Genomic DNA, 57,671 nt, shown 5'->3' with positions numbered 1-57,671 from the left:
CGGACGCGCGGGCGGCGAACGGCTGGCGGTGACCTGCAACACCGGGGGTTCTCCGGAGCGTGAGCTGACGTATCTGACCCTGCTGCAGAGACAGCGGGCGGCGGCCGTGGTGCTGACGGGCGGTGCGGTGGAGGACAAGCCGCACGCGGCGGCGGTCGCCGCGAAGTTGCGGAGGCTGGAGGACGCCGGGACGCGGGTGGTGCTGTGCGGGCGGCCGCCGGCGCCGGAGACCGGGGCGATCGCGCTGACCTTCGACAACCGTGGGGGCGGGCGGGAGCTGACGGAGCATCTGCTCGGGCTCGGGCATCGGCGGCTCGGGTACATCGCGGGGCCGGAGGAGCGGACGACCACCCGGGATCGGCTGGAGGGGCACCGGGTCGCGCTCGCGGACGCGGGGATCTCCGAGGATCCGCGGTGGACCGTGCACGGGCGGTACGACCGGCGGTCCGGGTACGAGGCGACGCTGGAGTTGTTGCGGCGGGATCCGTCTCTCACGGCGGTGGTGGCGGCGAACGACTCCGTCGCGCTGGGGGCGTGCGCTGCCCTGCGGGACTCCGGGCTGCGGATTCCGGATGATGTGTCCGTCGCCGGGTTCGATGATCTGCCGTTCAGTATCGATGCGGTGCCTGCGTTGACGACGGTGCGGTTGCCGTTGGCGGAGGCGGGGGCTCGGGCGGGGCGGATCGCCATGGGGCGGGAGGAGGCGCCGCCCGGGGGGATCGCTGTGATTCGGGGGGAGTTGATGGTGCGGGGGTCTACTGGGGGGCCGCGGGGCTGAGGTCTTTGGGGGGCTCGGCGCTGGGGGTACGGCGCTGGCGGTGCCCTCGACTGTTTTCGCCCCCGCCGCCCTTACCCATTCCCGTCCTCCAGGGACTGCCGCCCCTTCGACCCCGCTCCCAGGGGGCTCCGCCCCCTGGACCCCCGTCGGCCCGAAGGGCCTCGACCTCAAACGCCGGACGGGCTGAACGATGCGGGTGGGGAATCGGGACGGCAGACCCTCGTCCTCGAACGCAGCGCGGGCTGAGGGGTGTGGTCGTCGGGGATCAGGACGGTACGTCCTCGTCCTGTGCCTGCGGGCCGAGCCCCGGCCGTATTCGGCGTCCTGTTGTATGACTTGGGCGTGGAAGACGATCGGCGGATTCTCGACTTGTTGGATGCTCTGGACCGTTTGCCGGGGCCAGCGCACCTTGAGTTTCCCGATGGGTACGACCATGAGCGGGCCGGGTTCATGAGGAGCGTGCTGCTTGATCGGCTGAGTCGGGAGTTCGGGCAGCCGTGCGGTGGTGTGGCGCGGCAGGATGCCAGTGCGTACTTCGGCATCCACGTCCCCGCCGCGGCGACCGGGGCCGGTGTGGCCCTCAGTGTCGATCTCAGCAACTTCGGAGACCTGGCCCTTGTCACCGCCGCCGACGGCGTGACGGAATGCGCGCTCACCGAGGCCGAGCGGCGGATCATCGAGTCGGCGCTGTCCGATCTCGGGTATGTGTGTGTTCCGCGGCGGCTGTTGCTGCGGCCGTACGACGGGGTGAGCGACCTGGCCGGCTGGTATCCCGAAGTCGACTGGGACGGGAGCCCGAACGATCCGGTCACATGGGAGACCCGGTTCTTCTCCTACCTGTGAGGGGTGAGGCATTCCGTGTCTGTGTACGCGTACGCGATCCTCCGCCGCACCACACCCTGCCCCGAATGCCGCTCCCCCGCCGACTGGGTCGGAGTGCAGGCCCTCGTCGGTGACTCCTTGCGGTGGGACGTCGAAGTGACCTGCCCCGCCTGCCTGTTTGCCGTCGCCGACTGTGGGGGCGACCTGTCGGACGACGTACGGGAACAGCTTCTCGCCGAGCACGGGGCCGCCGTGCTGCGGCTGCGGGCGCCCGCGCATCGGGGCACCGTGCTGCGTGTTCTGCGTGCCGCGCTCGGGCTCGAACTCGTGGATGCCAAGGGCGCGTTGGAGCAGGTCTGGGGCGGGGCGTACGTGGGGACTCAGCCCGAGGTGGAGCTTCTCGCACGCAGGCTGCGGGAGGCCGGGGTCGATGCGGTTGCCTCCGTGACCCCGTAGGAACGGCGAGCGTCACGCGGCCAGGCGGGGCACGGGACGGCGGGTCGCCAGCCATACCCCGGCGCCCTCGGCGAACGGGACCTGGTGCGGGGTGCGGAAGCCCAGCGGGCGCAGTGGGTCCATGTGGCGGGGCGAGAGGGTGACCGCGACCGCGTCGGCGGCCTCCTCGTCGACGGTGTGCAGGCCCGGGGACAGCAGGTCGGACACCACCCGGCGGTCCCAGGCCTCCGAGTCGTCCGGTGTGCAGACGGTGACCACGGTCCAGTGCGGCGCGTCGGGCTTGGCTCGCTTCAGTGCGGTCGGCAGGACCGGTTCCTGCGGCAGCGGGGCGGTGAGTTCGCGGGCGAAGAGGCCGCTGAAGCGGGTGTGCGGGGACTCGGTGCCGGGCGGCAGCCACACGGCGGCCGCGAGAAGGGTGCCGTCCGCGCGCTCGGCCACCCAGACCTGGCCCTCCTCGAGCGCGTAGTGGGCCAGCATCAGCCGCATGGCGCGCTGTGCCTGGTCCCAGTCCACGGCGGAGTGTTCGGGCACCGCGAACAGGCGCACCACGGCGGGCACGTCCACGAGTCCCGCCCTGCGTACGGCGGTCCGAGGGGGCATCTGCAGGATCGTCATCTTCGGGTTCTGCCTCTCACATGGCCCGGCTCGCGCCGGTCAGTTCGACGGACACGGGGAGGGGGCGCGGGGGTCCGGTGCGCACCGGCGGGGCGGGGACGGGGAGCGTCGGCCGCGCCTGGCCGGAGTCCTGTTCGGGGTGCGGGCTGCCGAGCAGCACCGGGCGGGGCGGCCCCACCCGGTCGTCGTCCAGTGCGGCGGCCCCAGACCCACCGGCCTCAGATCCACCGGCCAAGACGGGGCGAGCCCGCCGCGCCCGGTCGACGTCTAGCCCGGCGGCCTCAGGCCCACCGATCAGGACGGGTCGCACCGACCCCACCCGGTCGACGCCCTGCCCGGCAGCCTCCGACCCACCGACCAACACGGGCCGCACCGACCCCACCCGGTCGACGCCCTGCCGAGCCACAGACCGACCGGCCGAGGCAGCGGGCAACCGCCCCACCCGGCCGACGCCCTGACCAACCCCAGATCCACCGACCAGGACGGACCGCGCCCGCCGCACCCGGCCGACGCCCTGACCAGCGGCCCCAGACCCGCCGACCAGGACGGGCCGAGCCCGCCGCACCCGACCGACACCCTGCCCGGCCGCAGACCGACCGACCAGGGCGAGGCGAGCCGGCCGTACCCGGTCGGTGTCCTGTTCCGCCTCGGGGGCGCCGGTCGGGACCGGGCGGCGCGTCGGGTTCGCCCGGTCGGCGGCCGGTGTGGTCTCCGGGCGGCTGAGGAGTGTCACGCCGTGCACGGCGGCCGCGGCGGCGGTGAGGGCGAGGAGGGTGCCTGTGGTGCCGTAGCGGAAGCCCTCGCCGAGCAGGGTGATGCCGATGGCGGCCGCGGTGACGGGATTGACGAGGGTGAGCAGGGCGAGGGGGCCGCCGAGTCCGTGGCGGTAGGCCTTCTGGGAGAGCAGCAGGCCGCCCACCGCGAAGGCGACCGTCAGGAGCGCCACCAGCGCCGTGCTCCAGGAGAGCGTCGGGCCGACCGCCAGCTTCTGCGCCAGCGTGGAGCCGACCCCGGAGGCGATGCCGGACGCGGCGGCGACCGCGAGGCCGCCGCGGGCCGAGAGCATCGCGACGACCGGGGCGGCGACGAGTGCCACCAGGAGGACCTCGGTGGTGCTCAGGGTGTCCCCGTGTCCCGAGGCCGTGACGGCCAGCAGGGTCGTCAGTCCTACGAGGGTGAAGGCCATGCCGTTCCACTGCGTGCCCGAGGTCCGGCGGCCCGAGACCAGTGAGCCCAGCGGTACCGCGAGCACGAGGCTCAGCGCGCCGAGCGGCTGCACCAGGGTCAGCGGTCCGTAGCGCAGGGCGACCACGTGCAGCAGCGCACCGGAGGCGTTGAGGAGCACGGACCCCCACCACGCGCCGCGGGCCAGCGCCCCGCGCACGCTCGTGGTCCCGGCGGCGGTCCGCGCCTGGACGACCGCGGCCGCCGCGTAGCAGATCGCCGAGACCAGGGAGAGGACCACGGCCAGGAACACCGGAGAACCTGTCATCGCGGTCCACCTCCCCATCTGTCGACGTCGATACGAAACGGTTTCGTACCGACAGATTACGAGAGGGCTTAACGAAACGCAAGCGTTTCTCTAGTTGCACCGGATTTCCGACACGAACCTCATCGCATCGCGACGAATCCGAACAGCTCCGGGACCCCACCCGGCCCGATCTCGACGGTCCGCTCCAGTCGCAGCCCCGCCGACACCACGGCGTTCAGGAGATCGGCCAGCGGGATGTGCCAGGCCCCCACCCGGGCCCGTACACCGGCGGGGTTCCAGGAGTCGAGGGTGCGGTTCCGGTCGGCGTACCGCTCGTCCAGCACCACCCGCCCCCGCTCCCGCCAGTCGGCGAACGCGCCGACGAAGCAGGGGTGCACGCCCAGGTGCACGAACCGTCCGCCGGGCGCCAGCACCCGGGCGATCTCCCGCAGGACGGCCGCGTAGTCGGGGACGTCCGTGCTCGCCAGCACACACATCGCGGCGGGCACCGAGGCGTCGGCCAGCGGCAGTGCCGTCGCGTCGGCGACCGCGACCGGCAGCCGGCCGGCCGCGTGGCGGAGCTGGCCGCCGGAGAGGTCGACGCCGAACGGGGTCCGGCCGAGGTCAGCCGCCACGGACGCATGGGCGCCGGTGCCGCAGCAGACGTCCAGACAGATCCCCTCGCCGGGGCCCAGCAGCTCCCTCAGCGTCGCGTGCACCCGGGCGAAGTACTCTCCGCCCGAGGTCGGCGACATGTAGTGGTTGTACCAGTCCGCGTGGGCGTCGTACGCCGGTGTGGTCGTCGTCATGCTCTAGAGGCTGGGAACAACTCCCCTGCCACAAACTCCCGTTCGCTCACGGCGTCGACCGCGAGCCCCGGTCGACCGCGAGCCCCGCAGGGAATCTCCCGGGGCGCACCGATGAGTTCCGCGCCCCGCCCCGGTCTCCCCTGCCGTAACCGACCGCGCCAGCGACAGGAGCGACTCCCATGCCGATCGTCATCACCTCCTTCATCAGCCTCGACGGTGTCGTCCAGGCCCCCGGCGGCCCCGAGGAGGACACCGACGGCGGCTTCGCGCACGGTGGCTGGACGCACGACTACTTCGACCCGGAGGTCGTCGGCGGCGCCTTCGACTCGGCGCTGCGGACGGCGGACGCGCTGCTGTTCGGGCGGCGCACCTGGCAGGCGATGGCGGGGGCGTGGCCGGAGCGGGCCGGGGACCCCTTCGCGGACCGGATGAACTCCATCAAGAAGTACGTGGTGACCGACACCCTCGCCGACTCCGACCTGACCTGGGACAACACCACCCGCGTCCCCGGCACCGAGGCCGTCGCCCACCTCCGCAAGCTGAGCGAGAACGAGGGCGGCAACCTGCTGGTCATGGGCAGCCCCTCCCTCGCCCGCACCCTGCTGCACGAGGGGCTCGTCGACGAGCTGCGGCTCATCGTGATGCCGGTTCTCCTGGGCGGCGGCAAGTCGGTCTTCCCGACCGAGGGGGCCAAGCACGCCTTCGAACTGGTCTCGACGGCCACCGCGCCGACGGGGGCGCAGGTCAGCGTGTACCGCCGGGCGTGACTCTGGACGGAGGTACGGGGCCGTCCTACGGTATCCCTGACTGAGTCAACCATTTGGGGGTTGACGAAGGGGTCGAGGAGGGTACCGACGATCATGACCGTGCAGGACATCCGCGCCTTCAACCGCTTCTACACCAACGTCATCGGCGCCCTCGACTACAGCCGTCAGCTGTACGCCCCGTACACCCTCACCGAGTCCCGCGTCCTGTACGAGCTCGCGCATTCCCCGCGTACGGACGCGGCGGACCTGCGGGGTGAACTCTCCCTGGACGCGGGCTACTTGAGCCGGATCCTCAACAAGTTCGAGCAGGACGGGCTGATCGAACGCACCCCGTCGCGCCGCGACCCGCGTCGCAGGCGCGTCACCCTCACGGCGCGGGGGCGGGAGACCGCCGCCCTCCTCGCCGAGCGCGCGGACGAATCCGTGGGCGCGCTGCTCGCCACGGTCCCGTCCGCCGACCGTCCCCGTCTCGCCGAGGCCATGCGGACCGTCCGCAAGCTCCTCTCCGACGGCCGCCCGCCCCGCCGCGAGGACGTCCTGCTGCGCGACCCGGGCCCGGGCGACCTGGGCTGGATCGTGCAGCGCAACGCCGCGCTCTACACCGCGGAGCACGGCTTCAACGCCGACTACGAGGGGCTGGTGGCCCGGATCGTCGCCGACTTCGCGGAGGACCACGACCCGCACCTGGAGCGGGTGTCGATCGCGGAGCTCGACGGCAGGCCGGTGGGCTGTGTGATGTGCGTACGGGACGAGGCACCCGGCACGGCCAGGCTGCGCCTGCTGCTGGTCGAGCCCGACGCGCGCGGCCTCGGCATCGGCGACCGGCTCGTCTCGGCCGTCGTCGACTTCGCGCGCGGCGTCGGCTACCGCGACATGGTCCTGTGGACCAACGACATCCTCGCCTCCGCCCGCCGCATCTACCAGCGCCACGGCTTCGTCCTCCTCGCCGAGAAACCGCACCGCTCCTTCGGCAAGGACCTGGTCGGCCAGGACTGGCGCCTGGATCTGCACGCCACGCAGGAGTGACGCGTAGAGTCCGGAGCATGAAGCTGGCGTTCTCCACTCTCGGCGTCCCCGGTCTCCCCGTCCCCGAGGTGCTCCGCCTCGCGACCGCGCACGGCTATCACGGCGTAGAGCTGCGCGCGCACCCTGAGGAGGCGGTACATCCCGGCATCGACGCCGCCCGACGGGCCGACGTGGTGGCCGAGTTCAAGGCGGCCGGGGTGGAGGTCCTGGGTCTCGCCGGGTACGCGCGCGTGGCCGCGCCGGGCGACGACGAGCCGGTGCTGGCGGAGATCCGCGGTCTCCTGGACCTCGCCCGCGACCTGGGCGCCCCGTTCATCCGCGTCTTCCCCGGCGCGAGCCCCGAGCAGTCGACCGCCGAGGCCGACGCGATGGCGGCGCGGCGCCTGGGCACGGCGGCGGAGTACGCGGCGGACGCCGACGTACGCGTCCTCCTGGAGACCCACGATTCGCACCGCACCGGAGCCGACGCGATCCGCGTCCTCGGCCCGGTCGGCCATCGCAATGTCGGCTCGCTCTGGGACGTCATGCACACCTGGCTGGGCGGCGAGCAGCCCTCGGAGACCTACGCGGCGCTCTCCCCGTTCCTCGGATACGTCCAGGTCAAGGACATCGCCTCGCCCGACGACACCACCCCGCTCCCGCTCGGCGCGGGCGTACTGCCCCTCGCCGAGTGCGTCGAGGTCCTCTCCCGCCACGGCTGGGACGGCTGGCTGTGCTGGGAGTACGAGAAGCGCTGGTACGAGGGGGCCGCACCGCTTCCCGAGCTGCTGGGCGCGGGCCGCGAGCACCTGGCCCGGCTCCTGAACGAGAGTGCGTGACTAATTCGGTGGCTCAGGGACCGGGAGCCGGTTAGCGTCCCCGGGTGCATCAGCCCACTCCGCTCCCGGTCCCCCTCTCATGAGCCTGTCCGACGTGCTCCTCGACGTCCGGCCGCTGCGCACCTCCCCCGTCTTCCGGCGGCTGCTGTTCGGGCGCACGGTGTCCACACTCGGCACCTTCATGACCATGGTCACCGTCATGTACCAGGTCTGGGACACGACGCACAGCGCGTTCTGGAGCGGCGCGGTCGGCATCGCGCAGGCGGTGCCGATGGTCGCCGTCAGTCTGTTCGCGGGCGCCTGGGCCGACCGCGTCGACCGCCGCCGTATGTATCTCACCGGCACCGTCGGCTCGGCGGTCTGCTCCCTGCTGCTGACCGTGCAGGGCTTCGCCGGACACGCGCCGGTACCCGTGGTGCTCGTGCTGGTGGCGGCCCAGACGTCCTTCGCCGCGCTCGGCGCCCCCGCGGCGGGTGTGTTCGTGCCCCGGCTGCTGCCCAAGGAGCAGGTGGCCGCCGGTCTCGCCCTCCAGCAGGTCACCGGCCAGGCGATGATGCTGGTCGGCCCCGCCGTCGCCGGTGTCGTCCTCGGCTGGTGGGGCATCGGCGTCTGCTACCTGCTGGACACCCTGAGCTTCGCCCTGTCGTTCTACGGCGCCTACGGCCTGCCCGCGCTGCCACCCGAGGGCGACAGGTCCCGGCCCGGCGTCCACGGCGTCCTGGACGGGCTGCGCTTTCTGACCGGCCACCGCGCGGTGCGCGGCGCGCTGCTGACGGACCTCGCCGCCTGTCTCCTGGCGATGCCCACGTCGTTGTTCCCCCTGGTCAACGAGGAACGCTTCGGCGGTGACCCACGCACCCTCGGCCTGTTCCTGTCGGCGCTGGCCGTGGGCGGGGTCACCGCGACGGCCTTCTCCGGCCCGGTGACCCGGCTGGCCCGCCCCGGCCCGGTGATGCTGTGCGCGTCCGCGGGGTGGGGCGCGGCCCTCTTCCTCTTCGGCCTGACGACCAGCGCCTGGGTGGGCCTGGGGCTGCTGGCCCTGGCAGGCGCGGCGGACGCCCTCGCCGTCCTCTCCCGTACGACCATCGTCCAGACCCTCACCCCCGACGCCCTCCTCGGCCGTGTCACCGCCGCCGAGACGATCGTCGGCCAGGCGGGACCCCACCTGGGCAATCTGCGCGGCGGCCTGGTCGCGGGCTGGTCCTCGGGCGCGACGGCGCTGATCTCCGGCGGGCTGATGTGTCTGGCGGCGGTGACGGCGGTGGGCGTCACGACGCCGGAACTGCGGCGGACGGGCGCGGCCGGTACGGCTACCGCTCCGGCCGGACCGTGAACTCGGCTCCCGGGTCCAGGCACCACTCCAGTACGGAGGGCCAGGGACCGTAACCGGCGTCCAGGTCGAGGTGGCCGGCGCCGGGGAGGAGGGTGGTGGGGATGGCGAGAGGGGCGCCGTAGACCGCCTGCGCGCCTCCCTCGCAGTACGGGTCGTCGTCGCCGGCGACGAGGACGGTCGGACCGGGGAGGGTGAGGTCCAGCGAGGGCGGGGCGAACCCGGCGACCTCGGGGTACCGCGCGAGGACGGAGGGGGAGGGCGGGCCGACGAGCAGGACGCGGTCCACGTCGCCCGGCTTCGCGATCCCGCGGGCGACGGCGTGCAGCCACAGCAGGACGGAGGCGCTGTGGGCGACGACGACGTCCGGGGCGTCCTCAGCGAGGTGGCGGGCGAGTTCGCCGAGCCACACCTCCAGGTCCGGGTCGTCCGGGTCGGGCAGCTGCGGATACGCCACCTGGTGACCGAGCTCGCCGAGACGGTCGGCGAGCCAGTGCTGCCAGTGGTCCTTGGGCCGGTGGTTCTGCCAGCCGTGGAGGATGAGGTAGGCGGTCATGGCATCGATGGTTTCCGAACCCGCCCCAAGGGTCCAGTTAACCTTTCTCGATGGAACAGGTAAGCGAGACCTTCACAGTCGACCTGCGCCGTCTGACCGTCCTGCGTGAACTCCAGCGCCGGGGCAGTCTGGCGAGAACGGCGGAGGCCCTGCACCTGACCCCGTCGGCGGTCTCGCAGCAGCTCTCGGCGCTGGCCCGCGAGGTCGGGGCACCCCTGACGGAACGGGACGGCCGAGGGGTACGGCTCACCGGACAGGCCCGCGTCCTGCTGGCCCACGCCGACGAGATCGCCGCCCAACTGGAGCGGGCCCGGGCCGACTTGGCGGCGTACGGGAGCGGCGGCCGCGGCTCGGTGACCATCGGCTGCTTCTCCAGCGGCATCCTGGGCCTGCTGCCGGGAGTGCTCCGAGGACTGGCCGAACACCTCCCCCACGTCCGCGTCGACGTCGTGGAGGCGGAACCGCCGGACCTGTTCACGGCCCTGGACGCCGGCCAGGTGGACGTGGCCGTCGCGGTGGACTTCGCGGCGACCCCGCCCCACACGGACCGCCGCTACAGCCGGTCGGACCTGCTGACGGACGTGATGGACATCGTGGTCCCGGCGGATCACCGGCTGGCGGGACGCGGGCGGGTTCCGCTGCGGGAGCTGGCCGGCGAGACCTGGATCGCGGGGGACGCCCGCAGCTGCGTGGGCGCGATCGCCCGCGCCGTCTGCGCGACGTCGGGCTTCACCCCGGACATCCGGCACGCCGTGAACGACTGGGGCGCGCTGGCGGCCCTGGTGGAGGCGGGAGCGGGCGTGGCCCTGATCCCCCGCCTGGTCCACCCCCTGTACGCGAACCGCGCACTGGCGGTACTGACCCCGGAGGGCACGCCTCCCTCGCGGAACATCTTCGCGGCGGTCCGCACGGGCGCGGACGCGGACCCGGTCCTGGAGACGGTGAGGGGGCACCTGGTCCGGGAGGCGCGGCGATTGGCGGACGTGTCCCGGCTCCAGCGGTAGAAGCGCAGGTGGCCAGGGCCCGGCGTAGAACAGCTCTGCCGATCACCCGACCCCGGGAGCGAACCTCGCCACTCGCCGCTCCAGGCGCTTCCGGCGCTCCGGCCATTCGTCCGCCGTGATCGAGAAGATCGCCGAGTCCCTCAGCTGGTTGTCCTCGCCCGGGGCCCAGGAGCGGGACCAGTTGCGCAGGACGCCCTCGAAGTGGGCGCCGACGCTTTCGATCGCCGCTCGGGACCGGGCGTTCCGGGCGTCCGTCTTCAGGTCCACTCTCGAGACGTTCCACACCTCGAAGGCGTGGCGGAAGAGGAGGAGCTTGGCCTCGGCGTTGACGCCGGTGCCCTGGGCGGAGCGGGCCAGCCAGGTGAAGCCGATCTCGATCGCGTCCAGGGTGTCGTCCGAGAGCCAGCCGCGGGGCTCCCAGTAGGACGTCGCGCCCACCACCCGCCCCGTCGCCCTGGAGATCTGGGCGTACGGTGCCAGACGGCCGGTCGCGGCCCGGGCGAGTTGCGCGTCGACGTAGTCCGCCACCTCGTCGGCCCTCGGCACCCAGGTGAACTCGTACGTGCCCCGGTCCTCCTCCGCCGCCACCGCCAACCCGGTCACATGCGTGTGCGAGAGCGGCTCCAGGCGCACCAGGTCACCCTCCAGCACCGGCCCTTCAAGCTTGAACGCCATCCCCCAGCCGACCCTTCAACTCCGCGAACACCTCGTGGAAACCGGGGAAAGTCTTGCGTACGCACCCCGGGTCGTCGAACGAAATACCCGGCACGCGCAACCCCGTGACCGCGAAGGACATGACGATGCGGTGGTCGCCGTACGAAGTGATCTCCGCGCCCTCACCGCGCACACCCGGCTGCACTTCGATCCAGTCCGGACCCGTCGTCACCGCCACCCCGAGCTGTCGCAGGTTCTGCGCGCACGCCTCCAGGCGGTCGCACTCCTTGACCCGGGTGTTCGCCACGTCCTCGATACGGACCGGGCCGTCCGCGAAGGGCGCGATCGCCGCAAGCGTCGGCATCGTGTCCGAGATGTCCCGCATGTTGACGGTCAGGCCGCGCAGTACGCCCGTCCCCCGGACCGTCGTGCCCGACGCGCCGACCGACACCTGCGCGCCCATCCGCCGCAGTACGTCGACGAAACCCAGGTCGCCCTGGAGCGCGCCGGTCCCCAGGCCCGGGACCGTCACCTCGGCGCCCGGGGTCACCGCCGCCGCTGCGAAGAAGTAGCCGGCCGTGGAGGCGTCCGGTTCGATCGCGTACGTCGTCGCGCGGTAGCCGCCCGGCGGGACCACGAAGACGTCCCCCTCTCGGTCCACCCGCACCCCGAAGGCCCGCATCATCGCGATCGTGATCTCCACGTACGGCACCGAGACCAGGTCCGTCACCCGGATCCGCAGGCCCTTGCGGGTCAGCGGGCCGAGGAGCAGCAGTGCGGTCAGGTACTGCGAGGACTGACCCGCGTCCAGCACCACCTCGCCGCCCTCGACCCCGGCCGCCCGTACCGTCAGCGGGTGGTGCCCCTCGGCCTGCTCGTGCCGCAGGTCCACGCCCAGGTCGCGCAGGGCACGGGTCAGGGGCAGCAGTGGCCTGCGCCGCATCTGCTCCGAGGCGTCGAAGCGGTACGTCCCGTGCCCCGCCGCCGCCAGTGTCGGCAGGAAGCGTGCCGTCGTCGCGCCGTCCCGGCAGTACACGTCCGCCTCCGGCACCGCGGGCCCCTGCGGCCGCCCGTCGACCCGCCACGCGTCCGGCGCCCGCCCCACCCGGTACCCGAGCCCCGTCAGCCCCTCCACGAAGCCCTCCGTGTCATCCGACCTCAGCGGCCGCACGAGCGTGGTGACTCCGTCGGCCGCCGCCGCCAGAAAGAGCGCGCGGGCGGTGATGGACTTCGAACCGGGAATGTCGACTACGGGCATACCCTCATGATCGACCGACACCCCCCACCGACGCCGGGCCGTCCACAAGATGGACCACCCACGACGCCCGCCGCCTCCGGACGAGACGCACCACACCGACGCAACGCCCCCGAGCCGGACGCACCACACCGACGCAACGCCCCCGAGCCGGACGCACCACACCGACGCAACGCCCCCGAGCCGGACGCACCACACCGACGCAACGCCTCCAGACGGGACGCGCCCACACCGGCGCACGGCATCCGGGCAGGAGACGCACCCGCTCGGCGCACCGCCCCCAGACGCAACGCACCCACACCGACGCGCCGCCAGGCGGAATGGCACCGCACCGACGCCACCGCCCCTGGACGGGCCGCACCCACACCGGCGCACCGCCCCTGGACGGGCCGCACCCACACCGGCGCACCACCCCCGGACGGGACGCGCCCACACCGGCGCACGGCATCCGGGCAGGAGACGCACCCGCTCGGCGCACCGCCCCCAGGCGGGACGCACCCACACCGGCACACCGCGCCCCCAGGCGGGACGCACCCACACCGGCACACCGCGCCCCCAGGCGGGGCACCGCCCGCGCTCGCGCAACGGCGAGCAGGGGACGTACCGGGGGGTGTCCGCCCGCAGCGTCGGGCGACCGACCAACGGCATAGCCCCAGAGAACAGCACCGCCCGACCGAGGACGGACACCCCCCGGTGCGGCACCGACCCCCGACGGCGAATAGTGCGCAACGCGAACCCCCACCGGACCGCGACGGGCCGCCGCAGGCATCCCCCCAGGCACCCCAAAGCCACGGACCGCCCGCAGCCCCCCTGCGACCCCCCACGCACCCCGCAGCCATGGACCGCCAGCAGCCCCCTACGACCCCCCACCCACTCGCAACACCTCGGCCGCCGGAGGCCCCCCAGCCGCCCCCGACCCCCCAACCACCCGCGACCCCCGGAACGTCACAGACGCCAACGCCACCCCACCCACCAACAGCGCCGCCGCACACCAGCGCAGCCCGCTCACCCCCTCCCCGAGGAACACCGCCGCCGACGACATGCCGAACACAGGGACCAGCAGCGAGAAGGGCGCGACCGTAGACGCCGGGTGGCGGCGGAGCAGCCAGCCCCATGCGCCGAAGCCGAAGACCGTCGTGATCCACGCGACGTAGACGACCGTGCCGGCGCCCTGCCAGTCCAGGGCGCGCAGGGCGTCGTAGTCCGCGCGCGGCCCCTCCAGCAGCAGCGAGAGGAGCAGCAGCGGCAGTACCGGCACCGTGCTCACCCACACCATGAAGTTCAGCGCGTCCGGTGGTGCCGCCTTACGGGTCAGGACGTTCGAGACGCCCCAGCACGCCGCCGCCGCGATGCAGAGCGCGAACGCGCCGAGCGGGCCGGAGGTGCCCTCGTCCACGGCTGCCACCCCGATGCCGGCCAACGCCACCAGCATGCCCGCCAGCCGCAGCCGAGTGGGCCGTTCGCCCAGCACTGCGAAGGCGATGGCCGCCGTGAACACCGCCTGGATCTGGAGCACCAGCGAGGACAGCCCCGCCGGCATCCCCGCGTCCATCCCCACGAACAGCAGCCCGAACTTCGCCACCCCCAGCACCAGCCCCACCGCCACGATCCACTTCCACGCCACCTTCGGCGGGCCCACGAGGAACACCGCCGGCAGCGCCGCCACCAGGAAGCGCAGAGCCGAGAAGAGCAGCGGCGGGAAGTGGTCGAGGCCGATCTCGATGACGGTGAAGTTGACACCCCATACGGCGGCGACGAGGACGGCGAGGGCGATGTGTGCGGGACGCATGCGTCGAGCATCACTTCCCGGGACCGTGAAGCACCAGCGATGATTGCTGCACGGTCGGATGTAGCAACCCTAATCAATGGCACCCCTGATCAATGGAGCGTCCCGTGCTCGATCTCCAGCGTCTCCGCGCCCTGCACGCCGTCTCCGTCCACGGCACGGTCGGTGCGGCCGCCGCCGCGCTCGGGTACACGCCCTCCGCCGTGTCCCAGCAGATCGCCAAGCTGGAGCGGGAGACCAGGACCGTACTGCTCGAACGGGAGGGGCGGGGGGTGCGGCTCACCGCCGAGGCGCTGCAACTCGTCGACACGGCACAGGAGTTGCTGGCGATCGTGGAGCGGGCCGAGACGGGTATCGAACAGCGCCGGAGCATCCCGGCGGGGCGGCTGACCGTGGCCGCCTTCGCCTCCGCGGCCCGTGGCCTGATGCCCGCCGTGCTCGCCGACCTCGCCGCCCGGCACCCCGCCCTCGACCTCCGGCTCTCCGAGATCGACCCGCATCTGTCCGTCGGACTGGTCGCCAAGGGGGCGCTGGACATGGCCGTCGTGCACGACTGGGACATCTCGCCGCTGCCCGTGCCGCCGGGGGTCGAGCAGGCGGCCATCGGGGAGGACCGGTGCACCCTGCTGGTCCCCGAGGGGCACCCCTTCGCCGAACGGAAGGCCGTCCGGCGTGAGGATCTCGGCGGGGAGCGGTGGGTGTGCCAGCCGCCGGGGCGGGTCTGTCACGAGTGGCTCGTACGGACCCTGCGCACCGCCGGGCACGAGCCGGAGATCATCCACCAGGCCGACGAGAACCCGACCCTGGTCGCCCTCGTCGCCGCCGGGCTCGGCATCTGCCTCATCCCCCGGCTCGGGCGGGGGCCGCTGCCGGGCGGGGTGGTGGAGGTGGAGCTCGATCCGACGCCGGTGCGGCGGCTGTACGCGCTGTGGCGGGCCGGTGCCGCGGGTCGGCCGTCGATCACCGAGACCGTACGCACTCTGCAGGAGCACTGGCCCGAAGTGGCGGCTCATCCGTCCCGTTGACCCCGGGCTCACCAACTTCCGGGATTCGGGGCCAACCCGGGAACCCCGCCCCACCCCCGCTCGTCCAACCCGCAAGCTGTCGGAGAGTCACCGCGGTGCGGTGTCGGCCTCGCTGCTGGCTGCGAACGCTGACTTACCCTCTCCGCCGTACTGCGGCCGGCAGCACGCCGCCATCGGCGCGCCCCCCTCCAACAGCGCCGATGGCGGCCCCTCATTGCCGGGCCCCGGGCCCACCCCGGGTTAGTGTGCACTCCCTTGACTGGCAGAAACTTCCCGGATATTGGTGACTCCTCGGAAGTTTCCTTCAGCGGATCACCTCCGGAAGGAGCGCACGTGCCCTCCAGACGTACCGTCCTCGCCGCCACCGCGGGAGTCGCCGCCACCCTCGCTGTCGGCGGGACCGCATACGCGGACGACAAGAAGCTCCGCTCCCTCGTCTCCCGTATGACCCTGGAAGAGAAGGTCGGCCAGCTCTTCGTGATGCGGGTCTACGGCCACTCCGCCACCGCCCCCGACCAGGCCGACATCGACGCCAACCTCAAGGAGATCGGCGTCCGCACGGCCGCCGAACTGATCGCCAAGTACCGCGTCGGCGGCATCATCTACTTCACCTGGGCGCACAACACCCGGGATCCGCACCAGATCGCCGACCTGTCCAACGGGATCCAGAAGGCCTCCCTCACCCTCCCCCGGGGCCTGCCCGTCCTCGTCTCCACCGACCAGGAGCACGGCATCGTCTGCCGGGTGGGCGAGCCCGCCACCCTCTTCCCGGGCGCGATGGCCATCGGTGCCGGTCGCTCCCACAAGGACGCCCGCACCCTCGGCCGTATCGCGGGGCGGGAGCTGAAAGCCCTGGGCATCCGGCAGAACTACTCCCCCGTCGCCGACGTCAACGTCAACGCGGCCAACCCCGTCATCGGCGTCCGCTCCTTCGGCGCCGACCCGGGCGCGGTGGCCGGGATGGTGGCCGCCGAGGTCGACGGGTACCAGCGGTCGCGGCAGGTCGCCGCCACCGCCAAGCACTTCCCCGGGCACGGGGACACCGCCGTCGACAGCCACTACGGCTTCCCTGTCATCACCCACACCCGCGCCCAGTGGGACAAGCTCGACGCTCCCCCGTTCCGCGCCGCGATCGCCGCCGGCATCGACTCGATCATGACCGCGCACATCATGGTCCCGGCCCTCGACGACTCCGGCGATCCGGCCACCCTCTCCCGGCCCATCCTGAACGGCATCCTGCGCGAGGAGCTCGGCTACGACGGCGTGATCGTCACCGACTCCCTCGGCATGGAGGGCGTCCGCACCAAGTACGGCGACGACCGCGTGCCCGTGCTCGCGCTGAAGGCGGGGGTGGACCAGCTCCTCAACCCGCCGAACCTGGACGTCGCCTGGAACGCCGTCCTGAAGGCCGTACGGGACGGGGAGCTGACCGAGGCGCGGCTCGACGAGTCGATCCTGCGGGTGCTGCGGCTGAAGGCGAAGCTGCGGCTGTTCGAGGCTCCGTACGTCAGCCAGACCGGCGTCACCCGGACCGTCGGCATCCCCGCGCACCTCGCGGAGGCCGACCGGATCGCCCAGCGGACGACGACCCTGCTGGTCAACAAGGGCAGGCTGCTGCCCCTGTCGCCGCGCAAGCTCCTCGTCGTCGGCGCCGACCCGGCCTCCCCGTCGGGTACGACGGGCCCGCCGACCGGCGTGCTCGCGGCCGCGTTCACCGAGCTCGGCTTCACGGCCACGGCCCTGTCGACCGGTACGGCGCCCTCGGCGGCCACCATCGCCAAGGCGGTCGCGGCGGCGCAGGATGTGGACGCGGTGGTCGTGGGGACGTACAACGTCTCGGCGACCAGCAGCCAGAAGACGCTGGTGGAACAGCTCGTCGCGACGGGCAGGCCGGTGGTCGCGATCGCGGTCCGCAACCCGTACGACGTGGCCCAGCTGCCCTCCGTACCGGCCGTCGTGGCCTCGTACTCCTGGACCGACGTCGAACTGCGGGCCGCCGCGCGGGTGATCGCGGGGAAGGCGGCACCGCGCGGGAGGCTGCCGGTGCCGGTGCAGAAGGCCGACGATCCGACCGTGGTGCTGTATCCGATCGGGTACGGCTTGTCGTATTAGACGTAGTGGGCGTACGCCACACACCCGGCGTACGCCCACCAAAGGGCGCAAAGCACCCCGCACGTCTGGCGTGTGCCCGCTGCGGCGGGTCACGCTGGGCGGAGGTATCCGGGGGGACTGCGATGCGTGAGAGATGTTCCGTGGGGGTGGTGTGCGCACTGCTGGCACTGCTCGCCGCCCTGTTGACGGGGTGCCAGAGCGCGTCGGACGGCGCCACCACCGACGGTGACAGCCGACTCAGCAACGAGGTCGCACCCACCCGGCCGTCGGGCTACGGGGCGGTCTTCCTCGCGGTCGACGAGTGCAGTTCCTTCGGGAAGACCAGCTTCACCGAGGTCTCGTGCACCAGCGAGCGGGCGGCGGCACGCGTCGTGGCGCGCTTCGACGGCACGGTCGGCGACGGTCCGCTGTGCCCGGGCACCACGGACTTCGTGCTCCACATCAGCGAACAGAGCCCGTCCTCCGACGAGGACGGCGACGGCGCGGTCCCGCAGGGCTACGCCTGTATGCGCAACCTCACCCCACCGCACCCCGGCGACCCGGGCGGCGGAGGCGGTCCGCGCACCATCGTCGGCGACTGCGTCTACAGCTCCGGCGACGGCCAGGTCCGCGAGACGCCCTGCGACGGCAAGAGCGGGAAGAAGCCGGAGTACGAGGTGACGAAGGCGGCCGCGAGCCGCGCGAAGTGCCCGGTGTCGACGGCGCTGTACGTACAGCTCCAGGGCGAGAAGCCGGTGGGCTGCGCCCGGCCGGTGTGACCGGTGGCCGGGCGCAGCACCTGCCTTACGGCCGCAGCGTGGGCTCGCGCTCCACGTCGCGGACGTCCAGCTTCTTGTCGAACTTCGCCAGTGGCTTCGCCTGCGCGACGGCCGAGGCCGGGACGCCGGCCCAGTCGAGGATGCGGGCGGTGGCGAAGGCCTTCTGGTCGGCGACCAGGCCTGCCACGTTGGCGCCGTGGTTCATGCCGGGGGCGGTGAGGACGTACGCGTCCTTCGCGCCCTTGTCGACCCGGAAGCGCTCCGAGCCCCACGGGTCGTTCTGGCCGTAGACATAGAGCATGTGGCGGGCGTTGTGGCGCACCCAGTTGTCCACGTCACGCATCGCGTACGGCTGGAACTTCGTCGGGATCTCGCGCGGGACGAAGTTGCGCGGCGGCTGGTAGCCGTAGCGGATGTACTTCTTCTCGATGTGCGGGAAGTGGATGTTCGGCGCACCGAGCTGCGTGGCCGCCTGGTAGAAGTACGGCGTGTACGGCTCCAGGCCCTGGTCCGTGTAGAACGAGAACCCGGAGATCGTGTCGATCGAGTTCCAGATCTGGTCGTCGGTCGCGGTCTTCGCGTCCGGCGGGATCAGCTCGTCCTCGGCGCAGTCGGCCGCCTGGGCGTACTGCCAGAAGCCCCAGACGTAGTCGAGGACGACCGCCTCGTACGCCTTGTCGAGGCTGCCGACGGTGCTGAAGGTGAAGCCCTCGGCGGCGGCGTACTCCGCGTACTTCTTCTCCAGCGGCTCGCGGCGCACGAGCGCCTCGCGCTGCACCGCGTTCAGACGGTCGCGGCACTGCTTGGTGTCGACGTTCGCGAAGAAGCGGTCGTAGGCCGAGTCCTCGTTGTTCACCACGTCGTTGGGGGCGACGTAGGCGACGACGCCGTCCATGTCCTTCGGGTAGAAGCGCTCGTAGTACGTGGCGGTCATGCCGCCCTTCGAGCCGCCCGTGGAGATCCACTTCTTGTCGTAGATCTTCTTGAGCGCCTTGAAGACACGGTGCTGGTCACTGGCGGCCTGCCAGATGTCCAGCTTGGTCCAGTCGGCCGGGTCGGGCCGGGACGGGGTGAAGAAGCGGTACTCGAGGGAGACCTGGTTGCCGTCCACGATCTGGGTCGGCTCGCGGCGGCTGGGCGTCGTGGAGACGTTGTAGCCGCCGGTGTAGAAGACCGTCGGGCGGGAGACGTCCTTGTGCAGCACGGTGATGCGCTGCTGGAACGTGCCCTTGGACGGGTGCCGGTGGTCGACCGGCTGCGTGAAGTTGAGGACGAAGAAGCGGTACCCCGTGTACGGCTTCTCCTCGATCAGGCTCACGCCCGGTATGGAGAGCAGTCTCTCCTTGATGTCGGTGGTGCCGGTGGCCGGCTCGGCGGCGGTGGCCGCCCCTGCCGTGCTCAACGTGCCTATGAGCACTGTGAGCGCCAGCAGCCATCTGAGCGCCTTGCGCATGCACCCTCCCCTGTGAGACAGATGTGCGAGCGGAAGCTATCGGAGCAACTCACTTGCGCACCAGGGGAGATAGGGAAAACCCTCGGATATTGGCGGGTTCGGAGGGGGATTTGTCGGAGGTCTACAGACGAACCCAGCCACCGGTCGAGTACGACCCGTTGCCGACCCGCCCCTTGATCCACACCTTGCGGCCGCCGACGTACGACTTCACCGGCCCGGCGCGCTTGGTGTAGACCCCCTCGTCGACGACGGCCTCGAAGCCGCGCGCCTGGAGGCTGACCATCATCGTGCGCGGGGAGCCGACCCGCTTGGGGACGGTGACGGCGCAGAGCGAGGTGCCGCTCTTGTAGACCTTCACATGCCCCGTGGAGAAGGTGTACGTCCGGATCTTGCGGCCCTCGCAGTGCGTGGCCGCGACGGCCTCCGCCGGCACCGCGACAGCGAGCATCCCCGAAGCGGTCAGCACGGCCAGACCGACGGCGACCCGCCGCCGTATCGCACCCATGGCCACTCTCGTCCCTCCCGTACCCCGGCGATGAGCGTACTGGTGTACGGACGCATGACGTATGTCGGATGGTTGCACGACCGTCACGAGTTCAGGCCACGCACCGCCGCCGGGGGCTCAGGCCACCGCGGGCGCGTCCTCCCCCACGAACGTCCGCCACAACTCCGCGTACCGCCCGCCCCTGGCCAGCAGTTCCTCGTGCGTGCCGTCCTCGGCGATCCGGCCGTGGTCCATCAGGACGACCCGGTCCGCGCGGGCCGCCGTGGTCAGACGGTGGGCCACCACGAGGGTGGTGCGGCGGCCCGCGAGGCGGTCCGTGGCCTGGTTGACCTGGGCCTCCGTGGCCAGGTCCAGGGCGGCTGTGGCCTCGTCGAGGAGCAGGATGTCGGGGTCGACCAGTTCGGCGCGGGCCAGGGCGATCAGCTGGCGCTGGCCGGCGGAGAGGTTGCGGCCGCGTTCGGCGACCTCGTGGAGATAGCCGCCGTCGAGGGTGGCGATCATCTCGTGGGCGCCGACCGCACGGGCCGCCGCCTCCACCTCGGCGTCGGTGGCGTCCGGGCGGCCGTAGGCGATGGCGTCCCGCACGGTGCCCTGGAAGAGGTACGCCTCCTGCGGGACGACACCGAGGCGGTGGCGGTACGACGTGAGGTCCAGCGTCCGCAGATCCGAGCCGTCGACCGTCACACGGCCGCCCGTCGGGTCGTAGAACCGCGCCACCAGCTTGACGAGGGTCGACTTGCCGGCGCCGGTCTCACCGACGAAGGCGACGGTCTGTCCGGCGGGGATGGTCAACTCGATGCCGGTGAGGGCCGCTTCGGGTCCGTCGGAGGACCCGTAGGCGAACCGCACGTCCTCGAAGGCGATCTCGCCCCGCAGGGACAGGACTTCGAGGGGTTCGTCGGCCGCCTTCGTGGACGTCGGCTCCTGGAGCAGCTCCTGGATACGGCCCAGCGAGACGGTCGCCTGCTGGTAGCCGTCGAAGACCTGCGAGAGCTGCTGCACCGGCGCGAAGAACAGGTCGATGTAGAGCAGATACGCCACCAGCGCACCGGTCGTCAGCGTCGCGTCGTCGATCCGCCCGGCGCCCGCGACCAGCACGCCCGCCGCGGCCACCGACGCCAGCAGCTGCACGAAGGGGAAGTAGATCGAGATCAGCCACTGACCCCGGATGCGCGCCTGCCGGTAGCTGTCGCTGCGCTCCGCGAACCGCGCCCCGCCGTCCCGCTCACGCCGGAAGGCCTGCACGATCCGCAGCCCGGACACCGACTCCTGGAGGTCGGCGTTGACCACCGACACCCGCTCCCGGGCCAGTTCGTACGCCTTCACGCTCGCCCGGCGGAAGAAGTACGTCGCGACGATGAGCGGCGGCAGCGTCGCGAACACGACCAGCGCGAGCTCCACATCGAGCACCAGCAGGGTGCCCATGATGCCGAAGAACGTGACGACCGAGACGAACGCCGTGACCAGGCCGGTCTGCAGGAAGGTCGAGAGCGCGTCGACGTCGGTGGTCATGCGGGTCATGATCCGGCCGGTCAACTCCCGCTCGTAGTAGTCGAGTCCGAGCCGCTGGAGCTGCGCGAAGATCTTCAGGCGGAGGGAGTACAGGACCCGCTCACCGGTACGTCCCGTCATCCGCGTCTCACCGACCTGCGCGACCCACTGCACGCCCACGGTGAGCAGACCGAGCAGCGCCGCCACCCACACCGCGCCGAGGGCGAGTTCACCGACGCCCGAGTCGATGCCGTGCCGGATCAGGATCGGGAGTGTGAGCCCCATCCCGGCGTCCACGGCGACCAGTCCGAGGCTGATGAGCAGCGGCAGTCCGAAGCCGCGCAGCAGTCTGCGCAGACCGTAGGACTCCTCCGGCGTGACCGCGCGGGCCTCGTCGATGGCGGGGGTGTCATGGGCCGGGGGCAGCGCCTCGACCTGGGCGAGGAGTTCCGGGGTGGCGGGCATGCCGTCGAGGGCGGTGTCCCGGGGGCCGCGCTCCCCCGCCCACAGCCGGGGCGTGATGCCGCGCTCGGCGTCGAACTCGGCGTCCAGCTCCTCCCGCAGGGAGGTGTCCTCGCAGGGCGCGGCGGGCTGCGCGTGACCGGGCGAGACGCCGCCGAGCTCGTCGGGGTCGGTGAGCAGGCGCCGGTAGAGCGCGGACCGCTTCTGGAGCTCCTCGTGGGTGCCGAGGTCGGCGAGGCGGCCGTCATCGAGGACGGCGATGCGGTCGGCGAGGTTCAGGGTGGAGCGGCGATGGGCGATGAGGAGGGTGGTGCGGCCCTCCATGACCTGCTTCAGCGCCTCGTGGATCTCGTGCTCGACCCGGGCGTCCACGGCGGAGGTGGCGTCGTCCAGGACGAGGAGCCTCGGGTCGGTGAGGATCGCCCGCGCGAGCGCGACGCGCTGGCGCTGGCCGCCGGAGAGGGTGAGGCCGTGCTCACCGACCGTGGTGTCGTAGCCCTCGGGGAGCTCGGCGATGAAACGGTCCGCCTGGGCGGCGCGCGCGGCCTGCTCGATCTGCTCCTGGGTCGCCTCGGGACGGCCGTACGCGATGTTGTTGCGGACCGTGTCCGAGAAGAGGAACGAGTCCTCGGGGACCAGTCCGATCGCGGCCCGCAGGGATTCCAGGCTCAGCTCGCGGACGTCGTGGCCGCCGACGAGGACGGCTCCGTGGGTGACGTCGTAGAAGCGCGGCAGGAGGAGGGAGACCGTCGACTTGCCGGAGCCGGAGGAGCCGACGACGGCGAGGGTCTCGCCGGGCCGGATCTCGAAGCTGAGGCCGCTGAGGACCGGGCGGCCGTCCTCGTATCCGAAGGAGACGTCGTCGAACTCGACCGTCGCTGGGGCGTCGGCGGGCAGCTCCTTGCCCCCGTCCTTCATCGACGGCTCGGTGTCGATCAGCTCCAGCACCCGCTCGGTGCCCGCGCGGGCCTGCTGGGCGACCGTGAGGACCATGGCGAGCATGCGGACCGGGCCGACCAGCTGGGCCAGGTAGGTGGAGAAGGCGACGAAGGTGCCGAGGGTGATGTGTCCGCGCACGGCCAGCCAGCCGCCGAGGGCGAGCATCGCGACCTGGCCGAGGGCGGGGACGGCCTGGAGGGCCGGGGTGTAGCGGGAGTTGAAGCGGATGGTGCGCAGCCGCCCCGCGAAGAGCCGGCGGCTGACCTCCCGGAGCTTCCCGGTCTCCTGATCCTCCTGCCCGAACCCCTTCACCACGCGCACACCGCCCACGGCCCCGTCGACCACGCCCGCGACGGCGGCGGCCTGGGCCTGGGCGTACCAGGTGGCGGGGTGCAGCTTGCTGCGGGAACGCCTCGCGATCCAGGCGAGCGCGGGGGCCACGGCGAGCGCGACCAGGGTGAGCGGCAGGGACAGCCAGGCCATGACGATCAGGGAGACCAGGAAGAGGGCGAAGTTCCCGATGGTCATCGGGAGCATGAAGAGCAGGCCCTGGATCAGCTGGAGGTCGCTGGTGGCCCGGCCGACGACCTGCCCGGTGGACAGCTCGTCCTGGCGGCGGCCGTCGAGGCGGGTGATCGTGCCGTACATCTCGGTCCGCAGGTCGTGCTGGACGTCGAGGGCGAGGCGGCCGCCGTAGTAGCGGCGGACGTAGGTGAGGACGTAGACGACGACGGCGGAGCCGATGAGGAGGCCCGCCCAGGGGGCCATGTCCCGGCTGTGGTCGCCGATGACGTCGTCGATGATCACCTTGGTGATCAGCGGGACCAGCGCCATCACGGCCATGCCGACGAGCGAGGAGCCGAGGGCGAGGACGACGTCCTTCGGATACCGCCAGGCGTATCCGGCCAGTCGTCGTGCCCAGCCCCGTTGCACGCTCACGCGGGTGCCCTCCATCGGTCTGTCTACGGTCCTGATCTTCCGGAAGGCACCAACGCGAAAAGAACCGGATTTCATCCCTCCGCAACAAACGGCTGAGTACGACTCTGAGTAGGACAGCTCTGCCGTACGCCCCTCCCGGGCCGCTTTGATCAACGGCATGAAGTCGAAGATCGTGGTCCCCGCCCTCTCTGTCGCCTTGGTGGCCCTGTTCGCGCTGGCCGCCAAGGGGTGCGAGACGATGCAGGGCGGGCCCGTCCACAGCACCGACGAGTTCCGCGAGCACGTCCGGGCCACGACCCGGGCCGGCGAGGACGTCTTCCACGCACTGTCCCCGGCACCGTCCGGCCGGCCGTGGGCCTCGCAGGAGGGCAGCTCGTCCTGCGTGGACGACTTCGGCTTCGACGAGACGGGCGTCGCCCGGGACGAGCCGGCCTTCACCTGGGACCTGGACTTCGCGAGCGACGCGGACTTCCGGAAGGCGGTGGCGTCCCTCCGGACCGCCTGGCGCGAGGACGGCCGGACGGTCGAGGAGATCGAGAACGGCATCGCGACGACCGTCGACGACGGCATCCGGGTCACGCTCCACCTGGGGTACTACGACGGTGAGCCGGAGCTGCGCACGGAGGGCTCGTGCATGCGCTATCGGGACGAGTACGACTACATGTACGACGACAACGGGGACGGAACGGTCGACGAGTACGAACGGCCGGCCTGAGCCCGCCGTCCGTGTCGGTGTCGGTGTCGGTGTCGGTGTCGGTGTCGCTACAGCCGTATCCGCAGGTAGTAGAACCGCGTCGTCTGCACCGCGTTCTGGTTGTCGTCGCTCACCAGCAGCACCTTCCAGGCCCCCTTGCTCCGGCCCGTCACCACCATGCCCTCGATGTTGTCGAGGAGCGGGTTGGGCTGGGGCTGCTTGGCGGTGGCGCCCAGGGTCGGGCAGGCGGCGATGTCGGCGAGCAGGGTCTTCTTGATCAGGCGTACGCCGGACTGACCCGTGAGGTTCTCGACGCCGCTCGTGTCCGTGGCGTGCCGGGGGTCGGCCAGGTAGAGGCGGACCGTGTTGCCGACGCCGGAGGTGAAGCCGCGTTCCAGGACGAGGAGGCGACCGTCGGGGAGGGCCTGGACCTCGGGGACGCCGAGGCCGGTGTCGGACGGGTAGGCGTACTGTTCCGCGAGTTTCCAGCTCTTCGCGTGCCGTTCCCATGTCTGGAAGCGCACCGCGCCCGAGGTGTCACCGGAGAGCGCGTACTCCATCGACGCGAGCAGCGTGCGGCCGCCCCGCGTCCGGGTCAGCCCCTCGAAGGTGCCGTTGGAGACGGCCCGCCCGGCGGGGGCGACCTGGAGCGCGGCCGGGACGGGCAGGCGGTCCAGAATCTTCCCGTCGGCGCTGTACCGGCGTATGGACGGCTCGGTCTCCGAGGTGATCAGACGGGTGCCGTCGCGGTCGATCACCAGGCCCTCGGAGTCGAGCGCCGCCCCGTTCTCGTCGGCGAGCGGGGCGACCGACTTCGGCGCGAGGGTCTTCGCGTCCAGCGTGAACAGCGCCGACCGGTCGGAGAGCGCGGCGAGCGAGCCGTCCCGGTCCACCGCGAGGGCGGAGAGGTTGCCGACGAAGGTGCCCTGGTACGTCGTCTTGTCGAGCGCGTCGGAGAAGCGGTCGAGGGAGACGGACGGCGAACAGGCGTGGTCCGAGAGGGCGTTGCCCGGCTGAGCGGCGGCGGGCCCGGCGGCGGACACACAGGTGGCCGCCGCCAGGCCGGCGGTGAAGGTCGCGAGTACGGTTCTCATGCGCATGCGCGTCACCGTAGGACCGGTGGGTGACGGGCGGGAGTCCGGAAGGCGTCAGGACGCGGCGAGGTCCTTGTGAATGACCTTCGCGACACCCTGGATGGTCGTGATGCCGTAGTTCATGGTGCTGTTGCCGTGTGTGAGCACCGTCATCACGTAGTCGTGACCGCCGCCCTTGAAGGTGCCGACGCTGTGCACCCGCCAGCCGTGCGTGGAACGCTGCAACCAGCCGTTCTTGACGTGCACGAGGACGTCGGAGGGAGCGCCGTAGGGGGTGCCCCAGCGCTGGGAGGAGATCACGTCGCCCATCAGCTTGCGGACGTACCAGCGCGAGTCGTCGGTGAGGACCGCGTTCTTGGCCGTGAGCAGCTTCATCAGCTTCTGCTCGTCGGTGACGGTGATCTGGGTCAGACCCCAGTAGCCGTCGGCGCCGGGCTTGGTCTGGGTCATGCCCGCCTTGGCGAGGAAACCCTTCACCTTGGTCAGGCCCAGCTGCTTCCACAGGGTGGACGTGGCGGTGTTGTCCGACTTGGTGATCATGGCCGTGGCGAGGGACTTCTCCCGGCTGGTGAGGGCCCGGCCGGTCTTCTGCGCGTCCCACAGCAGGGTGGCCAGGACGGTGACCTTGACGACGCTCGCGGAGTCGTAGGCCGTCGAGGAGCGGAGTGTGCAGGTGGTCTTCGTGGTGCGGTCGTAGAGGCCCACCGCGATCGTGCCCTTGCGGTTGGCGAGCGCCGAAGTGATGTCCTTCTTCAGCTTGGTGGCGAGGCCGGCCGTGTCGGACGTACAGCTGACGGTCGGCGTGGCCGCCGCGGCAGGCGTGGCGGCGGCGACGCAGGCGAGGAGTGCGCCCCCCGCCACCCATCTCGCGCGTCTGGATATCCCCTGTGTCATGCCCTGTTGACTCATGAGTTCGAGGGAAAGGTTGTACGGGTTGGCGAAGGGATGTGCGAGTCGTTACTTCCTCCTTTGCGAATTCACAGGAAAGCGCCAGGTATGGCACAGCGCGCACTCACCCGGGGTTTGGACCATGCCCGGGTGACATCTGCCACCGATCCACACCCCCACACCGACACCGAGTCCGGCGCGTCCGCCGGGCCAGCCGCATCCGCCGACCGGCCACCGCCGGCCCCACCCGCGGCGACCCCGGACAAGGCACCGCGCTGGTCGCTCCCCGCGCTGCTGGCGATCCTGGTCCTGGCGGCGGTCCTGTACTCCTGGAACCTGTCCGGATCCAGCCTCAACAGCTTCTACAGCGCGGCCGTGCTGAGCGGTACGCAGAGCTGGAAGGCGTGGTTCTTCGGATCCCTGGACGCGGGCAACTTCCTCACCGTCGACAAGCCGCCGTTCGCGCTGATGGTCATGGGACTGTCGTGCCGCCTCTTCGGCTTCGGCACCTGGCAGATGATGCTGCCGATGATCCTGACCGCCCTCGGGACGATCTGGATCGTGCACGCGTCCGTGAAGCGCGTGTGGGGCCATGTCGCGGCGACGGTCGCCGCGCTGGTGCTCGCCCTCACCCCGATCACGGTCGCCATCAACCGGGACAACAACCCCGACACCCTGCTGGTGTTCCTGATGGCGGCGGGCGCGGCCCTCGCGCTGCGCGCCACGCGTGACGGCAAGCTGCTGCCCCTGCTCGGCTCGGCGGCCTGCTTCGGCCTCGCCTTCAACACCAAGATGCTCCAGGGCTACATCCCGCTGCCGATCGTCTTCGCGGTCTATCTCTACGCCGCCAAGCCGAAGCTGGTGAAGCGGATCGTCAACCTGCTGCTCGCGGGCCTGGTCCTCGCCGTCTCCAGCTTCTGGTGGGCGGCCGCGGTCTCCCTGGTCCCGGCCGACGACCGCCCCTACATCGGCGGTTCGACGGACGGCAGCGCCTGGAACCTGATCATGGGCTACAACGGCCTGGGCCGGATCTTCGGCGGCGAGGGCAACGGCGGAGGCGGCGGAGGTGGAGGCGGCGGCTTCTCCGGTACGGCGGGACTCGGCCGGCTCTTCAACGACGTCCTCGGCGGCCAGATCTCCTGGCTGATCCCCTTCGCGGCGATCGCCCTGATCGGCGGCCTGGTCCTGTGCGGCCGCGCCCCGCGCACCGACATGACCCGTGCCGCGCTGGTGATGTGGGGCGGCTGGACCGGCCTGCACTACCTGACCTTCGCCATGGCCGAGGGCACCATGCACCCGTACTACACGACCGCGCTCGCCCCGGGCATCGCGGCCCTGTGCGGAGGCGGCGGTGTGATGCTGCTGCGCGCCTTCCGCGCCGACAGGCGCTGGGCGTGGGTGCTGCCGCTCGGCCTCGCGGTCACGGCGATCTGGGCGGCGGTGCTGCTGCGCCGCGCCTCCGGCTGGAACACGTGGCTGTGGCCGACGATCCTCGTCGTCATGGCGCTGGCGATCGTGGGCCTGCTGCTCTTCCGGTCCGGCGGCAGCGGCAACAAGGCACGTCTGCTGGCGGCCTCCCTCGCCGCGGCGGTCATCGCCTCGGTGGCCGGTCCGGCCGCGTACGCCTGGTCGGTGCCGTCCGGTTCGGGCGGCGGCATGGGCGGTACGAACCCGACGGCCGGGCCCTCCACGGGCAGCGGCGGCTTCGGCGGGGGCGGGGGCGGCCGGGGCGGCATGCCCGGCGGCGGCACCGCTGGTGGGCCTGGCGGCACCCAGCAGGGCGGCCAGAACGGCCAGGCCGGCGGTCAGGCCGAGGGCGGTTTCCCGGGCGGTGGCCAGAACGGTGAGGCTCCCGGCGGCGGCCAGATGATGCCCGGCGGCGGCAACGGCGAGCTCCCGAGCGGCGGCCAGGCGGGCGGGGGTACGCCCCCCGGCGGCACCGGCGAGAACGGCACTTCGGGCGACACCCAGAGCGGCCGGAGCGGTCCCGGCGGCGGCATGGGCGGCGGCGGTATGGGCGGCGGCGCGAGCAGCGAGCTCATCTCGTACCTGAAGAAGCACCAGGACGGCGCGACCTGGCTGCTGGCGGTGTCCAGTTCGCAGAGTGCCGCGCAGCTCATCATGAGCAGCGGTGAGCCGGTCATCTCGATGTGGGGCTGGTCCGGCTCCGACCAGGCGATGACCCTGGCCAGGCTGAAGGAGCTGGTGAAGGCGGGCAAGCTGCACTACATCCAGCTCGGCAGCGGCGGCATGGGGGGCGGCCCCGGCGGGGGTTCCAGCCTCAGCACCGAGGTCACCGAGTGGGTGCAGAAGAACGGCACGGCGGTGAAGGAGAGCGAATACAGCTCGAATTCGACGTCGGGCACGACCGGTTCGTCCAGCTCTTCGGATTCGTCCGACTCGTCGAACTCGTCGAACACCGCGACCATCTACCGCCTGGACGCGTCTGACGTCGGCTGACACCCCGACCCCTCAACGGCCCCCGACCGAAAGGTCGGGGGCCGTTTTGGTATGTCAACTCGCGTAGATGAGGGGCGATATGCCGTTTCCAGTCACGTGATCGACATCTACAGGCCATTTACAGGAACGCATGTCCATGTCACGCTCCCGATTGCCCGCTCCAATCAACACGCGTAGAACGGACAGCCCCCGATGCCCGTGAGTCCCATACGCACGCGCCGCTGGAAGTCCATGGCGCTCACCGTCTCAGCCGTACTCGTCGGCCTCACCGCTCCCACACTGGCCGCGACCCCGGCGGCGGCCACCACGACGGCGTACGACGCGACCTACTACAAGAACGCGATCGGCAAGACCGGTACGAGCCTGAAGTCCTCGCTGCACACGATCATCAGCAGCCAGTCGAAGATCTCGTACTCCGCGGTCTGGGACGCGCTCAAGGTCACCGACCAGGACCCGAACAACACCAGCAACGTGCTCCTGCTGTACAGCGGCGTCTCGCGCAGCAAGTCCCTCAACGGCGGTGACGTCGGCGACTGGAACCGCGAGCACACCTGGGCCAAGTCCCACGGCGACTTCGGCGAGGCGATCGGCCCCGGCACCGACCTGCACCACCTGCGCGCCTGCGACGTCCAGGTCAACAGCATCCGCGGCAACCTGGACTTCGACAACGGCGGCAGCTCCGTCACCAACGGCGGCGGCAGCACCGTCGACTCCGACTCCTTCGCGCCGCGCGCCGCGGACCGGGGCGACGTGGCCCGCATCATCCTCTACATGGCCGTCCGCTACGAGGGTGACGACGGCTGGCCCGACCTGGAGCCCAACGAGAAGGTGGCCAACGGCAGCAACCCGTACATGGGCAAGCTCGCCGTCCTGAAGGCCTGGAACGAGGCGGACCCGCCGAGCGCCTTCGAGGAACGGCGCAACCAGGTCATCTACGACACCTACCAGCACAACCGCAACCCGTTCATCGACCACCCGGAGTGGGTCGAGGCGATCTGGTAGCACCTCGGTCGCCGGACCGTACGCCCGTACCGCCGGGGCCCCACACCCGCGGTACGGGTCGCCGCCCCTGTGGCCCACCTAGTCCGCCAGGCGGTCGCGGGGGCGGCGGTGGTACGTCAACTCCCCCGGCGCGTCAGCTCTTCCGGCGCGTCAGCTCTTCCGGCGCGTCAGCTTTCCAGGTGCGTCGCCGCGAACATCCGCAGCACCGCCGGAAGCACGACCACCGACGGCCCCGGCTCCCCCAGCGCCTTCGCCAGGTCCGCCTCCAGCGTCTCCGGCGTGGTCCGCACCCCCGGCACCCCGAACGACTCGGCCAGCGCCACATAGTCCGGTCGCGTCAGCTCGGTCGCCGTCGCCTCGCCGAACGCGTCCGTCATGTACTCGCGCAGGATGCCGTAGCCGCCGTCGTCGACGATCAGCCACGTCACGTTCAGGTCGTACTGCCGTGCCGTCGCCAGCTCGGCGATCGAGTACAGCGCCCCTCCGTCGCCGGAGACCGCCAGCACCGGCCGCGTCGGATCCGCGACCGCCCCTCCCAGCGCCGCCGGGAAGCCGTAGCCGAGGCCGCCGGCGCCCTGGGCGGAGTGCAGGTGGTTGGGGCCCTTGGCGTCGAAGGCCGACCAGGCCCAGTACGCGAGGATGGTCATGTCCCAGAACGACGGGGAGTCGGCGGGCAGCGCCCTGCGGACGGCGGCCAACACGTCCTGTTCCAGGGTGAGTTCCTGGCACCCGATCCGCTCGGCGACCTTCGCGAGCACCTCGCGCACCCGCTCCGGGGCCTTGGCGTCCTCCCGCACGGACACCGTCTCCAGCAACGCCTGCAACGCCAGGCGCGCATCCGCGTGGATGCCCAGCGCCGGGTGGTTGGACTCCAGCTTGCCGAGGTCCGCCTCGATCTGGACGACCCGGCCGCGCGGCTTGAACGTGTGGTAGTTCGAGGAGAGTTCACCGAGCCCGGAGCCGACGACCAGGAGGACGTCCGCGTCCTCCAGGAAGTCGGTCGTGTGCCGGTCCTCGATCCAGGACTGGAGCGACAGCGGGTGCTTCCACGGGAACGCGCCCTTGCCGCCGGGAGTGGTGACCACGGGCGCCTGCAACATCTCGGCCAGCCGCTTCAGCTTGCCGGACGCGTCCGCCCGTACGACTCCACCGCCCGCGATGATCGCCGGACGCTCGGCGCGGGACAGCAGGTCGGCCGCCACAGCCGTCAGTTCGGGGCGCGGCGGGAGCTCCTCGGGGAAGGCGTCGCCGCCCGTCACCACCGGGATCGACGTCTCGGCCAGCAGCACGTCCTGCGGGATCTCCACCCACACCGGGCCGTGCGGGGCGGTCAGCGCCGACTTCCAGGCCGCCTCGATCGCGGAGGGGATCTGGGACTGGGTGCGCACGGTGTGGACCGACTTGACCACACCCCGGAACGAGGCGGACTGGTCGGGGAGTTCGTGGAGGTAGCCGTGGCGGCCGCCGCCCAGCCCCGCGGAGGGGATCTGGCTGCTGATCGCCAGCACGGGCGCGGAGGCGGCCGCGGCCTCCTGGAGCGCGGCCAGGGACGTCAGCGCCCCCGGCCCCGTCGACAGCAGCAGCGGTGCCGCCTCACCGGTGATCCGGCCGTACGCGTCCGCCGCGAACCCGGCGTTGTTCTCCACCCGCAGACCGATGTACCTCAGGTCGGAGCGCCGGAGCGCGTCGAACATGCCCAGCGCGTGCTGGCCGGGCAGTCCGAACACGGTCGTCGTGCCGAGCGCGGCGAGCGTCTCCACGACCAGGTCTCCGCCGTTGCGGCCGGGAGGAGGGTTGAGAGCAGCGGACGTCTGCGCCTCCGTCGGGCGGAGCACCAGGTCGTGGTCGTGAGTCACTTCGCTTCCGAGTCCTTCCGGGACGCTGCGATCTGCCGGGACATGATCGTGGTCAGTTCGTACGCCGTGTGGGACGCGGCCACCGACGTGATCTCCGCGTGATCGTACGCGGGGGCCACCTCGACGACGTCCGCCGAGACCAGGTTGCAGGACGCGAGTCCGCGCAGGATCTCCAGGAGCTCGCGGGAGGTCATGCCGCCGGCCTCGGGCGTGCCGGTGCCGGGCGCGTGGGCCGGGTCCAGGCAGTCGATGTCGATGGAGATGTAGAGGGGACGGTCGCCGATGCGCTGACGCAGCTGGTCGGCGATCTCGTCCACCCCGCGCCTCATGACGTCCGCGGAGGTCACGATGCCGAAGCCGAGCTTCTCGTCGTCGGTGAGGTCCTGCTTGCCGTACAGCGGACCGCGGGTACCGACGTGGGAGAGGGCCTCGGTGTCGAGGATCCCCTCCTCCACCGCGCGGCGGAACGGCGTCCCGTGCGTGTACTCGGCGCCGAAGTAGGTGTCCCAGGTGTCGAGGTGCGCGTCGAAGTGCAGCAGCGCCACCGGACCGTGCTTCCTGGCGACCGAGCGCAGCAGCGGCAGCGCGATGGTGTGGTCGCCGCCCAGGGTCATGAGCCGCGCGCCGGTGCCGAGGAGATCGTCGGCGGCGGCCTCGATCGTCTCGACGGCCTCGTGGATGTCGAACGGGTTCACCGCGATGTCGCCGCCGTCCGCCACCTGCGCCAGCGCGAAGGGGGACGCGTCCTGCGCCGGGTTGTAGGGCCGCAGCAGCCGGGACGCCTCGCGGATCGCGTTGCCGCCGAAGCGGGCGCCCGGCCGGTAGGAGACACCCGAGTCGAACGGCACGCCCACGACGGCGACATCGGCGCGGCCGACCTCGTCGAGGCGGGGCAGCCGGGCGAAGGTCGCGGGTCCGGCGTACCGCGGGATGCGGGAGGAGTCGACGGGGCCGCGGGGCGTCTCGTTGCTGCTCATGAGGTACTGCCTTCTTCCTGCGCTTCCTCGCGCACGGAGGGTACTGAGATGTGCTGAGGGTTTTGTGCTACTTCATTACTTCTTGTACGACTCTACTGGTGCGCCGGAACCGGCTCGGCCTCGAGTTCGGGCGCCCGTCCCGCGAGCCGCTCGCGCCAGGCGGCGAGGACGGCCTCGTCGGTCGCGGGGGTGGCCAGGGAGACGACCACGTACACGGCGAGGGAGGACAGCAGTCCGTAGTAGACGGGCTCGTTGGCGAGGATGCCGTAGCCGGCCATCAGCCCGATCACGGCCAGTCCGCCGACGATGACGGAGGCGAGGGCGCCGTACACCGTGCCGCGCCGCCACAGCAGTCCGCCGAGGATCGGGACGAGGAGACCGCCGACGAGCAGGTTGTACGCCACCGTCAGCGCCTCGACGACGTTGTCGATCGCGATGGCCGTACCGATGACGGCGATGCCCATGATCAGGATGAAGGCGCGGTTGCCCCTGACCTCGTCGTGATCGTCCCGGTCAGGCCGTACGGCTCCCCGCAGCCGGGACCAGATGTCGTTGTTGGCCACGGTCGCGCAGGCGATCAGCGCGCCGGAGGACGTCGACATGACGGCCGCGAGCGCGGCGGCGAGCACCAGCCCCCGGACACCGACCGGGAGTTCGTCCTTGACGATGGTCGCGAAGGCGTCGTCCGCACTCGCCAGGTTCGGGTAGAGCACCTTGGCCGCGGTGCCGATGACGGCGCCGGCGAGGGCGTAGACGAGACAGTAGGTGCCCGCGACCGTGCCGCCCCACTTGGCCGTCCTGTCGCTGCGGGCGGTGAAGACGCGCTGCCAGATGTCCTGCCCGATGAGCATGCCGAAGGTGTAGATCAGCACGTAGGTGAAGATCGTCTCGCCGCCGATGCCCAGCGGGTCGAAGTACTCGGTGGGCAGCTCGGCCTTCATCTCGCTGAAGCCACCGGCCTTGACGACGGCGATGGGCAGCAGCAGGAGCAGCACGCCGATGGTCTTCACCACGAACTGCACCATGTCGGTGAGGGTGATCGACCACATGCCGCCGAGCGTCGAGTAGGCGACGACGATCGAGCCGCCGAGGACGATCGCGACGGTCCGGTTCACGTCGAAGAGGACATCGAAGATCGTGGCGTACGCGATGGTCGAGGTGACCGCGAGCATGAGGGTGTACGCCCACATGACCACGCCGGAGATGACGCCGGCCCGGCCGCCGTAGCGCAGGTCGAGCATCTCGGAGACGGTGTAGACCTTGAGGCGGGCGATGCGCGCGGAGAAGAAGACGGAGAGGGCGAGGAGTCCGAGGCCGATGGTGAAGACCATCCAGGCGCCGGACAGTCCGTACCGGTAGCCCAGCCCCACGCCGCCGATGGTGGACGCGCCGCCGAGGACGATGGCGGCCATGGTCCCGGAGTACATGGCGGGCCCGAGCCGCCGCCCGGCGACGAGGAACTCGCTCTTGGACTTGGCGCGGCGCATGCCCCACCAGCCCATGGCCAGCATGCCGGCCAGGTAGATGACGATCACTGTGTAGTCGACGGCCACTGGGCCCTCCTTCGCGCGTTCTCGCCGGCGGGTGTCGAGCATTGACACTAGGTGGCCGGAAAGCGGCCGCGAAGTGTAGGTTTCATCTATTCGAGCCGCGCCGCATGGAGGAAATGCACACCATGCCGGATCCCTCCGTTCCGCCCACTCCCCCCGTGCCCCTCGCGGCCCTCCTGGCCCGTGAGGACCTCGCCCTGCGGCAGATCGCGGGCCCCTCCGATCCCGCCACGGTGATCCACTGGGCGCACACCTCGGAGATGGCGGACCCGTACCCCTATCTGCTGGGCGGCGAGCTGCTGCTGACGGCCGGCGTCCATGTCCCGGAAGCGGCGGGCTCGGGGGCGTACTTCGACGACTACGTCTCCCGGATCGTGGCCGCGGGCGGCGCGGCCCTCGGTTTCGGCGTGGCCCCGGTCCACGACACGGTGCCGCGGGCGCTGGTGGAGGCCTGCGACGCCTACGAGCTCCCGCTCATCGAGGTCCCGCCCCGGACCACCTTCTCCGGCGTGGCCCGCGCGGTCTGGCAGCTCATGGCCCAGGCCCGCCTCGCCGAGCTGCGCCGCGTGACGGAGGCCCAGCAGAGCCTGGCGGCGGCCGCCTCACGACCGGGCCCGGTGCCTGCGGTGCTGCGGCAGCTGGCCCAGCGGGTGAGCGGACGGGCGGTGCTGTACGGACCGGAGGGAACGGAGACCGCCTCGGCGGGACGGCCCCCCGAAGCCGCCGTGAACAGCGCTCTCGCGCATCTGGCACAGGTCGTCACCAGCCGCTCCTCCGCCACGGCCACCGACACCGTCGCCGACACCCACCTCGCCGCCTACGCCCTCGGTGCCGGCCAGGGGTTCGTGCTCGGGGTCGCCTCGCCCCAGGGTGTTCCCGGCGACCACACCATCGCCTCCGTCGCCGCCGTGCTGCTCTCCCTGCTCACCGGCGAGCACCAGAGCGGTTCGGGGGCGGCGCGGTCGTCCGCGCTGGTACGGCTGCTGCTGGGCGCCCCGCCGGAGGATGTGGCCGTGCTGCTGGGGGCCGAGCGGTGGGTCGTCGTGCACGCCCGTCCCGACGCGCACGCGCCCGACGCCGTCGCCGCCTCCGCGCTGGGCGCCGCGCTCGGCTCACCGCTCGTCGACCTCGCGCAGGACGTCGTACGCGTCCTCGTCCCGGCCGACCGCGAGGCACCACCACAGCCCGGCTGGACCCTGGGCGTCAGCGCGCCGGCGAGCCCGCACGAGTGGCCGGCCGCGGACACCCAGGCCGCCCGTGCCCTCGCCCGCGCCCGGGCGACCCGCAGCGGACTCGTCCGCCACGGCGCCCGTCCCGGCCTCTCCGCCCTCGTCCCGCACGACGAGGCCGAGGCACACGCGCGTGCCCTCCTCGCGCCCATCGCGGACACCCCGGCCCTCACCGACACCCTGCGCACCTGGCTGTCCCTGCACGGAAGTTGGGACCGCACCGCCGTGGCGCTGGCCGTGCACCGCAACACCGTCCGCCAGCGCGTCGCCCGCTGCGCGTCCCTACTGGACACGGACCTGGACGACCCCGACGTACGCATGGAGTTGTGGTTCGCACTACGACAGTGACCCGCGTCCCAGCGTCCGGTACATCCGGCACGCCCGCAGCCGCCTGCCTCACAATGGACACCATGCCGATACCCGGGACTCCCAGCCGCGCCGAGCTCGTCGACCACCTCGTACGGACCCGCATCGCGGGCGATGTCGCGACGCCCCGCGAGAACAACCTCTCCCACTACCGCCAGCTGGCGAACGGCGTCCGCAACTTCTGGCTCGGCCTGGAGCTCGGCGACCGCTGGACCGACGAGCAGGACGTGCTCGCGGTGATGGCGGAGCGGGTGGGTGTCAACGACGACCCGGAATACCGGTACGGCCAGGACACCATCGACCCCGAGCTGACCGTGGACGGCCTCGACCGCATGGCGGCACGGCTGCGCAAGGCCGCCGACGGCCAGCAGCGCGTCCTGTTCGCCACCGGCCACCCGGGCGGCCTCCTCGAAGTGCACCACTCCACCGCCGCCGCGCTGCGGACCGCCGGCTGCGAGATCGTCGTCATCCCGGAGGGACTGCAGACGGACGAGGGCTACGTCATGCAGTTCGCGGACGTGGCGGTCCTGGAGCACGGCGCCACGCTGTGGCACACCCACTCCGGCGAGCCGATGAAGGCGATCCTCACCGGACTCGAGCGTGAGGGCCGTCCGCTGCCGGACCTGGTGGTCGCGGACCACGGGTGGGCGGGTTACGCGGGTCAGCACGGCGTCGACTCCGTCGGTTACGCCGACTGCAACGACCCGGCGCTCTTCCTCGCCGAGGCCGAGGGCACCGTCCAGGTGACGGTCCCCCTCGACGACCACGTCCTCAGTCCTCGCTACTACGACCCGCTGACGGCATACCTTCTGGCGGAGGCAGGCCTGGCGTAGGCGTCGGGTCCAGGTACACCCGGCTCACTCCCGGGAACACCGCCCGCAGCCGCTGCTCGGCCCGCTCGCAGGCCCACTCGATCTCGGCCGCCGTGGAGACGTCCCGGAAGTCCACCTTGGCGGCGACGAGGGCCTCGCGCGGACCCTGAACGAGGGTCGTCAGTTCGAGTACGGCCTCGATCTCCGCCACGGCCAGCAGCTCGGCCCGGATCCGCTCCCGCATCGGCCCGGGGAGCGGCCGGCCGATGAGGAGCTCGGCGTTGGAGCGGCCTAGGACCCACGCCACGTAGAGCAGCAGCAGACCGATGAGCAGCGAGGCGATGCCGTCCCAGACGCCGGAGCCGGTGAGCTGGCCGCCGAGCAGTCCGCCGGCGGCGAGCACGAGTCCGATGAGCGCGGCGGAGTCCTCGAGGACCACGGCCTTCACCGCGGTGTCGGGGGTGTGCCGCAGATAGGTCTTCACCGGCGCCCGGAAGCGGGCCGCCTCGCCGCGTGCCTGCTTCAGTCCCGTGCGCAGCGAATAGCCCTCCAGCAGGAAGGCGACGCCCAGCACGACGTACGACACCAGCGGGTCGCCGAGTTCCTCGCCCGCGACGAGGGTGTGGATCCCGTCGTAGAGCGAGAAGACCGCGCCGCCGACGAAGGTGGCGACGGCGGCGAGCATCGCCCAGATGTACCGCTCGGGCCCGTAGCCCAGCGGATGCTCCTCGTCGGCGGGTTTCTCGCTCCGTTTGAGGGCGGTGAGGAGCAGTACCTCGGTGACGGTGTCGGCGACCGAGTGGGCCGCTTCCGACAGCATCGCGCTCGATCCGCTGATGACACCGGCCGCGGCCTTGGCGACCGCGATCCCGAGATTGGCGACGGCGGCGACGACGACCGTGAAGGTCGACTCGCCGCCGCCGTGTTGATCCGCTGAGTCCACTGAGTCCGCTGCTTGCGCCATGCCCCTCAGTGTTGCCGATCAGTGCTGCCGGGGTGCGCGGACGACGCCTTCCTGGATCACCGAGATGGCGAGCCGTCCGTCCTGTGTGTAGATGCGGGCCTGGCCGAGACCTCGGCCGCCGTACGCGGACGGCGACTCCTGGTCGTACAGGAGCCACTCGTCGGCGCGGAAGGGCCGGTGGAACCACATCGCGTGGTCGAGGGAGGCGCCCACGACGTCGCCGACCGCCCAGCCGCCGCGGCCGTGCGCGAGCAGGACCGAGTCGAGGAGGGTCATGTCGGAGACGTAGGTGGCGAGGACGACGTGCAGCAGGGGTTCGTCGACAGCGCCGCCCAGCTTGCCGTTGGTGCGGAACCAGACCTGGGAGTGCGGTTCGCGGGGCTCGCCGAACTTTCCGTACGGCGGCTCGTCGACGTAGCGCAGGTCGATCGCCTCGCGGGCCTCGAGGAACTTCTCGATGACGTCCGGGGCGATGTGGTCGTAGCCGCGCAGCCGCTCCTGCGAGGTGGGGAGGGTGGCCGGGTCGGGGGCGGCCGGGATCGGGATCTGGTGGTCGAAGCCTTCCTCGTGCTTCTGGAAGGACGCCGACAGGGCGAATATGGGCTGCCCGTGCTGCACCGCGACCACGCGGCGGGTGGTGAAGGAGCGGCCGTCGTTCATGCGGTCGACCGTGTACACGATGGGGGCGCCCGGGTCCCCCATGCGCAGGAAGTACGCGTGGAGGGAGTGGGCGAGGCGGTCCTCGGGGACCGTCCGCCCCGCGGCGACGAGCGCCTGCGCCGCGACCTGCCCGCCGAAGACACGGGGGACGATGGCGGGCCGGGACCGGCCACGGAAGATGTTCTCCTCGATCTGCTCGAGGTCGAGCAGATCGAGGAGATCCTGTAGTGCCTGACTCATGCAGTCATTTCTACTGGTCAGTAATTTCGGGAGCCTTACAGGCCCATGTCCTTGGCGATGATCGTCTTCATGATCTCGCTGGTGCCGCCGTAGATGCGGTTGACGCGGTTGTCCGCGTACAGGCGGGCGATCGGGTACTCGTTCATGAAGCCGTAGCCGCCGTGCAGCTGGAGGCAGCGGTCGATCACACGGTGGGCGACCTCGGTGGCGAACAGCTTGGCGCTGGCGGCCTCGGCGGGGGTCAGCTCGCCCGCGTCCAGGGCCTCCAGGGCGCGGTCCACGACGGCCTCGGCCGCGTCCACCTCGGCCTGGCAGGCGGCCAGCTCGAACTTGGTGTTCTGGAACGAGGCGACGGACTTGCCGAAGACGGTGCGCTCCTGGACGTACTCCTTGGCGAACCGGACGGCGGCCTTGGCCTGCGCGTAGGCGCCGAAGGCGATGCCCCAGCGCTCGGAGGCGAGGTTGTGACCGAGGTAGTAGAAGCCCTTGTTCTCCTCGCCGAGGAGGTCCTCGACGGGGACCTTCACGTCGACGAACGCCAGCTCGGCGGTGTCGGAGGTCTTCAGGCCGAGCTTGTCCAGCTTCCGCCCGATCGAGTAGCCCTCGGACTTGGTGTCCACGGCGAACAGGGAGATACCGAAGCGGCGGTCCTCGGCCGTGGGCGCGGAGGTGCGGGCGCAGACGATCACCCGGTCGGCGTGGACGCCGCCGGTGATGAAGGTCTTGGAGCCGTTGAGGACGTAGTGCGTGCCGTCTTCCGACAGCTTGGCGGTGGTCTTCATGCCCGCGAGGTCGGAGCCGGTGCCCGGCTCGGTCATGGCGAGGGCCCACATCTCCTCGGCGGAGACGAACTTCGGCAGGAAGCGCTTCTTCTGCTCGTCGGTGGCGAGCATCTTGATGTACGGCAGTCCGAGCAGGACGTGCACACCGGAGCCGCCGAACTGCACACCCGCGCGCGCGGTCTCCTCGTACATCACCGCCTCGAACTTGTACGAGTCGATGCCGGCGCCACCGAACTCCTCGTCGACGCGGATACCGAAGACGCCGAGCTCGGCGAGCTTGTAGTAGAAGTCGCGCGGCGCCTGGCCGGCTGCGAACCACTCGTCGTAGACGGGGACGACCTCGGCCTCGATGAAGGCCCGCAGGGTCTCCCGGAACGCCTCGTGATCCTCGTTGAACACCGTACGGCGCACCGCCGCCACCCTCTCTGCGCCTAAACCGGCGCCGCTCTCGCGTACGTGGTTGCTCGCCGTGGGGGTTGCTCGATTGATGGCTGCGGCCCACCCTTGGCTAAGCGCTTGCTCATATCCAACCGTACCGGCCGGTAGCGAGAGGCGCCAGAGGCGCACCCCCGTAACGCTCGTCACGCCGTCTCAGCGGTACCGGACGAGCAGCGGCTCTTCGGTGATCCGTACGGCGTCCTCGGGGGCGGTCTCGCGGGCGGTGCCGTCGAGGTGCTCGACTCGGTACGCGCCCGCGCCCGCCGGGACGTCCGCGGCGCCGGAAAGGGTCCAGCGGATGCGGACGGGACCGGGGGTCAGGGCCTCGCACTGCCAGACGTTCTCGGGCAGCCCGATCTCCGGGCCGCGACCGCAGGAACGGATCTCGGCGTGGGCGAGCCACCGCTGGAGCCGCTCGACATGGCGGCCGGCCTTGGTGGGGGCCTGGCCCTCGGCCTGGACGACAAGAGGGATCTTGCTGTTCCCCCAGGCGTAGAAGTACATCCGCTCCACGATCCTGGAGTACAGCCCCGTCAGATAGAAGCGGACCGCGTGGTTCGCCGCGGTGTCCGGGTCCAGCGGGTCGTTCAGCTGGATCATCTGCGTGGTCCCCGTGCTCCACAGCGGCAGGTGGTACCCCGCGAGCTGGAAGGTCCGTTCGACCTTCCGGACGATCTCCAGCATGGTCTCCGGCGGATCGGTGACGCCGCGCTGGAAGAGGTTGACGGCCGCCGCGTCGCAGTACTGGTACGCGCCCGCCTCGGCGAAGCGGAGCAGGTACGCGTGCGACGCGTCGTCCCACAGATCGGTGACCGAGGGACAGACCACGGTCGCGTCCGGGCGGTGCCGCCGGATGATGCGGCTCGCGCGCCGCGTCATCTCGACGAGCGTCTCCACGCTGCCGTTGTAGTGGTGCCCGTGATTGGCCGTGATCCACGGCTCGTACGCGTCGATACGGTGACCCGCGTGCCGCACCACCGCCTGGACGAAGGCGTCCCAGTCGGCCAGGTCGTCCGGCGGGGCGGCCCGGCAGTCCTCCCGGTACGCGGCCTTGCGGCCGTTCGGGGCGGCCCAGCCGGGCGTACCGCCGAAGACGAAGGTCACCGGCAGGCCCTGCCGTTCGGCGCCGTCGAGCAGCCGGTCGAGGGTGGAGAAGTCGAACACGCCCCGCGCGGGCTCCAGTTGGGACCAGCGGGTCTCGCTGTCCCACAACCGCACCGCGCCCACCCGGAACGACGGCATGACCCCGCTGAAACTGTTCATCGTCACACCGAACATCTCGGGGGCGACCGGCAACGGCGCCTGGGCCCAGCTCTCCGCCCCGGCCGGCACGGCGAACGCGGCGGACGCGACAGGCGCGGCGGACGCGGCCGCGGGGAGACCGGAATCCGCCCCCTGCCCCGTCACTGCCTCCCAGTACCGCAGCAGGTCGTTGAGCTCGGCCGGCCCCGCCCCGCACTCCTTGGCGAACCGCAGGACGATGTCGTAGTCCCCCGGCACCCCCAGGCCGGTGCAGTACCGGTGCAGGGTGGAGCCGCTGATGAAGATCCGCTGTCCCAGTACCCGGTAGCTGAGCCCGCTGCGGTCCTTCAGGGCTCGCAGCGCGGCGGCCAACTCCCGTCCGCTCATGGCACCCACCCCCGTGACGGCCTCCTCCACCCTCCCAGGCTTGTCCCGACACGTCTGCGTCATTCCTGGTCATCGGTGTGACGGATGTCCCACGCCGAGACGGGACGTGCTCCCCCTGGCCATCGGGGCGGCCGACTCGGCACCATGATCGCACCGGGCCGACAGGGAGGGGATGCCGGTCCGGCTCTGCTTCACCGACCGGGTCGTGGCCGTTCACGCGACGACCTGACCCGCCGTGCGGAGGGCGAGCCACCCATCGCCCCCCGCACGGCGGGTCACTCCGTCCCCGCCGCCGCGAACGCCCCCCGGGCCATGCGATGCAGCAGCTCGGCCGTGGCACCGCGGCCCGGCAGGGACCCCGGGCGGCCGAGGTGCGGGGTCGAGTTCAGCAGACCGAACACCGAGTGCACCGCCGAGCGGGCCGTGGGTTCCGTCAGGACCGGGTACACCTCGCGCACCACCTCCACCCACAGCTCGACGTACTGCCGCTGAAGCTGGCGTACGAGCTTGCGGTCGCTGTCCCTCAGCCGGTCCAGCTCCCGGTCGTGGAGCGTGATCAGGGGCCGGTCGTCCAGGGCGAAGTCGATGTGGCCCTCGACCAGCGAGTCGAGGACGTCCTCCGCCGAGCCCCCGTCGACCTCCGCCAGCCGGTGCCTCGCGCCCCTGAGCAGCTGCTCGCTGATCCCCACCAGCAGCTCGGCGAGCATCGCGTCCTTGCCCGCGAAGTGGCGGTACAGCCCGGGTCCGCTGATGCCGACCGCGGCGCCTATCTCGTCCACGCCGACGCCGTGGAAGCCACGCTCGGCAAAGAGTCGAGCGGCTTCCTTGAGGATCTGCTCGCGGCGGGTGGGGGCGTCGGTTCTGGTGGCCATGGAAGCAATTCTAGACAGGGAGGTTAGCGCTCGTTAACCTGAAGGGCATTCGTTAACGCTCATTAACAAGGTGAGGGGATCGCGGGATGCATCAGGCACCGGAGCTGCACAGCGCGGCGGACCCCGCGTCGGAGGCCTGGCGGGCCAATGAGCGGGGCCACCGAAAGCTCGTCGAGGAGCTGCGCGACAAGCTCGCCGCCGCCCGGCTCGGCGGCGGCGAGAAGGCACGGGCCCGGCACACCGCGCGCGGCAAGCTGCTGCCCCGGGACCGGGTCGACCACCTCCTCGATCCCGGTTCCCCCTTCCTGGAGCTCGCCCCCCTCGCCGCCGACGGGATGTACGAGGGCCAGGCCCCGGCCGCCGGTGTCATCGCCGGGATCGGGCGGGTCAGCGGGCGCGAGTGCGTGATCGTCGCCAATGACGCGACCGTCAAGGGCGGCACGTACTACCCGATGACCGTGAAGAAGCATCTGCGGGCCCAGGAGGTCGCCCTCGAGAACCGGCTACCCTGTCTCTATCTCGTGGACTCCGGGGGTGCCTTCCTGCCGATGCAGGACGAGGTCTTCCCGGACCGTGAGCACTTCGGGCGGATCTTCTTCAACCAGGCCCGGATGTCCGGGGCGGGCATTCCGCAGATCGCCGCCGTCCTCGGGTCCTGCACCGCCGGCGGGGCGTACGTGCCCGCCATGAGCGACGAGGCGGTCATCGTCCGGAACCAGGGGACGATCTTCCTCGGCGGACCTCCGCTGGTGAAGGCCGCCACCGGTGAGGTGGTCACCGCCGAGGAGCTGGGCGGCGGCGAGGTGCACTCCCGGATCTCCGGTGTCACCGACCACCTCGCCGAGGACGACGCCCACGCCCTGCGCATCGTGCGGAACATCGCCGCGACCCTGCCCCCGCGGGGCCCGACGCCCTGGTCCGTGGAGCCGGCGGAGGAACCCAAGGCCGACCCGTACGGGCTGTACGGCGCCGTCCCCGTCGACTCCCGCACCCCCTACGACGTCCGCGAGATCATCGCCCGCGTCGCCGACGGCTCCCGCTTCTCGGAGTTCAAGGCCGAGTTCGGCCAGACCCTGGTCACCGGCTTCGCCCGGATCCACGGCCACCCGGTCGGCATCGTCGCCAACAACGGCATCCTCTTCTCCGAGTCCGCCCAGAAGGGCGCCCACTTCATCGAGCTGTGCGACCAGCGCGGCATCCCGCTGCTCTTCCTCCAGAACATCTCCGGCTTCATGGTCGGCAAGGACTACGAGGCGGGCGGCATCGCCAAGCACGGCGCCAAGATGGTCACGGCCGTCGCCTGCACGCGCGTGCCCAAGCTGACCGTCGTCGTCGGCGGGTCGTACGGCGCCGGGAACTACTCCATGTGCGGCCGGGCCTACTCCCCCCGCTTCCTGTGGATGTGGCCCAACGCCAAGATCTCGGTCATGGGCGGCGAGCAGGCCGCCTCGGTCCTCGCGACCGTCAAGCGGGACCAGCTGGAGGCGCGCGGCGAGGAATGGGCCGCCGCGGAGGAAGAGACCTTCAAGGACCCGATCCGTGCGCAGTACGAGCGTCAGGGGAACGCTTACTACGCGACGGCCCGCCTGTGGGACGACGGGGTCATCGATCCCCTGGAGACCCGTCAGGTGCTGGGACTGGCCCTGACCGCCTGCGCCAACGCGCCGCTGGGTGACCCCCAGTTCGGCGTCTTCCGGATGTGAGGGACTTCAAGACGATGTTCGACACAGTGCTTGTCGCCAACCGGGGCGAGATCGCGGTCCGCGTCATCCGCACCCTGCGCTCGATGGGGGTGCGCAGCGTCGCCGTCTTCTCCGACGCGGACGCCGACGCCCGGCACGTCCGGGAGGCCGACACCGCCGTACGGATCGGTCCGGCCCCGGCGTCCGAGAGCTATCTCTCCGTCGAGCGGCTGCTGGAGGCGGCCGCCCGGACCGGCGCCCAGGCCGTGCACCCCGGGTACGGCTTCCTCGCGGAGAACGCCGCCTTCGCGCGCGCCTGCGCCGACGCGGGGCTGGTCTTCATCGGGCCGCCCGCCGACGCCATCGCCCTCATGGGCGACAAGATCCGCGCCAAGGAGACGGTCGAGGCGGCGGGCGTCCCCGTGGTCCCCGGCGGCCGTGACCCCGAACTGTCGGAAGCCGCCCGCGCCCTGGGCGCCCCGGTCCTGCTGAAGCCCTCCGCCGGCGGTGGCGGCAAGGGCATGCGCCTGGTCCGGGACCTCGACCTCCTGGACGACGAGATCGCCGCCGCCCGCCGCGAGGCCCGCACCTCCTTCGGCGACGACACCCTCCTGGTCGAGCGCTGGGTCGACCGGCCCCGGCACATCGAGATCCAGGTCCTGGCGGACGGCCACGGCAACGTGGTACACCTCGGCGAACGCGAGTGCTCCCTCCAGCGCCGCCACCAGAAGATCATCGAGGAGGCGCCCTCCGTCCTCCTGGACGACAAGACCCGCGCCGCGATGGGCGAGGCGGCGGTCCAGGCGGCCCGCTCCTGCGGCTACCGGGGCGCCGGCACGGTGGAGTTCATCGTGCCGGGCGGCGATCCCTCGTCGTACTACTTCATGGAGATGAACACCCGCCTCCAGGTGGAACACCCGGTGACGGAGCTCATCACCGGCCTCGACCTGGTGGAGTGGCAGCTGCGGGTCGCGGCGGGCGAACCACTCCCCTACGAGCAGGACGACATCACGCTCACCGGGCACGCCATCGAGGCACGCATCTGCGCGGAGGACCCCTCCCGCGGGTTCCTCCCCTCCGGCGGCACGGTCCTCAGGCTGTCCGAGCCCCAGGGCGACGGCGTCCGCACCGACTCCGGGCTCAGCGAGGGCACCGAGGTCGGCAGCCTGTACGACCCGATGCTGAGCAAGGTGATCGCGTACGGCCCCGACCGCGCGACCGCGATCCGCAAGCTCCGGGCCGCCCTCGCCGGGACCGTCACGCTGGGCGTGCAGACGAACGCCGGGTTCCTGCGGCGGCTGCTGGGCCATCCGGCGGTCGTGGCGGGCGAGTTGGACACCGGGTTGGTGGAGCGGGAGGTGGCGGGGCTCGTCGCGGTCGACGTGCCGGAGGAGGTGTACGAGGCGGCGGCGGCGGTACGGCTGGACGCGCTGCGCCCGCGGGGCGACGGCTGGACGGACCCGTTCTCGGTGCCGAGCGGCTGGCGCCTGGGCGGGACCCCGAAGCCCGTCGGTTTCCACCTGCGGGTGCAGGACCCGGTGGAGTACGCCCCGCGCGGCACCGCCACCGTCACGGAGGACCGGGTCTGCGTCACCCTCGACGGCGTACGCCACACCTTCCACCGGGCCGCCGACTGGGTGGGCCGCGACGGCGACGCCTGGCACGTGCGCGACCACGACCCGGTGGCCGCCTCGCTCACCGGGTCCGCGCACGCGGGCGCCGACTCGCTCACCGCGCCCATGCCGGGGACGGTGACGGTGGTGAAGGTCGCCGTGGGGGACGAAGTGACCGCGGGACAGAGCCTGCTGGTGGTGGAGGCGATGAAGATGGAGCACGTCATCTCCGCCCCGCACGCGGGCACGGTCGCCGAACTGGACGTGGCACCGGGCTCGACGGTCGCCATGGACCAGGTGCTCGCAGTGATCGCACCTCACGAGGAGGCGGCGGAATGACACACTCCCTGGCACTGCCCATGGCCGTACCGGAGAAGGGCCTGCCCACCCGGGTCCGTATCCACGAGGTCGGCGCGCGCGACGGCCTGCAGAACGAGAAGGGCACCGTCCCGACGCGGGTCAAGGCGGAGTTCGTCCGCCGCCTCGCCGACGCGGGCCTGACGACGATCGAGGCCACCAGCTTCGTCCACCCGAAGTGGGTGCCCCAACTGGCCGACGCGGAGGAGCTGTTCCCGCAGATCGCCGACCTTCCGGTGGACCTCCCGGTCCTGGTGCCGAACGAACGCGGCCTGGACCGCGCCCTGGCACTGAAGGCGACCCGCGTCGCCGTCTTCGCGAGCGCCAGCGAGTCCTTCGCCAAGGCCAACCTCAACCGCACGATGGACGCGGCGCTGTCGATGTTCGCGCCGGTGGTGACGCGGGCGAAGGAGGCCGGCGTCCATGTCCGCGGCTATCTGTCGATGTGCTTCGGCGACCCGTGGGAGGGCCCGGTCCCCGTCCCGCAGGTGGTGGACGTCTGCCGGACGCTGCTGGACATGGGCTGCGACGAGCTGAGCCTGGGCGACACGATCGGCGTGGCGACGCCGGGCCACGTCCGGGCCCTGCTGACCGAACTGACCGGCCACGGTGTCCCCGTGGAGCTCCTGGGCGTGCACTTCCACGACACCTACGGCCAGGCCCTCGCCAACACCTACGCCGCCCTCCAGCACGGCGTCACCACGGTCGACGCCTCCGCGGGCGGCCTCGGCGGCTGCCCGTACGCCAAGTCCGCCACCGGCAATCTCGCCACCGAAGACCTCGTGTGGATGCTGCGCGGACTCGGCATCGACACCGGAGTCGACCTCGACCGTCTCGTCGCCACCAGCGTCTGGATGGCCGAACAACTGGGCCGACCCAGCCCGTCCCGCACCGTACGAGCCCTGTCCCACAAGGAGCAGTGACCGCGATGGACCACCGACTCTCCCCCGAACTCGAAGAACTCCGCCGCACGGTCGAGGCGTTCGCGCACGACGTCGTGGCGCCGAAGATCGGCGAGTACTACGAGCACCACGAGTTCCCGTACGAGATCGTCCGCGAGATGGGCCGCATGGGCCTGTTCGGCCTGCCCTTCCCGGAGGAGTACGGCGGCATGGGCGGCGACTACCTGGCGCTGGGCGTGGTGTTGGAGGAACTGGCCCGGGTCGACTCCTCGGTCGCCATCACCCTGGAGGCGGGGGTGTCGCTGGGCGCCATGCCGCTCCACCTCTACGGAACCGAGGCACAGAAGCGGGAGTGGCTCCCCCGGCTCTGCTCCGGCGAGATCCTGGGCGCGTTCGGCCTGACGGAGCCGGACGGCGGCAGTGACGCGGGGGCGACGCGGACGACGGCCCGGCTGGACCCGGAGACGGACGAGTGGGTGATCAACGGCACGAAGTGCTTCATCACCAACTCGGGCACGGACATCACGGGTCTGGTGACCGTGACGGCGGTGACGGGCCGCAAGCCGGACGGCAAGCCGCTGATCTCCTCGATCATCGTCCCGTCGGGCACCCCCGGCTTCACGGTGGCGGCCCCCTACTCCAAGGTCGGCTGGAACGCCTCGGACACCCGCGAGCTGTCCTTCGCGGACGTCCGGGTCCCCGCGGCGAACCTTCTGGGCGAACAGGGCCGTGGGTACGCCCAGTTCCTGCGCATCCTCGACGAGGGCCGCATCGCGATCGCGGCGCTGGCGACGGGGCTGGCGCAGGGCTGTGTGGACGAGTCGGTGAAGTACGCGAAGGAGCGGCACGCCTTCGGCCGGCCGATCGGTGCGAACCAGGCCATCCAGTTCAAGATCGCCGACATGGAGATGAAGGCCCACACGGCCCGCCTCACCTGGCGCGACGCGGCCTCCCGCCTGGTCTCGGGCGAGCCCTTCAAGAAGGAGGCGGCCCTCGCGAAGCTCTACTCGTCGACGATCGCGGTGGACAACGCCCGGGACGCCACTCAGGTCCATGGCGGCTATGGCTTCATGAACGAATACCCGGTGGCCCGCATGTGGCGGGACTCCAAGATCCTGGAGATCGGGGAGGGCACGAGCGAGGTGCAGCGCATGCTGATCGCGCGGGAGTTGGGGCTGGTGGGCTGAGCGCGGGCCGACCCGCCGAGGGCGGGTCGGCATCGCCCTACCCGCCCAGGCGCCGCCGCACCCGCCGGACCTGACGGTTGTCGCCGACCGCGTCCAGGAACCGGCGGCCCCTGCCGGCCTCGTGGGCCGGGCCCTCCAGCCGCAGCAGGGCGCCGTCGCGGACCTCGGCGTACGCGACCGGGGTGGCCGCCTTCGGGAGGGTGACCGGGTGGCGTCCGTCGGGGAGCTTCCCGAGGCTTGCGGGCAGGCGCAGCCGTGCCGTTCCGTCGGCGCCGGGAAGCAGTTCGGCCACGATCGTCAGGGTGGACACGGTGACCTCGACGGGCAGCGGGGCGCCGGGCACCGCCGCCATGTACGGCAGTCCGAGCGACCGCCGCGCGCGCGCGGGGTTCGCGGCGACGAGGTCTGCCGTGTCGGGACCGAGCCGGCGCTGACGCTGGTCCACGTCGAGGGCGAGCTGCCCCTTGACCGTCCAGTACGGCAGGGACAGCCGCCCGCCGGTCAACGCCGGCCCCACGGCCGGGACGCCCGGCTCGCCGTCCCCGGTGACGCGCAGTATCCGCTCGACGCCCAGCAGCTGGACGTACGCCCACACGTCGTGGACCCCGCGTTGCAGCGGCCGGCCACCGGCCAGCCGCTCCGGGTCGAGGCACAGCCGCCCGGACGCGACAAGCCGGGACCGCCCCTCTCCGAGCGGCCTCAGCCGCACCTCCAGTTCGCCCTCCGGGTACCACCAGTCCTCACGGTCCCGGTCCTTGACGACCAGCTCCGCGTACGCCAGCCGGAAGGGGTCACGGACCTCCCGGCCGTCCTGAGTTCCCGGGACGCCGTCCAGCAGCGCGGGGTCCAGCCACTGCTTGCCGTCCCGCGCGACGAGGACGAGCGGCTCGCCGTCGCCGCGCAGCAGGTCGAGCGTGACGTCGCCGACGAGGCGGCCGTCCTCCCACCGCAGTGCACCGACGCGGCTGCGGGCCCTGATGTCGCGGATCCGCTCGGCGAGGGCCTGCGCCCCGGCGAAGTCACCGCCCTCGAGCAGCTCGGCCCGCAGCCGGGACACGGCGGGCAGGCCTTCCCGCACGGCCGCCGGAAACTCCGCCAGCGCGAGTTCCCGGGCCGCCTCGAACCGCTGCCGCTGCTCGGCCGGGTCCTCGCGCAGGATCTCGGGCTCACGGGCCCTGGAGAGGATCTCGATGTGGTAGAGGCGGTGCAGCAGCCGGTTCTGGAGGGCGTCGATGTCGCCGGAGGGGGTGGTCCCGTCCTTGATCTGACGGACGACGGTGCGGCAGTTGGACCAGAATCCGTGCCGGGGGTTGAACCGGTGCTGGGTGTTGTTGCCGCCGTCGTCCCGCTTCATCCAGTAGTAGGAGGGGTAGTCGGCGAGGACCGAGATCCGCTCCGCCTTGAGATAGGCGGCGCTGACGAAGAGAAGGTCCTCCAGAATCCAAGGCCCCTCGGGGAACCGCAGCCCGTGCTCCTCAGCGAAGGCCCGCCGGAACATCTTGTGCGGCGACATGCTCTGCATGAGCTCGTCGTTCTCGATCGTGCAGGCGTCCACCGTGTGCCGGAACAGCCGCCTGGGTCGCACTATCGTGCTGGACATCTTGCCGATCACCACGTCGGCGTCGTTCCGCTTCGCGTGCTCGTACAGCCGCTCCAGGGCCTCGGGCCCGAGCGTGTCGTCGTGGTCGACGAACTGGATGTACTCACCCTTGGCATGCCGTATGCCGTGGTTGCGCGGGGCCCCCGGCCATCCCGAGTTCGGCCGGGTGTGCACCTGAACGTTCGGATGGGCGGCCGCGATCTTCTCCAGTCGGCCCAGGGTGTCGTCCGTCGAACCGTCGTCGACGTAGATGACCTCGTACTCATCGGCGGGGAGGCTCTGTCCCAGCAGCGAGGGCGCGCACTCGTCGAGGTATTTCCCGGTGTTGTAGACCGGGACGATGACGCTGACCTTGGTTCTCAGCATCCCCGGACTTTACTGCGGATCGAGGTTCGGTCCGTGGACGGTGGGGCCCGGGAGCGGCGGCGCCTCCGGCATCTCCTGACCAGGAGTCAAAGCCGCACAACAGGCATTGATTTCAAGGGAGTTGGGTCGCACGGACCCCGACAGTCCACGCCACAGGACCCTCACAGCTTCCGATCGAAGGGGCCCGACCCCTGGACAAGATCTGAGGTTAGGCTAACCTACATTCGAACTTGTCCGGCGGGCGATCCGCCCCGTTCGAAAGCAGCCACACACATGTCCAACGCCAGAGCCACTCACCTCACCCGCCGCGGCATCCTCGCCGCGGGCGGCGCCCTCGGCCTCGGTGCCGTGCTCGCAGCCTGCGGCGACGACGACGCGAAAAGCGGTGGCTCTGACACGGAGACGACCGCCGCGAAGAAGTCCGGCCCCTGGACGTTCAAGGACGACCGTGGCACCGAGGTGAAGCTCGACAAGATCCCCGCGAACATCGTCGCGTTCACCGGTGTCGCCGCCGCGCTGTACGACTACGGCATCTCGGTCAAGGGCGTCTTCGGCCCGACCAAGACCACCGACGGCAAGGCCGACGTGCAGGCCGGCGACATGGACATCTCCAAGGTCGAGATCCTCGGCAACGTGTGGGACCAGTTCAACGTCGAGAAGTACGCCGCCCTCGCCCCGGACGTCCTCATCACCACGATGTTCGACGACGCCGGCACCCTCTGGTACGTCCCCGCGGCCTCCGCTGACAAGATCGCCAAGCTCGCCCCGAGCGTCGGCATCTCCGTCTACGACCGCCAGATCACCGAGCCGCTCCAGCGCGTGTGGGAGCTCGCGGAGTCGCTGGGCGCCGACATGACGGCCGCCTCGGTCACCGACGCCAAGAAGAAGTTCGAGGCCGCGGCCACCCGGCTGCGCGCCGCCGCGAAGGCGAAGCCCGAGATCAAGGTGCTGGCCGGTTCCGCCAGCCAGGACATCTTCTACGTCTCCGGCACCAACCTCTCCATCGACCTGGAGTACTTCAAGGCCCTCGGCGTGAACTTCGTCGAGCCCTCGGAGAAGGCCAAGGCGAAGGGTGGCGGCTGGTACGAGAGCCTGAGCTGGGAGAACGTCGACAAGTACAAGGCCGACATCATCATGATGGACGACCGGTCCGCGACGATCCAGCCGGCCGACATCACCGAGGCCACGTGGAAGAAGCTGCCCGCCGTGAAGGCGGGGCAGGTCATCTCCCGTTCGCCCGAGCCGATCCTGTCGTACGACAAGGTCACGCCGCTGCTCGAGACCCTCGCCGAGGCTCTTGAGAACGCGAAGAAGGTCAGCTGAAAAACGGGGCTTGATGTAGTGGGTGAGCTGCGGGCCGGTTGCGGCTGGTCGCGCAGTTCCCCGCGCCCCTGAAAGACGTCAACCTCGCCCCCTGATCAGGAGCGCACCCATGACCACCGCCGTTGCCGCCCCGTTCCGTTTCTTCAGCCTCCAGGTCGTGAGAACGCGGTCACTCGGGCCGTCGCTGGTCCGGGTCACCTTCGCCGGGGACGAGTTGCGGGAGTTCTACTCCAACGGGTGCGACCAGTCACTGTCGTTGTTCCTGCCGCACCCGGGACAGATCGAGCCCGCGGTGCCGATCGAGCTCGGTGACGGCTGGTGGCAGGCGTGGCGAGAACTCCCCGATGACGTACGGGCCGTGATGCGGTCGTACACACTTCGCCAGTTGAGGCGCGACCCCGACGAGATCGACATCGACTTCGTCCTGCACGGCGTGGAGCCCGACGCCGCCACCCCGGCCGGCCCCGCCTCCCGCTGGGCCTCCCGTGCCGCCGCCGGGGACCGCGTCCTGCTGCTCGGCCCCGCCGTCGCCGACAACCGGGCGATCCGGTTCCGGCCCGCCGAGGACACCGACCTGGTCGTCATCTGGGGTGACGAGACCGCCGTACCCGCCGCCTCGGCGATCGTCGAGTCGCTGCCCGCCGGAACCCGTGCCCGGGTCTGGCTGGAGGTGCAGCACGCCGGGGACATCCAGGATCTGGTGACCGAGGCCGACGCCGAGGTCACCTGGCTCGTGCGGGACCACCAGGAGCTTGGCGCCGAGAGCTCCCCCATGGCCCTCGGCGCCATTCGCGACGCCCAACTCCCGCCTGCCGAGCGCCCGTACGTCTGGATCGCCGGCGAGTCCAGCCACATCAAGGCGCTGCGCCGGCACTTCGTGGGCGAGCGGGGCATCGACCGCCGCAGCGTCACCTTCGTCGGCTACTGGCGTCAGGGACTGACCGAGGAGCAGCTCCGCGCCGCGGAGTGACCCACCGAGCGACACCCACCGCTGTACGCCCAACTCCCCTGCGTACGGCGGTGACTGCTGTGCCGGCAGGGCCGACTGCGGCCGGAGTGACCGTAGTCACGGCTGATGCCGCGTTTACCTTGAGTTACTTAGGTTAGGCTAACCTAAGTAACGCGAAGCGAGATCGAAGATCGCGTCCCCACCCCCGTCCGACCCGCACGGACTGCTCCCCCGGAGGACCCCCACCATGCGCTCGCACCTGCTCAATGACACGACCGCGGAGCAGTACCGCCGCTCCGTGACCGAAGGAGTAGAGCGGGTGGCAGCCAAACTCGCCGCCACCGAACGTCCGTTCACAGGTGTCACCGTCGACGCCCTCGCCCCGACGATCGACGCGATCGACCTCGACAAGCCGCTGCTCGACACCGCCGCGGCCCTCGACGAGCTGGAGGACGTCTACCTCCGCGACGCGGTCTACTTCCACCACCCGCGCTACCTCGCCCACCTCAACTGCCCGGTCGTCATACCGGCGGTGCTCGGCGAGGCGATCCTCTCCGCGGTCAACTCTTCCCTGGACACCTGGGACCAGTCGGCCGGCGGCACCCTCATCGAGCGCAAACTGATCGACTGGACGAACGCGCGGATCGGCCTCGGCCCGAACGCCGACGGTGTCTTCACCTCCGGCGGCTCCCAGTCCAACCTCCAGGCCCTGCTCCTCGCCCGCGAGGAGGCCAAGACCGACTCCTTCGCGAAACTGCGTATCTTCGCCTCCGAGGTCAGCCACTTCAGCGTGAAGAAGTCCGCGAAACTGCTGGGCCTCGACCAGGACGCCGTGGTCACCGTCCCGGTCGACCAGAACAAGCGCCTGCAGACCGTCGCGCTCGCCCACGAGCTGGAGCGCTGCAAGGCGGACGGCCTCGTCCCCATGGCCGTCGTCGCCACCGCCGGCACCACCGACTTCGGCTCCATCGACCCGCTGCCCGAGATCGCCGAGCTGTGCGAGCAGTACAACACCTGGATGCACGTCGACGCCGCCTACGGCTGCGGACTGCTCGCCTCGGTGAAGCACCGCGGCCGCATCGACGGCATCGAGCGCGCCGACTCGGTCACCGTCGACTACCACAAGTCCTTCTTCCAGCCGGTGAGTTCGTCCGCCGTGCTGGTCCGGGACGCGGCCACCCTGCGCCACGCGACCTACCACGCGGAGTATCTGAACCCCCGCCGTATGGTCACCGAGCGCATCCCCAACCAGGTCGACAAGTCCCTGCAGACCACCCGTCGCTTCGACGCCCTCAAGCTGTGGATGACCCTGCGGGTGATGGGCGCCGACGGCATCGGGCAGCTCTTCGACGAGGTCTGCGACCTGGCCGTCGAGGGCTGGCAGCTCCTCGCCGCCGACCCGCGCTACGACGTGGTCGTCGAGCCCACGCTCTCCACCCTCGTCTTCCGCTACATCCCCGCCGCCGTGACCGACCCGGCCGAGATCGACCGCGCCAACCTGTACGCCCGCAAGGCCCTGTTCGCCTCCGGCGACGCGGTGGTCGCGGGCACCAAGGTCCAGGGCCGCCACTACCTGAAGTTCACCCTGCTCAACCCCGAGACGACGACCGACGACATCGCCGCCGTCCTCGACCTGATAGCCGGCCACGCCGAGCAGTACCTGGGAGAGTCCCTTGACCGCGCGTCCTGAAAACCCGACAAGAACCCATGACTTCGTGGGCATCGGGCTCGGCCCGTTCAACCTCGGCCTCGCCTGTCTGACCGAGCCCGTCGACGAACTCGACGGTGTCTTCCTGGAGTCGAAGCCCGACTTCGAGTGGCACGCCGGCATGTTCCTCGAAGGTGCCCACCTCCAGACGCCGTTCATGTCGGACCTGGTGACGCTGGCGGACCCGACCTCGCCGTACTCCTTCCTGAACTACCTGAAGGAGAAAGGCCGGCTGTACTCGTTCTACATCCGCGAGAACTTCTACCCGCTGCGCGTCGAGTACGACGACTACTGCCGCTGGGCCGCGAACAAGCTGAGCAGCGTGCGCTTCAGCACGACGGTGACGGACGTCCGGTACGTGGACGACCTGTACGTCGTGACGACCGAGGCCGGCGACGTCTACCGCGCCCGCCACCTCGTCCTCGGCACCGGCACCTCCCCGCACTACCCGCAGGCCGTCCAGGGCCTCGGCGGCGACTTCTTCCACAACTCCCGCTACATGCAGAACAAGGCGGAGCTCCAGAAGAAGGACTCGATCACGATCATCGGCTCCGGCCAGTCCGCCGCCGAGATCTACTACGACCTCCTCGCCGAGATCGACGTGTACGGCTACCGGCTGAACTGGGTGACACGCTCCCCCCGCTTCTTCCCCCTCGAATACACCAAGCTCACGCTGGAGATGACCTCCCCGGAGTACATCGACTACTACCGCGAGCTGCCGGAGGCCACCCGCTACCGGCTCACGGCCCAGCAGAAGGGCCTGTTCAAGGGCATCGACGGCGATCTCATCAACGAGATCTTCGACCTGCTCTACCAGAAGAACCTCGGCGGGCCCGTCCCCACACGGCTGCTCACCAATTCCTCGCTGAACAGCGCGGAGTACGAGAACGGCACGTACACCCTCTCCTTCCGCCAGGAGGAGCAGGAGAAGGACTACGACCTCCAGACGCAGGGCCTGGTCCTGGCCACCGGCTACAAGTACGCCGAGCCGGAGTTCCTGACCCCCGTCAAGGACCGGCTGCGCTACGACACACAGGGCAACTTCGACGTCGCCCGCAACTACTCGATCGACACCACGGGCCGCGGCGTCTTCCTGCAGAACGCCGGTGTGCACACCCACAGCATCACCTCGCCCGACCTGGGCATGGGTGCGTACCGCAACGCCTACATCATCCGTGAGCTGCTCGGCACCGAGTACTACCCGGTCGAGAAGACCATCGCGTTCCAGGAGTTCTCCGTATGACCACCCCCCACACCTTCGCCTTCCGCCCGCTCGACCCGCTCAAGGACGCCGAGCTGCTGCACGGCTGGGTCACCCACCCCAAGGCCGCGTTCTGGATGATGCAGGACGCGAAACTGGAGGACGTCGAGCGCGCGTACATGGAGATAGCCGCCGACGAGCACCACCACGCGCTGCTGGGCCTCGACGCGTACGGCGTCCCCGCCTTCCTCATGGAGAGGTACGACCCCGCCCACCGCGAACTGGTCGGCCTGTACGACCCGCGGCCGGGCGATGTCGGCATGCACTTCCTGACTCCCGCGACCGACACCCCCGTGCACGGCTTCACGCGGTCCGTCATCACGGCCGTCATGGCGCACCTCTTCGAGGACCCCGCTGTGGAACGGGTCGTCGTCGAGCCGGACGTCTCCAACAAGGCCGTCCACGCCCTCAACGAGGCCGTCGGTTTTGTGCCCGAGCGCGAGATCCGGAAGCCGGAGAAAATGGCGTTGCTGAGCTTCTGCACACGCGAGCAATTCTTCAAGATCCAGCACAGCCTCGCGGCGACGGCGGTGACGGCATGACGCTCGCCGACTCGGTCGCCCACCTCTCCCCCGAGCGCTGGGAGCAGGCCAACCGCCTCCTCATCCGCAAAGCCCTCGCCGAGTTCGCCCACGAGCGGCTCATCACGCCGGAGGCCACCGCCGACGGCCGCTTCGAGGTCCGCAGCGACGACGGTCTGACCCGCTACGGGTTCACCGCCACGCGCCGCGCCCTCGACCACTGGCAGGTCGACGCCGACTCGATCTCCCGTCACCGAGACGGCGTCGACCGCCCCCTCGCCGCGCTGGACTTCTTCATCGAGCTGAAGAAGGCGCTCGGCCTGAGCGAGGCGATCCTGCCGGTCTACCTGGAGGAGATCTCCTCCACCCTCTCCGGTACCTGCTACAAGCTCACCAAGCCGCAGCTCCCGGTCGCCGAGCTCGTGCGCTCGGACTTCCAGGCCATCGAGACCGGCATGACCGAGGGCCACCCCTGCTTCGTCGCCAACAACGGACGGCTCGGCTTCGGCATCCACGAGTACCTGTCGTACGCCCCGGAGACGGCGAGCCCGGTCCGCCTGGTGTGGCTGGCCGCGCACCGCTCCCGGGCGGCCTTCACGGCGGGCGTCGGCATCGAGTACGAGGCTTTCGTACGGGACGAGTTGGGCGCGAAGACGGTCGAACGCTTCCACGAGAAGCTCACCGCCGACGGCCTCGACCCGGCCGACTACCTCTTCATCCCCGTCCACCCCTGGCAGTGGTGGAACAAGCTCTCCGTCACCTTCGCCGCCGAGATCGCCCGCCGGCACCTGGTCTGCCTGGGCGAGGGCGACGACGAGTACCTGGCCCAGCAGTCCATCCGGACCTTCTTCAACAAGTCGCACCCCGAGAAGCACTACGTGAAGACGGCCCTGTCCGTCATCAACATGGGCTTCATGCGCGGACTCTCGGCCGCGTACATGGAGGCGACCCCGGCGATCAACGACTGGCTCGCCCAACTCATCGACAACGACCCGGTGTTGAAGTCGACGGGCCTGTCGATCATCCGCGAGCGCGCGGCCGTCGGCTACCGGCACCTGGAGTACGAGGCGGCGACCGACCGCTACTCGCCGTACCGCAAGATGCTGGCGGCACTGTGGCGGGAGAGCCCGGTGGCTTCCCTCCGGGACGGCGAGTCGCTGGCGACGATGGCCTCCCTCGTCCACGTCGACCACGAGGGGAAGTCCTTCGCCGGCGCCCTGATCGAGCAGTCGGGCCTGGCGCCCACGGAGTGGCTGCGCCGCTATCTGACGGCGTACTTCACCCCGCTGCTGCACAGCTTCTACGCCTACGACCTGGTCTACATGCCGCACGGCGAGAACGTGATCCTCGTCCTGAAGGACGGCGCCGTGGAGCGCGCGATCTACAAGGACATCGCCGAGGAGATCGCGGTCATGGACGTCGACGCGGTGCTGCCGCCGACGGTCGAGCGACTGCGCGTGGACGTGCCGGAGGAGAAGAAGCTCCTCTCGATCTTCACGGACGTCTTCGACTGCTTCTTCCGCTTCCTCGCCGCGAACCTCGCCGCCGAGGGAATCGTGGAGGAGGACGACTTCTGGCGGACGGTCGCGGACATCACCCGCGAGTACCAGGCCTCACTGCCCGAACTCGCCGACAAGTTCCGGCAGTACGACATGTTCGCCCCGGAGTTCGCGCTGTCCTGCCTCAACCGGCTCCAGCTGCGCAACAACGAGCAGATGGTGGACCTGGCCGACCCGGCGGGCGCGCTGCAACTCGTCGGCAACCTGAAGAACCCGATCGCCGGGTTCTGACCCAGAGACAGGCGGGCGCCCGGGGTACGGTCCCCCGGGCGCCCGTCCGCATGTCCGGTGGCCTGTCG

The 57,671-nt window shown here is 71.1% G+C and carries 47 protein-coding genes (1 of these 47 running past the window's edge); 26 read left to right on the top strand and 21 right to left on the bottom strand.

The features are described from left to right. From ACWD3I_RS01530 to ACWD3I_RS01520, 3 genes are all read left to right on the top strand, one after another. Positions 1-778: the 3' portion of a LacI family DNA-binding transcriptional regulator gene (locus tag ACWD3I_RS01530; protein WP_365394255.1), read on the top strand. Its footprint begins 269 nt before the window's first position; 778 of the gene's 1,047 nt are visible here — the last part of the coding sequence; the start codon falls outside the window, past its left edge; it ends in the stop codon at positions 776-778. A 342-nt stretch (positions 779-1,120) separates the two neighbouring features. Continuing rightward, a complete protein-coding gene (locus ACWD3I_RS01525; RefSeq protein WP_365413043.1) occupies positions 1,121-1,621 on the top strand; it encodes a hypothetical protein in 501 nt (166 codons plus the stop codon). Positions 1,622-1,636: 15 nt separating this feature from the next. Next, on the top strand, positions 1,637-2,056 hold the full coding sequence (locus ACWD3I_RS01520; protein ID WP_365413045.1) for a hypothetical protein: 420 nt from the start codon (positions 1,637-1,639) through the stop codon (positions 2,054-2,056). Positions 2,057-2,068: 12 nt separating this feature from the next. Here the strand turns inward: ACWD3I_RS01520 and ACWD3I_RS01515 are convergent, their stop codons facing one another. From ACWD3I_RS01515 to ACWD3I_RS01505, 3 genes are all read right to left on the bottom strand, one after another. Then, on the bottom strand, positions 2,069-2,656 hold the full coding sequence (locus tag ACWD3I_RS01515) for a hypothetical protein (protein WP_451084006.1): 588 nt from the start codon (positions 2,654-2,656) through the stop codon (positions 2,069-2,071). 31 nt (positions 2,657-2,687) lie between these two features. Further along, complete coding sequence (locus ACWD3I_RS01510) at positions 2,688-4,163, bottom strand: DMT family protein (protein WP_365413049.1); 1,476 nt, start codon at positions 4,161-4,163, stop codon at positions 2,688-2,690. A gap of 119 nt (positions 4,164-4,282) precedes the next feature. Further along, positions 4,283-4,951, bottom strand: a complete 669-nt coding sequence (locus ACWD3I_RS01505; protein ID WP_365413051.1) for a class I SAM-dependent methyltransferase — start codon at positions 4,949-4,951, stop codon at positions 4,283-4,285. A gap of 179 nt (positions 4,952-5,130) precedes the next feature. Here ACWD3I_RS01505 and ACWD3I_RS01500 point away from each other — a divergent pair, with 179 nt between their 5' ends. From ACWD3I_RS01500 to ACWD3I_RS01485, 4 genes are all read left to right on the top strand, one after another. Then, positions 5,131-5,718: a dihydrofolate reductase family protein gene (locus ACWD3I_RS01500; protein WP_365413053.1), complete on the top strand. Its 588-nt coding sequence runs from the start codon at positions 5,131-5,133 to the stop codon at positions 5,716-5,718. 93 nt (positions 5,719-5,811) lie between these two features. Beyond that, on the top strand, positions 5,812-6,744 hold the full coding sequence (locus ACWD3I_RS01495; protein ID WP_365413055.1) for a bifunctional helix-turn-helix transcriptional regulator/GNAT family N-acetyltransferase: 933 nt from the start codon (positions 5,812-5,814) through the stop codon (positions 6,742-6,744). A 17-nt stretch (positions 6,745-6,761) separates the two neighbouring features. Next, positions 6,762-7,562 carry a sugar phosphate isomerase/epimerase family protein gene (locus ACWD3I_RS01490; protein ID WP_365413057.1) on the top strand — a complete coding sequence of 267 codons (801 nt, stop codon included), beginning with the start codon at positions 6,762-6,764 and terminating at the stop codon, positions 7,560-7,562. A 79-nt stretch (positions 7,563-7,641) separates the two neighbouring features. Continuing rightward, positions 7,642-8,895: an MFS transporter gene (locus ACWD3I_RS01485; protein WP_365413059.1), complete on the top strand. Its 1,254-nt coding sequence runs from the start codon at positions 7,642-7,644 to the stop codon at positions 8,893-8,895. Here the strand turns inward: ACWD3I_RS01485 and ACWD3I_RS01480 are convergent. Continuing rightward, entirely contained in the window at positions 8,873-9,448 is a 576-nt protein-coding gene (locus tag ACWD3I_RS01480; RefSeq protein ID WP_365413061.1) for an RBBP9/YdeN family alpha/beta hydrolase, read from the bottom strand. The genes ACWD3I_RS01485 and ACWD3I_RS01480 overlap by 23 nt on opposite strands. Positions 9,449-9,498: 50 nt before the next feature. On the opposite strand from ACWD3I_RS01480, the gene ACWD3I_RS01475 reads away from it, so the two are divergent. Then, entirely contained in the window at positions 9,499-10,452 is a 954-nt protein-coding gene (locus tag ACWD3I_RS01475; RefSeq protein WP_365413064.1) for a LysR family transcriptional regulator, read from the top strand. A gap of 42 nt (positions 10,453-10,494) precedes the next feature. On the opposite strand, the gene ACWD3I_RS01470 is transcribed toward ACWD3I_RS01475, so the two are convergent. From ACWD3I_RS01470 to ACWD3I_RS01460, 3 genes are all read right to left on the bottom strand, one after another. Next, positions 10,495-11,127 carry a GNAT family N-acetyltransferase gene (locus tag ACWD3I_RS01470; RefSeq protein WP_365413066.1) on the bottom strand — a complete coding sequence of 211 codons (633 nt, stop codon included), beginning with the start codon at positions 11,125-11,127 and terminating at the stop codon, positions 10,495-10,497. Beyond that, on the bottom strand, positions 11,111-12,364 hold the full coding sequence (gene aroA / locus ACWD3I_RS01465; protein WP_365413068.1) for a 3-phosphoshikimate 1-carboxyvinyltransferase: 1,254 nt from the start codon (positions 12,362-12,364) through the stop codon (positions 11,111-11,113). The genes ACWD3I_RS01470 and aroA overlap by 17 nt, the downstream gene beginning before the upstream one ends. 853 nt (positions 12,365-13,217) lie before the next feature. Continuing rightward, on the bottom strand, positions 13,218-14,150 hold the full coding sequence (locus ACWD3I_RS01460) for an EamA family transporter (RefSeq protein ID WP_365400480.1): 933 nt from the start codon (positions 14,148-14,150) through the stop codon (positions 13,218-13,220). A 104-nt stretch (positions 14,151-14,254) separates the two neighbouring features. Here ACWD3I_RS01460 and ACWD3I_RS01455 point away from each other — a divergent pair, with 104 nt between their 5' ends. The 3 genes from ACWD3I_RS01455 (at position 14,255) to ACWD3I_RS01445 (ending at position 18,042) form a co-directional block, all read left to right on the top strand. Beyond that, on the top strand, positions 14,255-15,172 hold the full coding sequence (locus tag ACWD3I_RS01455; protein ID WP_365400477.1) for a LysR family transcriptional regulator: 918 nt from the start codon (positions 14,255-14,257) through the stop codon (positions 15,170-15,172). Between the two features lie 333 nt (positions 15,173-15,505). Further along, positions 15,506-17,284 carry a glycoside hydrolase family 3 protein gene (locus ACWD3I_RS01450; RefSeq protein ID WP_365400474.1) on the top strand — a complete coding sequence of 593 codons (1,779 nt, stop codon included), beginning with the start codon at positions 15,506-15,508 and terminating at the stop codon, positions 17,282-17,284. A 122-nt stretch (positions 17,285-17,406) separates the two neighbouring features. Further along, on the top strand, positions 17,407-18,042 hold the full coding sequence (locus ACWD3I_RS01445) for a hypothetical protein (RefSeq protein WP_365400471.1): 636 nt from the start codon (positions 17,407-17,409) through the stop codon (positions 18,040-18,042). Between the two features lie 25 nt (positions 18,043-18,067). Here the strand turns inward: ACWD3I_RS01445 and ACWD3I_RS01440 are convergent, their stop codons facing one another. The 3 genes from ACWD3I_RS01440 to ACWD3I_RS01430 all read right to left on the bottom strand — a co-directional run bounded on the left by ACWD3I_RS01440 (position 18,068) and on the right by ACWD3I_RS01430 (position 23,846). Further along, positions 18,068-19,495, bottom strand: a complete 1,428-nt coding sequence (locus tag ACWD3I_RS01440; RefSeq protein WP_365400468.1) for a S28 family serine protease — start codon at positions 19,493-19,495, stop codon at positions 18,068-18,070. Positions 19,496-19,616: 121 nt separating this feature from the next. Further along, positions 19,617-20,000, bottom strand: a complete 384-nt coding sequence (locus ACWD3I_RS01435; RefSeq protein ID WP_451084005.1) for a hypothetical protein — start codon at positions 19,998-20,000, stop codon at positions 19,617-19,619. 117 nt (positions 20,001-20,117) lie between these two features. Next, positions 20,118-23,846: an ABC transporter ATP-binding protein gene (locus ACWD3I_RS01430; RefSeq protein WP_451084004.1), complete on the bottom strand. Its 3,729-nt coding sequence runs from the start codon at positions 23,844-23,846 to the stop codon at positions 20,118-20,120. Between the two features lie 142 nt (positions 23,847-23,988). Here ACWD3I_RS01430 and ACWD3I_RS01425 point away from each other — a divergent pair, with 142 nt between their 5' ends. Beyond that, positions 23,989-24,546, top strand: coding sequence for a hypothetical protein (locus ACWD3I_RS01425; RefSeq protein ID WP_365400459.1), 558 nt, complete (start codon positions 23,989-23,991; stop codon positions 24,544-24,546). A gap of 47 nt (positions 24,547-24,593) precedes the next feature. On the opposite strand, the gene ACWD3I_RS01420 is transcribed toward ACWD3I_RS01425, so the two are convergent. Further along, positions 24,594-25,625, bottom strand: a complete 1,032-nt coding sequence (locus tag ACWD3I_RS01420; protein WP_365400456.1) for an esterase-like activity of phytase family protein — start codon at positions 25,623-25,625, stop codon at positions 24,594-24,596. A gap of 48 nt (positions 25,626-25,673) precedes the next feature. Continuing rightward, positions 25,674-26,513 carry a serine hydrolase gene (locus ACWD3I_RS01415; protein ID WP_365400453.1) on the bottom strand — a complete coding sequence of 280 codons (840 nt, stop codon included), beginning with the start codon at positions 26,511-26,513 and terminating at the stop codon, positions 25,674-25,676. Positions 26,514-26,657: 144 nt separating this feature from the next. Here ACWD3I_RS01415 and ACWD3I_RS01410 point away from each other — a divergent pair, with 144 nt between their 5' ends. Both ACWD3I_RS01410 and ACWD3I_RS01405 read left to right on the top strand, forming a co-directional pair. Next, on the top strand, positions 26,658-28,967 hold the full coding sequence (locus ACWD3I_RS01410) for a mannosyltransferase YkcB-related protein (protein ID WP_365400451.1): 2,310 nt from the start codon (positions 26,658-26,660) through the stop codon (positions 28,965-28,967). Positions 28,968-29,198: 231 nt separating this feature from the next. Beyond that, entirely contained in the window at positions 29,199-29,969 is a 771-nt protein-coding gene (locus ACWD3I_RS01405) for an endonuclease I family protein (RefSeq protein ID WP_451084021.1), read from the top strand. Positions 29,970-30,136: 167 nt separating this feature from the next. Here ACWD3I_RS01405 and ACWD3I_RS01400 read toward each other — a convergent pair whose 3' ends face one another. The 3 genes from ACWD3I_RS01400 to ACWD3I_RS01390 all read right to left on the bottom strand — a co-directional run bounded on the left by ACWD3I_RS01400 (position 30,137) and on the right by ACWD3I_RS01390 (position 34,355). Further along, complete coding sequence (locus ACWD3I_RS01400) at positions 30,137-31,825, bottom strand: thiamine pyrophosphate-binding protein (protein ID WP_365400446.1); 1,689 nt, start codon at positions 31,823-31,825, stop codon at positions 30,137-30,139. Continuing rightward, positions 31,822-32,802, bottom strand: coding sequence for an agmatinase (speB, locus tag ACWD3I_RS01395; protein WP_365400443.1), 981 nt, complete (start codon positions 32,800-32,802; stop codon positions 31,822-31,824). The genes ACWD3I_RS01400 and speB overlap by 4 nt, the downstream gene beginning before the upstream one ends. 92 nt (positions 32,803-32,894) lie before the next feature. Then, positions 32,895-34,355 (bottom strand): sodium:solute symporter, encoded by a 1,461-nt coding sequence (locus ACWD3I_RS01390; RefSeq protein ID WP_365400440.1) that lies wholly within the window; start codon positions 34,353-34,355, stop codon positions 32,895-32,897. Positions 34,356-34,477: 122 nt separating this feature from the next. On the opposite strand from ACWD3I_RS01390, the gene ACWD3I_RS01385 reads away from it, so the two are divergent. Further along, entirely contained in the window at positions 34,478-35,929 is a 1,452-nt protein-coding gene (locus ACWD3I_RS01385) for a PucR family transcriptional regulator (protein WP_365400437.1), read from the top strand. A gap of 62 nt (positions 35,930-35,991) precedes the next feature. Then, positions 35,992-36,780: a phosphatase gene (locus ACWD3I_RS01380; protein WP_266892062.1), complete on the top strand. Its 789-nt coding sequence runs from the start codon at positions 35,992-35,994 to the stop codon at positions 36,778-36,780. Here ACWD3I_RS01380 and ACWD3I_RS01375 read toward each other — a convergent pair. The 5 genes from ACWD3I_RS01375 to ACWD3I_RS01355 all read right to left on the bottom strand — a co-directional run bounded on the left by ACWD3I_RS01375 (position 36,719) and on the right by ACWD3I_RS01355 (position 42,344). After that, positions 36,719-37,723 carry a cation diffusion facilitator family transporter gene (locus ACWD3I_RS01375; RefSeq protein ID WP_365400433.1) on the bottom strand — a complete coding sequence of 335 codons (1,005 nt, stop codon included), beginning with the start codon at positions 37,721-37,723 and terminating at the stop codon, positions 36,719-36,721. The two genes, ACWD3I_RS01380 and ACWD3I_RS01375, sit on opposite strands and share 62 nt — an antisense overlap. Positions 37,724-37,741: 18 nt before the next feature. Continuing rightward, positions 37,742-38,623 (bottom strand): acyl-CoA thioesterase, encoded by an 882-nt coding sequence (locus ACWD3I_RS01370; protein WP_365400430.1) that lies wholly within the window; start codon positions 38,621-38,623, stop codon positions 37,742-37,744. A 35-nt stretch (positions 38,624-38,658) separates the two neighbouring features. Continuing rightward, positions 38,659-39,816: an acyl-CoA dehydrogenase family protein gene (locus tag ACWD3I_RS01365; RefSeq protein ID WP_365400427.1), complete on the bottom strand. Its 1,158-nt coding sequence runs from the start codon at positions 39,814-39,816 to the stop codon at positions 38,659-38,661. 180 nt (positions 39,817-39,996) lie between these two features. Beyond that, positions 39,997-41,472, bottom strand: coding sequence for a helix-turn-helix domain-containing protein (locus tag ACWD3I_RS01360; protein WP_365400424.1), 1,476 nt, complete (start codon positions 41,470-41,472; stop codon positions 39,997-39,999). 275 nt (positions 41,473-41,747) lie between these two features. Continuing rightward, a complete protein-coding gene (locus ACWD3I_RS01355; protein ID WP_361539276.1) occupies positions 41,748-42,344 on the bottom strand; it encodes an SACE_7040 family transcriptional regulator in 597 nt (198 codons plus the stop codon). 86 nt (positions 42,345-42,430) lie between these two features. Between ACWD3I_RS01355 and ACWD3I_RS01350 the strand changes: the two genes are divergently transcribed. Genes ACWD3I_RS01350 through ACWD3I_RS01335 form a run of 4 tightly spaced genes read left to right on the top strand, consistent with a single transcriptional unit; the run spans position 42,431 to position 48,085 of the window. Beyond that, on the top strand, positions 42,431-44,047 hold the full coding sequence (locus ACWD3I_RS01350) for a carboxyl transferase domain-containing protein (protein WP_365400421.1): 1,617 nt from the start codon (positions 42,431-42,433) through the stop codon (positions 44,045-44,047). A gap of 14 nt (positions 44,048-44,061) precedes the next feature. Then, positions 44,062-45,978, top strand: a complete 1,917-nt coding sequence (locus ACWD3I_RS01345) for an acetyl/propionyl/methylcrotonyl-CoA carboxylase subunit alpha (protein ID WP_365400418.1) — start codon at positions 44,062-44,064, stop codon at positions 45,976-45,978. Positions 45,979-45,986: 8 nt separating this feature from the next. Beyond that, positions 45,987-46,919 (top strand): hydroxymethylglutaryl-CoA lyase, encoded by a 933-nt coding sequence (locus ACWD3I_RS01340; protein WP_451084020.1) that lies wholly within the window; start codon positions 45,987-45,989, stop codon positions 46,917-46,919. Positions 46,920-46,924: 5 nt separating this feature from the next. Continuing rightward, entirely contained in the window at positions 46,925-48,085 is a 1,161-nt protein-coding gene (locus tag ACWD3I_RS01335; RefSeq protein ID WP_365400412.1) for an acyl-CoA dehydrogenase family protein, read from the top strand. A 37-nt stretch (positions 48,086-48,122) separates the two neighbouring features. On the opposite strand, the gene ACWD3I_RS01330 is transcribed toward ACWD3I_RS01335, so the two are convergent. Further along, positions 48,123-50,051 (bottom strand): glycosyltransferase family 2 protein, encoded by a 1,929-nt coding sequence (locus ACWD3I_RS01330; protein WP_365400409.1) that lies wholly within the window; start codon positions 50,049-50,051, stop codon positions 48,123-48,125. Positions 50,052-50,324: 273 nt separating this feature from the next. Here ACWD3I_RS01330 and ACWD3I_RS01325 point away from each other — a divergent pair, with 273 nt between their 5' ends. The 6 genes from ACWD3I_RS01325 to ACWD3I_RS01300 all read left to right on the top strand — a co-directional run bounded on the left by ACWD3I_RS01325 (position 50,325) and on the right by ACWD3I_RS01300 (position 57,603). Next, positions 50,325-51,374, top strand: coding sequence for an ABC transporter substrate-binding protein (locus ACWD3I_RS01325; RefSeq protein WP_171145565.1), 1,050 nt, complete (start codon positions 50,325-50,327; stop codon positions 51,372-51,374). Between the two features lie 109 nt (positions 51,375-51,483). Then, positions 51,484-52,344 carry a siderophore-interacting protein gene (locus ACWD3I_RS01320; protein WP_365400406.1) on the top strand — a complete coding sequence of 287 codons (861 nt, stop codon included), beginning with the start codon at positions 51,484-51,486 and terminating at the stop codon, positions 52,342-52,344. A 226-nt stretch (positions 52,345-52,570) separates the two neighbouring features. Next, positions 52,571-54,013, top strand: coding sequence for a lysine decarboxylase DesA (gene desA, locus ACWD3I_RS01315; protein ID WP_365400403.1), 1,443 nt, complete (start codon positions 52,571-52,573; stop codon positions 54,011-54,013). Continuing rightward, the gene (locus ACWD3I_RS01310; RefSeq protein ID WP_365400400.1) at positions 53,997-55,274 is read left to right on the top strand and encodes a lysine N(6)-hydroxylase/L-ornithine N(5)-oxygenase family protein; all 1,278 of its coding nucleotides are present in this window, start codon (positions 53,997-53,999) and stop codon (positions 55,272-55,274) included. Before desA ends, ACWD3I_RS01310 begins: the two co-directional genes overlap by 17 nt. After that, positions 55,271-55,834 (top strand): GNAT family N-acetyltransferase, encoded by a 564-nt coding sequence (locus ACWD3I_RS01305; RefSeq protein ID WP_365400398.1) that lies wholly within the window; start codon positions 55,271-55,273, stop codon positions 55,832-55,834. The genes ACWD3I_RS01310 and ACWD3I_RS01305 overlap by 4 nt, the downstream gene beginning before the upstream one ends. Then, positions 55,831-57,603, top strand: a complete 1,773-nt coding sequence (locus tag ACWD3I_RS01300) for an IucA/IucC family protein (RefSeq protein WP_365400395.1) — start codon at positions 55,831-55,833, stop codon at positions 57,601-57,603. The genes ACWD3I_RS01305 and ACWD3I_RS01300 overlap by 4 nt, the downstream gene beginning before the upstream one ends. Positions 57,604-57,671: the final 68 nt, after the last annotated feature.

The sequence above is a fragment of the Streptomyces sp. NPDC002817 genome (genome assembly GCF_053592055.1).
This window is presented reverse-complemented; position numbering and strand designations above follow the sequence as displayed.

Bases quoted from the DNA above. Each gene is read 5' to 3' on its own strand.
- ACWD3I_RS01375 (WP_365400433.1), bottom strand. From the start codon at position 37,723: ATGGCGCAAGCAGCGGACTCAGTGGACTCAGCGGATCAACACGGCGGC.
- speB (WP_365400443.1), bottom strand. From the start codon at position 32,802: ATGAGCAGCAACGAGACGCCCCGCGGCCCCGTCGACTCCTCCCGCATC.
- ACWD3I_RS01445 (WP_365400471.1), top strand. From the start codon at position 17,407: ATGCGTGAGAGATGTTCCGTGGGGGTGGTGTGCGCACTGCTGGCACTG.
- ACWD3I_RS01475 (WP_365413064.1), top strand. From the start codon at position 9,499: ATGGAACAGGTAAGCGAGACCTTCACAGTCGACCTGCGCCGTCTGACC.
- ACWD3I_RS01425 (WP_365400459.1), top strand. From the start codon at position 23,989: ATGAAGTCGAAGATCGTGGTCCCCGCCCTCTCTGTCGCCTTGGTGGCC.
- ACWD3I_RS01460 (WP_365400480.1), bottom strand. From the start codon at position 14,150: ATGCGTCCCGCACACATCGCCCTCGCCGTCCTCGTCGCCGCCGTATGG.
- ACWD3I_RS01415 (WP_365400453.1), bottom strand. From the start codon at position 26,513: ATGACACAGGGGATATCCAGACGCGCGAGATGGGTGGCGGGGGGCGCA.
- ACWD3I_RS01490 (WP_365413057.1), top strand. From the start codon at position 6,762: ATGAAGCTGGCGTTCTCCACTCTCGGCGTCCCCGGTCTCCCCGTCCCC.
- ACWD3I_RS01500 (WP_365413053.1), top strand. From the start codon at position 5,131: ATGCCGATCGTCATCACCTCCTTCATCAGCCTCGACGGTGTCGTCCAG.
- ACWD3I_RS01355 (WP_361539276.1), bottom strand. From the start codon at position 42,344: ATGGCCACCAGAACCGACGCCCCCACCCGCCGCGAGCAGATCCTCAAG.
- ACWD3I_RS01485 (WP_365413059.1), top strand. From the start codon at position 7,642: ATGAGCCTGTCCGACGTGCTCCTCGACGTCCGGCCGCTGCGCACCTCC.
- desA (WP_365400403.1), top strand. From the start codon at position 52,571: ATGCGCTCGCACCTGCTCAATGACACGACCGCGGAGCAGTACCGCCGC.
- ACWD3I_RS01515 (WP_451084006.1), bottom strand. From the start codon at position 2,656: ATGCCCCCTCGGACCGCCGTACGCAGGGCGGGACTCGTGGACGTGCCC.
- ACWD3I_RS01405 (WP_451084021.1), top strand. From the start codon at position 29,199: ATGGCGCTCACCGTCTCAGCCGTACTCGTCGGCCTCACCGCTCCCACA.
- ACWD3I_RS01495 (WP_365413055.1), top strand. From the start codon at position 5,812: ATGACCGTGCAGGACATCCGCGCCTTCAACCGCTTCTACACCAACGTC.
- ACWD3I_RS01320 (WP_365400406.1), top strand. From the start codon at position 51,484: ATGACCACCGCCGTTGCCGCCCCGTTCCGTTTCTTCAGCCTCCAGGTC.
- ACWD3I_RS01300 (WP_365400395.1), top strand. From the start codon at position 55,831: ATGACGCTCGCCGACTCGGTCGCCCACCTCTCCCCCGAGCGCTGGGAG.
- ACWD3I_RS01350 (WP_365400421.1), top strand. From the start codon at position 42,431: ATGCATCAGGCACCGGAGCTGCACAGCGCGGCGGACCCCGCGTCGGAG.
- ACWD3I_RS01435 (WP_451084005.1), bottom strand. From the start codon at position 20,000: ATGGGTGCGATACGGCGGCGGGTCGCCGTCGGTCTGGCCGTGCTGACC.
- ACWD3I_RS01470 (WP_365413066.1), bottom strand. From the start codon at position 11,127: ATGGCGTTCAAGCTTGAAGGGCCGGTGCTGGAGGGTGACCTGGTGCGC.
- ACWD3I_RS01330 (WP_365400409.1), bottom strand. From the start codon at position 50,051: ATGCTGAGAACCAAGGTCAGCGTCATCGTCCCGGTCTACAACACCGGG.
- ACWD3I_RS01440 (WP_365400468.1), bottom strand. From the start codon at position 19,495: ATGCGCAAGGCGCTCAGATGGCTGCTGGCGCTCACAGTGCTCATAGGC.
- ACWD3I_RS01325 (WP_171145565.1), top strand. From the start codon at position 50,325: ATGTCCAACGCCAGAGCCACTCACCTCACCCGCCGCGGCATCCTCGCC.
- ACWD3I_RS01510 (WP_365413049.1), bottom strand. From the start codon at position 4,163: ATGACAGGTTCTCCGGTGTTCCTGGCCGTGGTCCTCTCCCTGGTCTCG.
- ACWD3I_RS01505 (WP_365413051.1), bottom strand. From the start codon at position 4,951: ATGACGACGACCACACCGGCGTACGACGCCCACGCGGACTGGTACAAC.
- ACWD3I_RS01430 (WP_451084004.1), bottom strand. From the start codon at position 23,846: ATGGAGGGCACCCGCGTGAGCGTGCAACGGGGCTGGGCACGACGACTG.
- ACWD3I_RS01305 (WP_365400398.1), top strand. From the start codon at position 55,271: ATGACCACCCCCCACACCTTCGCCTTCCGCCCGCTCGACCCGCTCAAG.
- ACWD3I_RS01370 (WP_365400430.1), bottom strand. From the start codon at position 38,623: ATGAGTCAGGCACTACAGGATCTCCTCGATCTGCTCGACCTCGAGCAG.
- aroA (WP_365413068.1), bottom strand. From the start codon at position 12,364: ATGCCCGTAGTCGACATTCCCGGTTCGAAGTCCATCACCGCCCGCGCG.
- ACWD3I_RS01380 (WP_266892062.1), top strand. From the start codon at position 35,992: ATGCCGATACCCGGGACTCCCAGCCGCGCCGAGCTCGTCGACCACCTC.
- ACWD3I_RS01360 (WP_365400424.1), bottom strand. From the start codon at position 41,472: ATGAGCGGACGGGAGTTGGCCGCCGCGCTGCGAGCCCTGAAGGACCGC.
- ACWD3I_RS01420 (WP_365400456.1), bottom strand. From the start codon at position 25,625: ATGCGCATGAGAACCGTACTCGCGACCTTCACCGCCGGCCTGGCGGCG.
- ACWD3I_RS01335 (WP_365400412.1), top strand. From the start codon at position 46,925: ATGGACCACCGACTCTCCCCCGAACTCGAAGAACTCCGCCGCACGGTC.
- ACWD3I_RS01385 (WP_365400437.1), top strand. From the start codon at position 34,478: ATGCCGGATCCCTCCGTTCCGCCCACTCCCCCCGTGCCCCTCGCGGCC.
- ACWD3I_RS01480 (WP_365413061.1), bottom strand. From the start codon at position 9,448: ATGACCGCCTACCTCATCCTCCACGGCTGGCAGAACCACCGGCCCAAG.
- ACWD3I_RS01345 (WP_365400418.1), top strand. From the start codon at position 44,062: ATGTTCGACACAGTGCTTGTCGCCAACCGGGGCGAGATCGCGGTCCGC.